The 56,394-nt window shown below is 71.6% G+C and carries 52 protein-coding genes, 2 tRNA genes and 1 pseudogene (1 of these 55 only partly in view); 13 read left to right on the top strand and 42 right to left on the bottom strand.

The window, feature by feature from the left end; all coding sequences use genetic code 11:
• From aroB to AB0447_RS30240, 9 genes are all read right to left on the bottom strand, one after another.
• On the bottom strand, positions 1-715 hold the 5' portion of the coding sequence (gene aroB / locus AB0447_RS30280) for a 3-dehydroquinate synthase (RefSeq protein ID WP_366480025.1). 410 nt of this gene lie to the left of the window's left edge; the window shows 715 of its 1,125 coding nt (coding positions 1-715); the start codon lies at positions 713-715; its stop codon lies off the left edge, out of view.
• Positions 712-1,230, bottom strand: a complete 519-nt coding sequence (locus AB0447_RS30275; protein WP_366480024.1) for a shikimate kinase — start codon at positions 1,228-1,230, stop codon at positions 712-714. The genes aroB and AB0447_RS30275 overlap by 4 nt, the downstream gene beginning before the upstream one ends.
• A complete protein-coding gene (gene aroC / locus AB0447_RS30270; RefSeq protein ID WP_366480023.1) occupies positions 1,227-2,411 on the bottom strand; it encodes a chorismate synthase in 1,185 nt (394 codons plus the stop codon). Before aroC ends, AB0447_RS30275 begins: the two co-directional genes overlap by 4 nt.
• A gap of 238 nt (positions 2,412-2,649) precedes the next feature.
• Positions 2,650-3,477, bottom strand: coding sequence for a shikimate dehydrogenase (locus AB0447_RS30265; RefSeq protein ID WP_366480022.1), 828 nt, complete (start codon positions 3,475-3,477; stop codon positions 2,650-2,652).
• 7 nt (positions 3,478-3,484) lie between these two features.
• On the bottom strand, positions 3,485-5,233 hold the full coding sequence (mltG, locus tag AB0447_RS30260) for an endolytic transglycosylase MltG (protein ID WP_366480021.1): 1,749 nt from the start codon (positions 5,231-5,233) through the stop codon (positions 3,485-3,487).
• An 80-nt stretch (positions 5,234-5,313) separates the two neighbouring features.
• Positions 5,314-5,784, bottom strand: a complete 471-nt coding sequence (gene ruvX / locus AB0447_RS30255) for a Holliday junction resolvase RuvX (RefSeq protein WP_366480020.1) — start codon at positions 5,782-5,784, stop codon at positions 5,314-5,316.
• Between the two features lie 2 nt (positions 5,785-5,786).
• On the bottom strand, positions 5,787-8,456 hold the full coding sequence (gene alaS / locus AB0447_RS30250) for an alanine--tRNA ligase (RefSeq protein WP_366480019.1): 2,670 nt from the start codon (positions 8,454-8,456) through the stop codon (positions 5,787-5,789).
• Positions 8,456-8,800: a DUF6167 family protein gene (locus AB0447_RS30245; protein WP_366480018.1), complete on the bottom strand. Its 345-nt coding sequence runs from the start codon at positions 8,798-8,800 to the stop codon at positions 8,456-8,458. Before AB0447_RS30245 ends, alaS begins: the two co-directional genes overlap by 1 nt.
• Before the next feature lie 6 nt (positions 8,801-8,806).
• Positions 8,807-9,235 carry a DUF948 domain-containing protein gene (locus AB0447_RS30240; protein ID WP_366480017.1) on the bottom strand — a complete coding sequence of 143 codons (429 nt, stop codon included), beginning with the start codon at positions 9,233-9,235 and terminating at the stop codon, positions 8,807-8,809.
• Positions 9,236-9,372: 137 nt separating this feature from the next.
• On the opposite strand from AB0447_RS30240, the gene AB0447_RS30235 reads away from it, so the two are divergent.
• Positions 9,373-11,514 (top strand): AAA family ATPase, encoded by a 2,142-nt coding sequence (locus tag AB0447_RS30235; protein WP_366480016.1) that lies wholly within the window; start codon positions 9,373-9,375, stop codon positions 11,512-11,514.
• Positions 11,515-11,607: 93 nt separating this feature from the next.
• Here the strand turns inward: AB0447_RS30235 and rpsD are convergent, their stop codons facing one another.
• Complete coding sequence (gene rpsD, locus AB0447_RS30230) at positions 11,608-12,219, bottom strand: 30S ribosomal protein S4 (RefSeq protein ID WP_150210796.1); 612 nt, start codon at positions 12,217-12,219, stop codon at positions 11,608-11,610.
• A gap of 297 nt (positions 12,220-12,516) precedes the next feature.
• Between rpsD and AB0447_RS30225 the strand changes: the two genes are divergently transcribed.
• Positions 12,517-13,227, top strand: a complete 711-nt coding sequence (locus tag AB0447_RS30225) for a DUF2470 domain-containing protein (protein ID WP_366480015.1) — start codon at positions 12,517-12,519, stop codon at positions 13,225-13,227.
• Positions 13,228-13,347: 120 nt separating this feature from the next.
• Here AB0447_RS30225 and AB0447_RS30220 read toward each other — a convergent pair whose 3' ends face one another.
• From AB0447_RS30220 to AB0447_RS30205, 4 genes are read right to left on the bottom strand one after another with little or no spacing between them, the layout of a single operon-like run.
• Complete coding sequence (locus AB0447_RS30220) at positions 13,348-14,700, bottom strand: replication-associated recombination protein A (protein ID WP_366480014.1); 1,353 nt, start codon at positions 14,698-14,700, stop codon at positions 13,348-13,350.
• A gap of 40 nt (positions 14,701-14,740) precedes the next feature.
• Positions 14,741-15,355, bottom strand: coding sequence for a vitamin K epoxide reductase family protein (locus tag AB0447_RS30215; protein ID WP_366480013.1), 615 nt, complete (start codon positions 15,353-15,355; stop codon positions 14,741-14,743).
• Between the two features lie 49 nt (positions 15,356-15,404).
• Positions 15,405-16,667: a histidine--tRNA ligase gene (hisS, locus tag AB0447_RS30210; RefSeq protein ID WP_366480012.1), complete on the bottom strand. Its 1,263-nt coding sequence runs from the start codon at positions 16,665-16,667 to the stop codon at positions 15,405-15,407.
• Between the two features lie 10 nt (positions 16,668-16,677).
• Positions 16,678-17,409: an MBL fold metallo-hydrolase gene (locus AB0447_RS30205; RefSeq protein WP_366480011.1), complete on the bottom strand. Its 732-nt coding sequence runs from the start codon at positions 17,407-17,409 to the stop codon at positions 16,678-16,680.
• 148 nt (positions 17,410-17,557) lie between these two features.
• Between AB0447_RS30205 and AB0447_RS30200 the strand changes: the two genes are divergently transcribed.
• The gene (locus tag AB0447_RS30200; RefSeq protein ID WP_366480010.1) at positions 17,558-18,331 is read left to right on the top strand and encodes a peptidylprolyl isomerase; all 774 of its coding nucleotides are present in this window, start codon (positions 17,558-17,560) and stop codon (positions 18,329-18,331) included.
• Positions 18,332-18,515: 184 nt separating this feature from the next.
• Positions 18,516-19,745, top strand: a complete 1,230-nt coding sequence (locus AB0447_RS30195; RefSeq protein ID WP_366480009.1) for a DUF349 domain-containing protein — start codon at positions 18,516-18,518, stop codon at positions 19,743-19,745.
• A gap of 95 nt (positions 19,746-19,840) precedes the next feature.
• On the opposite strand, the gene AB0447_RS30190 is transcribed toward AB0447_RS30195, so the two are convergent.
• The 18 genes from AB0447_RS30190 to pgsA form a co-directional block, all read right to left on the bottom strand.
• Complete coding sequence (locus AB0447_RS30190) at positions 19,841-20,983, bottom strand: caspase family protein (protein WP_366480008.1); 1,143 nt, start codon at positions 20,981-20,983, stop codon at positions 19,841-19,843.
• Complete coding sequence (locus AB0447_RS30185) at positions 20,967-21,356, bottom strand: hypothetical protein (RefSeq protein ID WP_366480007.1); 390 nt, start codon at positions 21,354-21,356, stop codon at positions 20,967-20,969. The genes AB0447_RS30190 and AB0447_RS30185 overlap by 17 nt, the downstream gene beginning before the upstream one ends.
• Positions 21,349-22,584: a serine/threonine-protein kinase gene (locus tag AB0447_RS30180; protein ID WP_366480006.1), complete on the bottom strand. Its 1,236-nt coding sequence runs from the start codon at positions 22,582-22,584 to the stop codon at positions 21,349-21,351. Before AB0447_RS30180 ends, AB0447_RS30185 begins: the two co-directional genes overlap by 8 nt.
• A gap of 30 nt (positions 22,585-22,614) precedes the next feature.
• Positions 22,615-25,038 (bottom strand): bifunctional (p)ppGpp synthetase/guanosine-3',5'-bis(diphosphate) 3'-pyrophosphohydrolase, encoded by a 2,424-nt coding sequence (locus tag AB0447_RS30175; RefSeq protein ID WP_366480005.1) that lies wholly within the window; start codon positions 25,036-25,038, stop codon positions 22,615-22,617.
• Positions 25,039-25,248: 210 nt separating this feature from the next.
• Positions 25,249-25,800: an adenine phosphoribosyltransferase gene (locus AB0447_RS30170; protein WP_366480004.1), complete on the bottom strand. Its 552-nt coding sequence runs from the start codon at positions 25,798-25,800 to the stop codon at positions 25,249-25,251.
• Positions 25,797-26,858 carry a protein translocase subunit SecF gene (gene secF / locus AB0447_RS30165; protein ID WP_366480003.1) on the bottom strand — a complete coding sequence of 354 codons (1,062 nt, stop codon included), beginning with the start codon at positions 26,856-26,858 and terminating at the stop codon, positions 25,797-25,799. Before secF ends, AB0447_RS30170 begins: the two co-directional genes overlap by 4 nt.
• A 1-nt stretch (position 26,859) precedes the next feature.
• Positions 26,860-28,680 (bottom strand): protein translocase subunit SecD, encoded by a 1,821-nt coding sequence (gene secD / locus AB0447_RS30160; protein ID WP_366480002.1) that lies wholly within the window; start codon positions 28,678-28,680, stop codon positions 26,860-26,862.
• A 155-nt stretch (positions 28,681-28,835) separates the two neighbouring features.
• Positions 28,836-29,318, bottom strand: coding sequence for a preprotein translocase subunit YajC (yajC, locus tag AB0447_RS30155; RefSeq protein WP_366480001.1), 483 nt, complete (start codon positions 29,316-29,318; stop codon positions 28,836-28,838).
• Between the two features lie 164 nt (positions 29,319-29,482).
• A complete protein-coding gene (gene ruvB, locus AB0447_RS30150; protein WP_366480000.1) occupies positions 29,483-30,544 on the bottom strand; it encodes a Holliday junction branch migration DNA helicase RuvB in 1,062 nt (353 codons plus the stop codon).
• A 52-nt stretch (positions 30,545-30,596) separates the two neighbouring features.
• Positions 30,597-31,229 (bottom strand): Holliday junction branch migration protein RuvA, encoded by a 633-nt coding sequence (gene ruvA, locus AB0447_RS30145; RefSeq protein ID WP_366479999.1) that lies wholly within the window; start codon positions 31,227-31,229, stop codon positions 30,597-30,599.
• The gene (gene ruvC, locus AB0447_RS30140; RefSeq protein WP_366479998.1) at positions 31,226-31,762 is read right to left on the bottom strand and encodes a crossover junction endodeoxyribonuclease RuvC; all 537 of its coding nucleotides are present in this window, start codon (positions 31,760-31,762) and stop codon (positions 31,226-31,228) included. The genes ruvA and ruvC overlap by 4 nt, the downstream gene beginning before the upstream one ends.
• A 205-nt stretch (positions 31,763-31,967) precedes the next feature.
• Positions 31,968-32,720: a YebC/PmpR family DNA-binding transcriptional regulator gene (locus AB0447_RS30135; RefSeq protein WP_366479997.1), complete on the bottom strand. Its 753-nt coding sequence runs from the start codon at positions 32,718-32,720 to the stop codon at positions 31,968-31,970.
• 57 nt (positions 32,721-32,777) lie between these two features.
• Complete coding sequence (pdxT, locus tag AB0447_RS30130) at positions 32,778-33,371, bottom strand: pyridoxal 5'-phosphate synthase glutaminase subunit PdxT (protein WP_366479996.1); 594 nt, start codon at positions 33,369-33,371, stop codon at positions 32,778-32,780.
• Positions 33,372-33,383: 12 nt separating this feature from the next.
• Positions 33,384-34,304, bottom strand: a complete 921-nt coding sequence (gene pdxS / locus AB0447_RS30125; protein WP_366479995.1) for a pyridoxal 5'-phosphate synthase lyase subunit PdxS — start codon at positions 34,302-34,304, stop codon at positions 33,384-33,386.
• Positions 34,305-34,450: 146 nt separating this feature from the next.
• Positions 34,451-34,990, bottom strand: a complete 540-nt coding sequence (locus tag AB0447_RS30120; protein WP_366479994.1) for a hypothetical protein — start codon at positions 34,988-34,990, stop codon at positions 34,451-34,453.
• 45 nt (positions 34,991-35,035) lie between these two features.
• On the bottom strand, positions 35,036-36,205 hold the full coding sequence (locus tag AB0447_RS30115; RefSeq protein ID WP_366479993.1) for a glycosyltransferase family 4 protein: 1,170 nt from the start codon (positions 36,203-36,205) through the stop codon (positions 35,036-35,038).
• The gene (locus AB0447_RS30110; protein ID WP_366479992.1) at positions 36,202-37,122 is read right to left on the bottom strand and encodes a phosphatidylinositol mannoside acyltransferase; all 921 of its coding nucleotides are present in this window, start codon (positions 37,120-37,122) and stop codon (positions 36,202-36,204) included. The genes AB0447_RS30115 and AB0447_RS30110 overlap by 4 nt, the downstream gene beginning before the upstream one ends.
• Positions 37,122-37,868: a phosphatidylinositol phosphate synthase gene (gene pgsA, locus AB0447_RS30105; RefSeq protein WP_366479991.1), complete on the bottom strand. Its 747-nt coding sequence runs from the start codon at positions 37,866-37,868 to the stop codon at positions 37,122-37,124. The genes AB0447_RS30110 and pgsA overlap by 1 nt, the downstream gene beginning before the upstream one ends.
• A 189-nt stretch (positions 37,869-38,057) precedes the next feature.
• Between pgsA and AB0447_RS30100 the strand changes: the two genes are divergently transcribed.
• From AB0447_RS30100 to AB0447_RS30090, 3 genes are all read left to right on the top strand, one after another.
• Positions 38,058-40,259, top strand: a complete 2,202-nt coding sequence (locus tag AB0447_RS30100) for an elongation factor G-like protein EF-G2 (RefSeq protein WP_366479990.1) — start codon at positions 38,058-38,060, stop codon at positions 40,257-40,259.
• A 118-nt stretch (positions 40,260-40,377) separates the two neighbouring features.
• Positions 40,378-42,054 (top strand): hypothetical protein, encoded by a 1,677-nt coding sequence (locus AB0447_RS30095; RefSeq protein ID WP_366479989.1) that lies wholly within the window; start codon positions 40,378-40,380, stop codon positions 42,052-42,054.
• Between the two features lie 138 nt (positions 42,055-42,192).
• Positions 42,193-43,386, top strand: a complete 1,194-nt coding sequence (locus tag AB0447_RS30090; RefSeq protein WP_366479988.1) for a hypothetical protein — start codon at positions 42,193-42,195, stop codon at positions 43,384-43,386.
• A gap of 29 nt (positions 43,387-43,415) precedes the next feature.
• On the opposite strand, the gene AB0447_RS30085 is transcribed toward AB0447_RS30090, so the two are convergent.
• On the bottom strand, positions 43,416-43,976 hold the full coding sequence (locus tag AB0447_RS30085) for an HIT domain-containing protein (protein ID WP_366479987.1): 561 nt from the start codon (positions 43,974-43,976) through the stop codon (positions 43,416-43,418).
• An 81-nt stretch (positions 43,977-44,057) separates the two neighbouring features.
• The gene (gene thrS / locus AB0447_RS30080) at positions 44,058-46,034 is read right to left on the bottom strand and encodes a threonine--tRNA ligase (protein ID WP_366479986.1); all 1,977 of its coding nucleotides are present in this window, start codon (positions 46,032-46,034) and stop codon (positions 44,058-44,060) included.
• Between the two features lie 164 nt (positions 46,035-46,198).
• Between thrS and AB0447_RS30075 the strand changes: the two are divergent.
• A pseudogene (locus AB0447_RS30075) lies at positions 46,199-46,636 on the top strand (GNAT family N-acetyltransferase); the annotation flags it as partial.
• Positions 46,637-46,645: 9 nt separating this feature from the next.
• Positions 46,646-47,296 carry a DinB family protein gene (locus AB0447_RS30070; protein WP_366480028.1) on the top strand — a complete coding sequence of 217 codons (651 nt, stop codon included), beginning with the start codon at positions 46,646-46,648 and terminating at the stop codon, positions 47,294-47,296.
• A gap of 432 nt (positions 47,297-47,728) precedes the next feature.
• Here AB0447_RS30070 and AB0447_RS30065 read toward each other — a convergent pair whose 3' ends face one another.
• Complete coding sequence (locus AB0447_RS30065) at positions 47,729-48,913, bottom strand: hypothetical protein (protein ID WP_366479985.1); 1,185 nt, start codon at positions 48,911-48,913, stop codon at positions 47,729-47,731.
• Positions 48,913-49,458, bottom strand: a complete 546-nt coding sequence (locus tag AB0447_RS30060; protein WP_366479984.1) for a DUF4365 domain-containing protein — start codon at positions 49,456-49,458, stop codon at positions 48,913-48,915. Before AB0447_RS30060 ends, AB0447_RS30065 begins: the two co-directional genes overlap by 1 nt.
• A 176-nt stretch (positions 49,459-49,634) precedes the next feature.
• On the opposite strand from AB0447_RS30060, the gene AB0447_RS30055 reads away from it, so the two are divergent.
• The gene (locus tag AB0447_RS30055) at positions 49,635-50,360 is read left to right on the top strand and encodes a 3'-5' exonuclease (protein ID WP_366479983.1); all 726 of its coding nucleotides are present in this window, start codon (positions 49,635-49,637) and stop codon (positions 50,358-50,360) included.
• 62 nt (positions 50,361-50,422) lie between these two features.
• Here AB0447_RS30055 and AB0447_RS30050 read toward each other — a convergent pair.
• Positions 50,423-50,494 (bottom strand) — tRNA-Val (locus AB0447_RS30050).
• Positions 50,495-50,533: 39 nt separating this feature from the next.
• Entirely contained in the window at positions 50,534-50,989 is a 456-nt protein-coding gene (locus AB0447_RS30045; RefSeq protein ID WP_366479982.1) for an SRPBCC family protein, read from the bottom strand.
• Between the two features lie 84 nt (positions 50,990-51,073).
• Between AB0447_RS30045 and AB0447_RS30040 the strand changes: the two genes are divergently transcribed.
• Positions 51,074-53,446 (top strand): hypothetical protein, encoded by a 2,373-nt coding sequence (locus AB0447_RS30040; RefSeq protein ID WP_366479981.1) that lies wholly within the window; start codon positions 51,074-51,076, stop codon positions 53,444-53,446.
• Positions 53,447-53,558: 112 nt separating this feature from the next.
• On the opposite strand, the gene AB0447_RS30035 is transcribed toward AB0447_RS30040, so the two are convergent.
• Together AB0447_RS30035 and AB0447_RS30030 are read right to left on the bottom strand one after the other, a co-directional pair.
• Positions 53,559-53,630 (bottom strand) — tRNA-Val (locus tag AB0447_RS30035).
• Between the two features lie 67 nt (positions 53,631-53,697).
• Positions 53,698-54,135, bottom strand: a complete 438-nt coding sequence (locus AB0447_RS30030) for a TIGR02611 family protein (protein WP_366479980.1) — start codon at positions 54,133-54,135, stop codon at positions 53,698-53,700.
• Positions 54,136-54,312: 177 nt separating this feature from the next.
• On the opposite strand from AB0447_RS30030, the gene AB0447_RS30025 reads away from it, so the two are divergent.
• Both AB0447_RS30025 and AB0447_RS30020 read left to right on the top strand, forming a co-directional pair.
• Positions 54,313-54,726, top strand: a complete 414-nt coding sequence (locus tag AB0447_RS30025; RefSeq protein WP_030011909.1) for an SsgA family sporulation/cell division regulator — start codon at positions 54,313-54,315, stop codon at positions 54,724-54,726.
• A 159-nt stretch (positions 54,727-54,885) separates the two neighbouring features.
• Entirely contained in the window at positions 54,886-55,443 is a 558-nt protein-coding gene (locus AB0447_RS30020) for a CGNR zinc finger domain-containing protein (RefSeq protein WP_366479979.1), read from the top strand.
• Between the two features lie 34 nt (positions 55,444-55,477).
• Here the strand turns inward: AB0447_RS30020 and AB0447_RS30015 are convergent, their stop codons facing one another.
• Both AB0447_RS30015 and AB0447_RS30010 read right to left on the bottom strand, forming a co-directional pair.
• Positions 55,478-55,648 (bottom strand): hypothetical protein, encoded by a 171-nt coding sequence (locus AB0447_RS30015; protein ID WP_366479978.1) that lies wholly within the window; start codon positions 55,646-55,648, stop codon positions 55,478-55,480.
• A 69-nt stretch (positions 55,649-55,717) separates the two neighbouring features.
• Positions 55,718-56,179 carry a hypothetical protein gene (locus AB0447_RS30010; protein WP_366480027.1) on the bottom strand — a complete coding sequence of 154 codons (462 nt, stop codon included), beginning with the start codon at positions 56,177-56,179 and terminating at the stop codon, positions 55,718-55,720.
• Positions 56,180-56,394: the final 215 nt, after the last annotated feature.

Raw genomic sequence — 56,394 nt, 5'->3', positions numbered from 1 at the left:
GGATGGACCGCACGATCAGCTCGGCGGTGTGCGGGCCGGCCGGGGTGCGGGCCGCCGCCGGGTCGGCCTCGATGAGGTCCAGGATGACCGGGTCGGCGATGAAGCCGGCCTTGATGATCTCGGCGAGGCCGCTGACGTAGTCGTTGACCGGCAGCGAGTCCAGCGCGGCCAGGTCGCACAGCACGCCGGCCGGCGGGTGGAAGGCGCCGACGAGGTTCTTGCCCTCGGCGGTGTTGATGCCGGTCTTGCCGCCGACGGCCGCGTCGACCATGGCGAGGACCGTGGTCGGTACGGCGACCCAGCGCACCCCGCGCAGCCAGGAGGCCGCCACGAATCCCGCCAGGTCGGTCGTGGCCCCGCCGCCGACGCCGACGATGACGTCGGTCCGGGTGAAGCCCGACTGGCCGAGCGCCTTCCAGCAGTACGCCGCCACCTCGACGGTCTTGGCCTCCTCGGCGTTCGGCACCTGGATGGCGACCGCCTCGTAGCCCTGCTCCGCCAGGTCGTCGCGCAGCGCCTCGCCCGTGGAGGCCAGCGCCTCGGGGTGGATCACGGCGACCCGCTGGGCCTTGGTGCCGATCAGGCCGCCCAGCTCGCCGAGCAGCTGCCGGCCGACCAGCACGTCGTACGGATCGTGGCCGGCGCTGCCGCCGACGTGGATCCGGGTGACCTGCTCCTGGGCCTCGGCTGAATCCTGGTCGTGCCGCTCCGTCATGCGTCCTTCAACTCCAGTGCGTCGAGGACCGCCTGGGCGACCTCTTCGGGGGTTCGGTCGTCGGTGGGTACGACGACCCGCGCGACCTCGGTGTACAGCGGCCGGCGGGCCTCCATCAGCTCGCGCCACTGCCGGCGCGGGTTGACGGCGAGCAGCGGCCGGGCGGTGTTGAGGCCCACCCGGCGCACCGCCTCGTCGACGTCCATCGACAGGTAGGCGACGGGCAGTCCGGCCAGCTGCTGCCGGGTGTTCTCGTTGAGCACGGCGCCGCCGCCGAGGGAGAGGACCCCGGTGTGCTCGGCGAGGGCGGAGGCCACCGCCTGCCGTTCCAGCTGCCGGAAGTGTGCTTCGCCCTCGTCGACGAAGATGTCGGCGATCTCCCGGCCCTGGGCGGCGACGATGTCGGCGTCGGTGTCCCGGTAGGGGACGCCGAGCCGCTCGGCGAGCAGCGCCCCCACCGTGGATTTGCCGGACCCGGGGGGCCCGACGAGGACGACCAGAGGTCCGCCGGTCACCGGATCTGCAGGTTGTCGAGGAACGACTGGACGTTGCGGCGGGTCTCGGGGACCGAGTCCCCGCCGAACTTCTCCACGACCGCGTCGGCGAGGACCAGGGCGACCATGGCCTCGGCGACGATGCCGGCCGCCGGGACGGCGCACACGTCGGACCGCTGGTGGTGGGCGGCCGCGGCCTCGCCGGTGACCACGTCGACGGTCGCGAGGGCCCGCGGGACGGTGGCGATGGGCTTCATGGCGGCGCGGACGCGCAGCAGCTCGCCGGTGGTCAGGCCGCCCTCGGTGCCGCCGGAGCGGCCGGAGGTGCGCTTGATGCCCTCGGGGGTGGAGACGATCTCGTCGTGGGCCTTGGAGCCGGGCACCCGGGCGAGTTCGAAGCCGTCGCCGACCTCCACGCCCTTGATGGCCTGGATGCCCATCAGGGCGGCGGCGAGGCGGGCGTCGAGGCGGCGGTCCCAGTGCACGTGGGATCCGAGGCCGACCGGCACTCCGTAGGCGAGGACCTCGACGACGCCGCCGAGGGTGTCGCCGTCCTTGTGGGCCTGGTCGATCTCGGCGACCATCGCCTTCGACGCGTCGGCGTCGAGGCAGCGCACGGGGTCGGCGTCGAGCTTGTCCACGTCGGCGGGGGTCGGGTAGACGCCGTACGGGGCCTTGGCCGCGGCCAGCTCCACCACGTGGGAGACGATCTCGATGCCGGCCGCCTCCTTGATGAAGGAGCGGGCGATGGCGCCGAGGGCGACCCGGGCGGCGGTCTCGCGGGCGCTGGCGCGCTCCAGGATCGGGCGGGCCTCGTCGAAGCCGTACTTCTGCATGCCGGCGAGGTCGGCGTGGCCCGGACGCGGCCGGGTGAGCGGCGCGTTGCGGCCGGTCTCCTTGAGCTCCGCGGGGTCCACGGGGTCGGCCGACATGACCTTCTCCCACTTCGGCCACTCGGTGTTGCCCACCATCACCGCGACCGGGGAGCCGAGGGAGAGGCCGTGGCGGACGCCGCCGAGGAAGGTGACCTCGTCCTGCTCGAACTTCATCCGGGCACCGCGGCCATAGCCCAGCCGCCGGCGGGCCAGGTGGTCGGCCACCAGCTCGGTGGTGATCGGGACGCCGGCGGGAAGACCCTCCAGCGTCGCGACCAGCGCCGGTCCGTGAGATTCCCCGGCGGTCAGCCAACGCAACCTGCTCAACGATGCTCCTCATGCTCGCGCCTGATCCAGCGATGGCGCGACCGGGTGCGCAGCCCGAGCCCGCCGTACCCCGATCCTGCCATGTCCGGAAGGGTTTGCCGGGCGCAGGTCCAGCTATCGGACGCCTCGGTCCGCCGGAGGGGACGCCGAAGGGGACGGGTGGGCATGCTTCACCGCAGCCCTTCCGGAGGATCGGCGGACCGGACGGGGATTCGCTCGCCGGAGCGAATCCATCACGTCACGTGCGTGCGGCGAGGGCCCGCTCCCCGGCGGCCCGCATGGCGGCGAGCGGTCCGGGGGCGCGTCCGGTCATCTGCTCCACCTGGAGCACCGCCTGGTGGACCAGCAGGTCGAGGCCGCCGAGAACGGCCCCGCCGCGCTCGGTCCAGGCCGCCGCCAGCGGGGTCGGCCACGGCTCGTAGAGCACGTCGAAAAGAGTGCCCGGGGTGTCCGGAACGGCCGCGGCGAGGGCGTCGGTGGTGCCGGCCGGGGTGGTGGCGATCACCAGCGGGGCGGTCAGGGCCTCGGCCGCGTCCGCCCAGTCGGCGGTGCGGACGGGCACGCCGAGGCGTTCGCCCCACTGCCGCATCTCGTCGGCGCGGGCCTGCGAGCGGACGTACGCGGTGACCTCGCCGGAGCAGATCCGGGAGAGCGCGGCGAGGGCGGAGGAGGCGGTGGCGCCGGCGCCGAGGACGGCGGCCGAGGCCACCTTCTCCACGCCCCGCTCCCGCAGGGCGGAGACCAGGCCGGGGATGTCGGTGTTGTCGCCGATCCGCCGGCCGTCCTCGGTGAGGACGACAGTGTTGACGGCCTCCACCGAGGCGGCGGTGTCGGTGATGCCGTCGAGCAGCGGGATGATCGCCCGCTTGAGCGGCATGGTCAGCGACAGCCCCGCCCATTCGGGTCCCATCTGCGCGATGAAGCCCGGGAGCGCGGCCTCGTCGATCTCGAAGCGGTCGTACGACCAGTCGTCGAGGCCGAGCTCCCGGTAGGCGGCGCGGTGCAGCACCGGTGAGAGGGAGTGCTCGATGGGCGAACCCAGCACCGCGGCCCTTCTGCCTGACATGACGTTCCTATCCGCCGTTCTTCTGTCGCGCGTTGAACTCGTCGACCAGCTTCATGTGCTCTTCGTAGGTCTGGGTGAAGGTGGTCTTCTTCCCGTCCACCGACACGAAGAACATCCAGCCGCCCTTGTCCGGGTCCAGGGTGGCGTTGAGGGCGTCGCCGCCCGGGTTGCCGATCGGACCGGGGGTGAGGCCCTTGTAGAAGTAGGTGTTGTAGGCGTGGTCGAGCTCCTTCGCCTCCTTGCGGGTGACGTGGATGTTGCTCGTGCCCTTGAGGTAGTTGATCGTCGAGTCGAACTCGATCTTCTGGTTGGTGACGTCGTTGGTCGGCTCGAGGCGGTTGTAGATGACCTCGGACATCTTTCGGAAGTCCTCGTGGTTCATGCCTTCGGCCTGGACCATGCTCGCCACGGTGATCACCTGGAGCGGGGACTGCAGGCCGAGCTCCTTGGCCTTGCCCTCGACGCCGAGCTCGTCGTACTTCTGCTTGGCCCGGGTGACCATCTGTTTGAGCAGGGCCTCCGGCTTCATGTCCTTGGTGAGGTCGTACCGCGACGGGTACAGGAAGCCCTCGAGCGGGTCCATGATCTTCGGGTTGCTGTTGGCCCAGGCCGGCAGTCCGAGGTTCTTGAGCTCGCGCTTGGAGACCTCGAAGGTGGTGCCGGGCTTCAGGTTCAGCTTCTTGTCCACGGCCGCGTAGACGGCTGCGTTGCGCATGCCCTCGGTGACCGTGACCACGTTCAGCTTCGACGGGTCGGTCATCAGCTCGACGGCGGACTTGGCGGACATGCCCTTGCGCAGCGGGTACACGCCGGGCTGGATCGAGGTGCCCTTGGGGTGCGCCTGCGCCGCCTGGGTGAAGGCCTCGACGCTCGCGACGACGCCGGCCTCCTTCAGGGCGCGGCCCATCACGCCGAGGCTGGAGCCGGCCTTGATCTCGACGTCGACGGGCTCGGTGCCCTCGCCGGTGAAGTCGGCGGCCTCGCCGAACCTGTCCTGGAGGAAGGAGTAGCCGTAGTAGCCGATGCCGCCCACGCCGCCGACCAGGACCACGGCCACGAACAGGCAGGCGACGCCGTTCTTGCGCTTCTTCTGCTTGGCCTTGCCCTTGCCGCGTCCGCCCCGGCGTCCGCCGCCGGCAACGTCACGGCCGTCGTCGCCCTCGTCGCCGTCACCGCCGCCGGCGAGGAAGGACTCCCCCGGCTCCTCGGTCTTCAGGTCGGTGTCCCCGTGGTCGTCCTGCCATTCGGCGGCCGGTTCGGGAACCCGGCGGCGGCCCGGGGGCTCCGGCGGGGGGTAGGCCTCGGCCGTGCCGTACAGGTCGGGGGCCTCGCCCGGGTAGCTCGCGGGCTGCTGGCCGTACGGGTCCGGGGCGCCCCCGTAGGGGTCGGTGGCCTGGAGGTGCCCGGTCTGGCCGCCGTACGCCTGCTGCTGGCCGACGTACGGCTGGGCCTGCTGAGCCTGTTGATGCATGTGCTGTTGCTGCTGCATGTGCTGTTGCTGCTGCGGGTGCTGCTGCTGCTGCGGGTGCTGCTGCTGGGGGTACTGCTGCACGTGCTGTTGCTGCTGGGGGTACTGCTGCGCGTACTGCTGATGCGGCTGCTGCTGGTACTGGGGCTGCTGCTGGTACTGCGGCTCGTGCTGGTACTGGGGCTGCTGCTGCGGGACCTCGTGCTGTCCCGTCCACCCCTGGTCCCCGTACAAGGGGTCCTCGGGGTGCCACGGTTCGGGGGCCTGGCCCCGTCCATACTCAGTCATCGATCCCCTAGAGCCGCGCGTCGAAGAGCCGACGGCTGTTCGAATGCCGCCACATCGCGCGGAACGTTACCGTATCGCGATCAGATGACCACTTCGACGCACTCGCCGGGCGGATTACCTGATACCCGTTCGGTCTCAAGAGCGTTCTGAAGGATGATCACAGCGGCCGCCTGGTCGATGACCGCACGGCCCTTCTTCGCGTTCTTGCCCGACGCCCGCAGCCCCTGGGCCGCGGTGACGGTGGTCATCCGCTCGTCCACCAGACGGACCGTCACCGGCTTGATGCCCCGGGCGAGTTCGGTCGCGAACGCGCGGACCTTGGCCGCGGCCGGCCCCTCCCGCCCGCTGAGCGAGCGGGGAAGGCCGACCACCACCTCGAGGGGCTCGTACTCCTCGACGAGCTGGCGCAGCCGGCGGTGTGCGAACGGGATGTCCCGTCCCGGCACGGTTTCCACCGGTGTGGCCAACACCCCGTCGGGGTCGCACGAGGCGACCCCGATCCGGGCGTCACCGACATCGATCGCGAGGCGTCGGCCACGGCGCAGAGTCATCGTCAGGCCGTTTCCACGACGAGACGCTCGACGGCGCTGATGGCCTCCGGGATGGCGCCCGGGTTCTGGCCGCCGCCCTGGGCCACGTCCGGCTTGCCGCCACCGCCGCCGCCGAGGGTCTTGGCGGCCGTACGGACCAGGTCGCCCGCCTTGAGGCCGCGCTCGCGGGCGGCCTCGTTGGTGGCGATGACCGTCAGCGGGCGGTCGTTGGCCACGGTGAACAGGGCGACGACGGCCGGACGGTCTCCCGGGATGCGGCCGCGGACGTCGAGGACCAGCTTGCGCAGGTCGTCGGCGCCGGTGCCGTCCGGCACCTGGCCGACCACGAGGGCGACGCCGTGGATGTCCTGGGCGTTGGCGGCGAGACCGGCGGCGGCCTGCAGGACCTTCTCCGCGCGGAACTTCTCGATCTCCTTCTCGGCGTCCTTCAGCTTGCCGAGCATGGAGGCGATCTTCTCCGGCAGCTCCTCCGGACGGCCCTTGACCAGCTCCTGGAGCTGGGCGACGACCGTGTGCTCCTTGGCGAGGAAGTTGTACGCGTCCACGCCGACCAGGGCCTCGACGCGGCGCACGCCGGAGCCGATGGAGGACTCGCCGAGCAGCTTCACCAGACCCAGCTGGGCGGTGTTGGCCACGTGGGTGCCGCCGCACAGCTCCTTGGAGAAGTCGCCGATGGTGACCACGCGCACCCGCTCGCCGTACTTCTCGCCGAACTCGGCGATGGCGCCCTGCTTCTTCGCCTCGTCGATGCTCATGATCTCGGCGGTGACGTCGAGCTCGCGGGAGAGCACGTCGTTGATCTTCTGCTCGACGTCGGTGAGGACCGTGCCGGGGACGGCGTTCGGCGAACCGAAGTCGAAGCGGAAGCGGCCGGGGCTGTTCTCGGAACCGGCCTGGGCGGCCGTCGGGCCGAGGGCGTCGCGGAGCGCCTGGTGGGTCAGGTGGGTGGCCGAGTGGGCGCGGGCGATGGCCCGGCGGCGGTGGATGTCGATGGCGGCGTACGCGGAGGCGCCGACCGTCACCTCGCCGACCTGGACGGAACCCTTGTGCACCGAGACGCCCGGGACCGGCTGCTGCACGTCGCGGACGACGATGACGGCACCGGAGTCGAGCTTGATCCGGCCCTGGTCGGCGAGCTGGCCGCCGCCCTCGGCGTAGAAGGGGGTGCGGTCGAGGACGACCTCGACGTCGTCGCCCTCGGAGGCGGCCGGCGCCGGCATGCCGTTGACCAGCAGGCCGACCACGGTGGACTCGCCCTGGGTGGTGGCGTAGCCGGTGAACTCGGTGGCGCCGGCGTTGTCGGCGATCAGCCGGTACGCGGAGACGTCGGCGTGGCCGGTCTTCTTGGCCTTGGCGTCGGCCTTGGCGCGGTCGCGCTGCTCCTGCATCAGGCGGCGGAAGCCGGCCTCGTCCACGGACAGGCCCTGCTCGGCGGCCATCTCCAGGGTGAGGTCGATCGGGAAGCCCCAGGTGTCGTGGAGCAGGAACGCCTTGTCGCCGGAGAGGACGGTGCCGCCGGAGGCCTTGGTCTCGGTGACGGCGGTGTCGAGGATGTTCGTGCCGCCCTTGACGGCCTTGAGGAAGGCGGCCTCTTCGGCGAGTGCGACGGTCTCGATGCGCTTGCGGTCGGTGATGAGCTCCGGGTACTGCTGCCCCATCGTCTCGATGACGACGTCGACGAGGTCCTTGACGACCGGGCCGGTGGCGCCCATCAGGCGCATGTTGCGGATGGCGCGGCGCATGATGCGGCGCAGCACGTAGCCGCGGCCCTCGTTGCCGGGGGTGACGCCGTCGCCGATGAGCATCACGGAGGTGCGGATGTGGTCGGCGACCACGCGCATGGACACGTCGGTGGCCTTGGCCGCGCCGTAGCGCACGCCGGTCAGCTCGGTGGCCTTGTCCATGACCACGCGCAGGGTGTCGGTCTCGTACATGTTCTGTACGCCCTGCAGGATCATGGCGAGGCGCTCGAGGCCGAGACCGGTGTCGATGTTCTTCGACGGCAGGTCGCCGAGGATCGGGAAGTCCTCCTTGCCCTCGCCGGCGCCGCGCTCGTACTGCATGAAGACCAGGTTCCAGATCTCCACGTACCGCTCGTCGTTGACGGCCGGGCCGCCCTCGACGCCGAACTCGGGGCCGCGGTCGTAGTTGATCTCGGAGCAGGGGCCGCAGGGGCCGGGGACGCCCATGGACCAGAAGTTGTCCTTCTTGCCCAGGCGCTGGATGCGCTCGGCGGGGACGCCGATCACGTCGCGCCAGATCGTCTCGGCCTCGTCGTCGTCGAGGTAGACGGTGATCCAGAGCTTCTCCGGCTCCAGCCCGTAGCCGCCGTCCGCCACGGAGCTGGTCAGCAGCTCCCAGGCGTACTTGATGGCGCCTTCCTTGAAGTAGTCGCCGAAGGAGAAGTTGCCGCACATCTGGAAGAACGTGCCGTGGCGGGTGGTCTTGCCGACCTCTTCGATGTCCGGGGTACGGACGCACTTCTGCACGCTGGTGGCGCGGGGGGCCGGGGGCTTGGTCTCGCCGAGGAAGTACGGCTTGAACGGGACCATGCCCGCGTTGACCAGCAGCAGAGTCGGGTCGTCCGCGATCAGCGACGCCGAAGGGACGACGGTGTGACCGCGCTCCTCGAAGAAGCTCAGCCAGCGGCGGCGGATCTCAGCCGACTCCATCAGTGGTCCTCATTCCGGTTGTACGAGTGGTTCGGTCGGTGGGTGGTGCTGTCGTTCTGGATGGCCCGCAGGCGGCGCGGCCCGGGAAGGGCGCGCACGTTGCCGGGGCGATCCGGATCCTGGGTCAGGCCCAGTGCATCGTTCAGCTCGTCCTCGCGCTGCGTCATTCCCGCCTTGACGTCGAGGGCGAAGTCCTTGAGGCGGTGGCCCGCCTCCACGGCCTTGTCCGCGGCCTGCGCGGCGAGGCTCTCCGGGGTCAGCTGCTTGAGCTTCCGGTTGACTTTGGTGGTGGCCCACACGCCGGCGGCTGCGCCTGCGGTGAACCAGAAGGTGCGGCGGAACATCGCGGTCTAGCCCTTCTGCTTCCGGCGCCGGGCGGCCGGCACGGTCCGTCCGACGATCACAGTACGTCGCTCCGCCTTGGGCGGCAGGTCGTCCGTACGGCCCAGCGCCCTGCGCACTCCGTAGCCGAAGGCGGCGACCTTGACCAGCGGCCCGCCGAAGGTGGAGGCCACGGTGGAGGAGAGGGCGGAGGCGTTGGAGGTGACTTCCTGGACGTCGCTGGCGATGGCGTCGACCCGGTCGAGCTGGGTGCGTGCGGAGCGGACCGTGGTGGAGGCGTCGGCCAGCAGCGGGACGGCCTGTTCGGTCACGTCCGCGACCAGCTTGGTGGTCGCCTTGAGCGTCTGCGCCAGCCTCACCAGCACCACGGCGAGGAAGGAGACCAGGATCGCCCAGAAGACGGCCACGAGGATCCCGGCCACCTCTCCACCGGACACGTTGCACCGCTCCCTGAAGTGTAAGAAAAGTCGTCCCCCGACCCTATCGCGCCGGGGCCGGGCCGCCGTACCGGAATTCCGCCGCTCAAGGGTCCGCCTTGTACGCACAGCACGCGGAGCAGTACTCTCCGTGTCCCATGCGACAGAGGACTGACGGCAATCTTCCCTCGGAACTCACCGGCCTCGTCGGGCGGGGTGCCGAACTCGCCGAGCTGGGGCGGCTGCTGGAGTCCTCGCGGCTGGTGACGGTGACGGGCGTGGGCGGGGTGGGGAAGTCCCGGCTGGCGGTGGCGGCCGCCCGGGCGGTGCAGGAACGCTTCCCCGACGGTGTCTGGCTGGCCGAACTGTCCTGCGTACGCGATCCGGCGCTGCTGGCGCTCTCCCTGGCCGAGGCGCTGGGGCTGACCGATCACACCACCCGGCCGCTGCGGGCGGTGCTCGCGGAGCATCTGGCCGGGCGCTCCCTGCTGCTGGTCCTGGACGGGTTCGAGCAGCTGGTCGAGGACTGCGCCGAGCTGGTCCGGGAGCTGTTGCGGCGGGCTCCGGGGCTGCGGGTGCTGGCGGCGGGCCGGCGGCCCCTGCTCCTCGATGCCGAGCAGGCCTTTCCGCTGGCGCCACTGGGCGGCGAGGACGCGGTGCGGCTGCTGGCCGAGCGGGCGGCGGCGGCCGATCCGTCCTTCGGGGCGGAGCCGGCGGTGCTCGGGGAGCTGTGTGACCGGCTGGACGGGATTCCGCTGGCGTTGGAGCTGGCGGCGGGTCGTCTTCGCACGCTCTCGCCGGAGCAGGTGCTGGCCCGGCTGGAGGACCGGTTCGGGCTGCTGACGGGCGGGGCGCGCGGGTCGCTGCCGCGGCACCGGGCGCTGCGTACGGCGATCGGCTGGAGCCATGAGCTGTGCACGGCGGAGGAGCGGCTGCTGTGGGCGCGGCTGTCGGTGTTCGCCGGGGCGTTCGACCTGGATGCGGCGGAGTACGTGTGCGCGGGTCCGGACGTTCCGGTGGAGCGCGTGCTGGACCTGGTGGGTGAGCTGCTGGCGCAGTCGCTGCTGGTCCGGGAGGACTCGGCGGCGGGGGTCCGCTACCGGATGCTGGAGACGGTGCGGGCGTACGGGGCGGGCTGGCTGGAGTCGCTGGGCGAGGCGGAGCGGCTGCGGCGTCGGCACCGGGACTGGTACATGGGGCTGGCGACCTGGTGCGAGCTGGACTGGTTCAGCCCCCGGCAGCAGGAGGTGGCCGCGCTGGTGGAGGCGGAGCTGCCCAATCTGCGGCTGGCTCTGGAGTACTGCCTGGAGGATCCGGAGGAGGTCCATCTGGGCCAGTACCTGGCGGGCACGCTGTGGTTCTACTGGGCCGGCTGCGGGCGGCTCGCGGAGGGCCGGCACTGGCTGGACCGGGCGCTGGAGGAGGAGGCGGCGTACGACACGGACGCGGACGCTTCGCGGCTGAAGGCGCTGTGGGTGCTGGGGTACGTGGCGGCGCTCCAGGGCGACGGGGTGGCCTCGCTGAGCGCGCTGCACGAGTGCCGGGAGGGCGCGGCGGCGGCCGGGAACCCGGTGGCCGCGGCGTACGCGGTGCACCGGATGGGCTGCCTGGCGCTGGTATCGGACGACATGGCGCGGGCCGGAGAGCTGCTGGGTTCGGCGCTGGAGCGGTACCGGGCGGCCGGGGAGCTGAACAGCAATGTGCTGATGTGCCAGGTGGAGCTGGCGATGGTGCTGGCGTTCCAAGGGGATCTGCCGGCGGCCCGGTCGTTGTGCGCGGAGGTCCGGGAGATCTGCGAGGAGCGCGGGGAGCGCTGGACGAAGGCGTACGCGTTGTACGTGCTGGCGTACGCGGCCCTGGACGCGGGGGATGCGGCGGCGGCCCGGACGCTGCTGGGCGAGTGCGTGACGATCAACCACGCCTTCCACGACCTGCTGGGCCTGGTGCTGGCGGTGGAGCTGCTGGCGCTGGTGACGGTGACCGAGGGGCATCCGGCGGAGGCGGCGCTGCTCCAGGGCGCGGCCGAGCCGGTCTGGGACTCGGTGGGGCTCCAGCTGTTCGGCTCGGGCTATTTCAACGCGCCGCGGCTGCTGTGCGAGGAGCGCTCGCGCGAGCAGCTGGGGCCGGTCCGCTACGCCGCGGAGGCCGCGGCGGGGCGCGCCCTGGGCCTGGACGCGCTGGCCGAGCGCGCGGTCCGGGGTCCGTCGCGGCGCCCCGGGCCCGGCCGCGCCGCACGCCCGGCGGGCATGACTCCGGCAACCCGCCCGGACCGCGCCCGCTCGGCTCCGGCGGAGCCGTAGTGGCAGCCGCCCGCACAACGCGAAACCCGCCGCTCCCCCGAGGGGGAACGACGGGCTTCGGAACAAGCAGCAGCCGGTGAGGCTACGACCGCATCAGCGGGCGTAGTACTCGACGACGAGCTGCTCGTCGCAGATCACGGGGATCTCCTTGCGCTGCGGGTCGCGGTCCAGGCGGAACGCGAGCGCCTTCAGGTTGATCTGAAGGTAGCGCGGGGCCTCGCCCTCGCCGGCGTAGCCACCCTCGCGAGCAACCTGGAAGGGGTGCTTCTCGCGGGAGCGCTCACGCACGGTGATGACGTCGTCCGGGCGGACACGGAACGACGGCTTGTCGACCTTGCCACCGTTGACCTCGATGTGGCCGTGAACGACCATCTGGCGAGCCTGGTAGATGGTGCGGGCGATGCCCGAACGCAGGACCAGGGCGTCGAGGCGACGCTCGAGCTCGACGACCAGCGCCTCGCCCGTCTTGCCCTCGGCCTTCTTGGCGCGGTCGTACGCGCGGGCCATCTGACGCTCAGAGATGTCGTACTGAGCGCGCAGACGCTGCTTCTCCAGCAGACGAACCTTGTAGTCCGAGTTCTGCTTGCGGCCACGGCCGTGCTCGCCCGGCGGGTAGGGGCGGGCCTCGAAGTACTTGACGGCCTTCGGGGTCAGAGCAATGCCGAGGGCACGGCTCTTCTTGACCTTGGGTCGCTTCTGGTTCACGTGGAACCTACCTCCATGTAAGTTAGGTGAGGCTTACCTTATTTCGAGGAGGACGTAATGTCTCGACCGCATGGGATCCCCCTGCCCAGTGCGCATCGCAGTCCGGACGAGAAACAATCCACGTCCGCTTACGACGACGGTAGGCAAGGTCAGCCGCGTCCCAGGGAAGGCGCCCGACAGCTCACCGGAGCCGAGCGCGTACGAACCCTCGTAGAGTCCAACGCCTCAGTATCCCTCACCTTGCCGGGTGCTCGTGACACACAGGGTCCGGAGGACCCCGACAGGCTCGGGACAGGGATGCCGGCCGCACGGACCGTCACCCCGGACGGGGACGTGATTCTCCTTGTTTCCGGGGAATCCGCGGCTGCCAGGGCAGCCGCTCACGCCCAGGACGACGACCTCACAGCGGTGATCGAGATCACTGATGTGGCGCCGGTGTCCGTGCCCCATCGTATCCGGGGCCGCGCGTGGCTGTCGGGCTGGCTCACCCCCGTACGCGGCGCCGCCGACCGGGCGGCCTGCGCGGCCCTCCTGGCGGAGCGCCACCCGGTCGGTGAACTGCTCGGCATGGGCGAGGCCCTGTACGCCGACCCGGTTCCCGGACAGTACGGCCGCCCCGCCTGGATGCTGCTGCGCCTGGAGGTCGGCGAGATCACGCTGGACGACCTGTGGGGCGCCGAGCGCGTGGACCCGGAAGAGCTGGCCGCGGCCCGGCCCGACCCGCTGCTTCCGCACGAGACGGAACTCCTCCAGCACCTGCACGCGGCGCACCGGGACCGGGTGGGCGGCCTGCGCGGCCTGCTGGGCTCCCGGTCGGCGGAGAACCTGACGGCCGTCCCGCTCGCCCTGGACCGGCTGGGCCTGCGGGTCCGCTTCGTAGGCGGGTCCCCCGCCGCCTCCTTCGACGCCCGCTTCGACTTCCCGGTGCCGGTGTCGGACGTGTGCGGCCTGCGCCGGGCCATGCACACGCTCTTCGCGGCGGCCTCGGCACCCGACAGCACCCCTTAGGGCACCTCCAGCCCCGCCGGCGTTCGAGGCGCGGGGGTCCGGGGGCCGGCCCCCGGCAACGGCGCCGCACTCGACCGCGGCGGCGCGCTGAGCGGCCGGCGGCCCGCCGGCCCGGACGGGCTACGCGTCGCCGCGTAGGCGGGTGCGGACCCGCTCGACCACGTCCGCGTACCGCGCCTCCGCCCCGTACCGCGTCGGCTCGTAGTACCGCTTCCCGTGGATCGCATCCGGCGCATACTGCTGCGCCGCGATGCCCCCCGGCACGTCATGCGGGTACACGTACCCCTGCGCATGCCCCAGCTTGGCCGCCCCCTTGTAGTGCCCGTCCCGCAGGTGCGCCGGCACCGGCCCCGCCAGCCCGGCGCGTACGTCGGCGAGCGCCGCCCCGATCGCCGTGGTCGCGGTGTTCGACTTGGGTGCCAGGGCCAGGGCGATCGTGCAGTGCGACAGGGTCAGCGCCGCCTCCGGGAAGCCGATCATCGCCACCGCCTGCGCCGCGGCGACCGCCGTCGGCAGGGCGGTCGGGTCGGCCAGCCCGATGTCCTCGCTCGCCGAGATCATCAGCCGGCGGGCGATGAACCTCGGGTCCTCCCCCGCCTCGATCATCCGCGCCAGGTAGTGCAGCGCGGCGTCCACGTCCGAGCCCCGGATCGACTTGATCAGCGCGCTGGCCACGTCGTAGTGCTGGTCGCCGTCCCGGTCGTACTTCACCGCCGCCCGGTCGACCGCTTCCTCCACCGTCTGCAGGGTGATCTCAGGCTCGCCCTTGGCGATGGCCGAGCCGGCCCCCGCCTCCAGCGCGGTCAGCGCGCGCCGCGCGTCGCCGCCGGCGATCCGCAGCAGATGGGCCTCGGCGTCCGCAGGCAGGGTCACCGCACCGCCCAGGCCGCGCTCTTCGGTCAGCGCCCGGTGCATCAGGCCGCTCAGGTCCTCGTCCGTGAGCGGCTCCAGGGTGAGCAGCAGGGAGCGGGACAGCAGCGGGGAGATCACCGAGAAGTACGGGTTCTCGGTCGTCGCCGCGATCAGCGTGACCCAGCGGTTCTCGACGGCCGGCAGCAGCGAGTCCTGCTGGGCCTTGCTGAAGCGGTGGATCTCGTCGAGGAAGAGGACGGTCTCCTTGCCGTACCCGCCGGCCGCGCGCCGCGCGCCTTCGATGACGGCCCGGACTTCCTTCACCCCGGCCGTGATGGCGGAGAGCTCCACGAACCGCTTCTGGGTGGCCTGGCTGACCACGTACGCCAGTGTGGTCTTGCCGGTGCCGGGGGGACCCCAGAGGATCACCGAGGAGGCACCCGCCGGCCCGCCGGAGCCTTCGCCCACCAGCCGCCGCAGGGGCGCGCCGGGCTTGAGGAGGTGCTGCTGGCCGACGACCTCGTCCAGGGTGCGCGGGCGCATGCGGACGGCGAGCGGGGAGCTCGCGGGGTCCTTCTCCTGGCGCTCCTCGGCGGCGGCGGTGAACAGATCGGGTTCCACGCTTGAAGCCTAAGCGAGCCCACCGACAGTCACGGACGCATCAGGAGGTCCAGAAGTCCCACCAGCGGGTCAGGATCAGCATCCCGATGATCCCGACGTGCAGGACCGGCAGCACCCAGGTGAACTCCGTGAAGAAGCCCTTGAGCCAGCCGGGCGCGGGAAGCAGGCCCTCGCGGACGTTGTGCGAGGTGACGTACCAGAACATGACGATGGTGGCGACCCAGGCCAGGCAGCACCACAGGCACAGCGAGCTGATGTTGTACAGCGACTGGTACGTCAGCCAGGCGCAGAACCCGACGCCGAAGAGGGTGCCGGCGTTGAAGGTGAGCCAGTACCAGCGGCGGAACCGGGCGCCGGCCAGCAGGCTCATGCCGACGCAGATCACGATGCCGTAGGCGACCAGCCCGAGCATCGGGTTCGGGAAGCCGAACGCGGACGCCTGGTCGCTCTTCATGATGTTGCCGCAGGCCACGACCGGGTTGAAGCTGCAGCCGGGGACGAAGTCCGGGTCTTCCAGCAGCTTGAACTTGTCGATGGTGATCACCCAGGCGGCGAGCAGCCCCGCCGCCCCCGTGACCACCAGCAGCCAGGCCAGCGCCCGGCTTCCGCCGACGGTCCGCGTGGTCTGTGCGCCTGTTGTCGTCATGCGGAGCATTCTGCCGCACCGGGTCCGGGGGCTTCCCCGGACCCGGTCCGACCGCAGATCAGGCCAGCTGGGCCCGGACCGTCTCGACGAGCCCGTCCACCGGTACGGCGGTCTGCTCGCCGGACTCCATGTCCTTGAGCTGGACCACGCCCTCGGCGAGGTCGCGCTCGCCGGCGACGACGGTGAAGCGCGCGCCGGAGCGGTTCGCGTCCTTCATGGCACCCTTGAGGCCCTTGCCGCCGTACGCGAAGTCGGCCGCGACGCCCGCCTTGCGGAGCTCGGTGACCGCCGCGAAGAGCACCCGGCGGGCCTCCTCGCCGAGCGGCACCGCGAACACCGAGGTGGTCGGCGGAATGTCCAGCTCGATGCCCTCGGCTTCCAGGGCGAGGACCGTGCGGTCCACGCCGAGCGCCCAGCCCACCGACGGCAGCGCGGGGCCGCCGATCATCTCGGACAGGCCGTCGTAGCGGCCGCCGCCGCCGACCGCGGACTGGGAGCCCAGGCCGTCGTGGACGAACTCGAAGGTGGTGCGGGTGTAGTAGTCCAGGCCGCGGACCAGCTTCACGTCGTCCTCGAAGACCACGCCGGCCGCGGTGATCAGCGCGCGTACCTCCTCGTGGTACGCCTTGCAGGCGTCGCACAGGTAGTCGCGCAGCATGGGCGCGCCGACCAGCTGCTTCTGCACGTCGGTCCGCTTGTCGTCCAGCACCCGCAGCGGGTTGATCTCGGCCCGGCGGACGGTCTCCTCGTCCAGGTCCAGCCCGCGGAGGAAGGTCTGCAGCGCCTCCCGGTACACCGGGCGGCACTCCTTGTCGCCCAGAGAGTTCAGCAGGATGCGGAAATCGCGCAGGCCCAGCGAGCGGTACGCCTGGTCGGCGAGGATGATCAGCTCGGCGTCCAGCGCCGGGTCCTCGGCGCCGATCGCCTCGGCACCGACCTGCGAGAAGTGGCGGTAGCGGCCCTTCTGCGGGCGCTCGTAGCGGTAGTACGAACCCGAGTACCAGAGCTTGACCGGCAGGCCGCCGGCCTTGTGCATGTTGGCCTCCAGTGCCGCGCGCAGCACGGAAGCGGTGCCCTCGGGGCGCAGCGCGAGGTTCGCGCCGCCCTTGGTGGTGAGGGTGTACATCTCCTTGGTGACGATGTCGGTGGACTCGCCGACACCGCGGGCGAAGAGGTCGACGTCCTCGAAGCCGGGCGTCTCGACGTACCCGTATCCGGCCTTCCGCAGCGGTCCGGAGATGGCCTCGCGGACCGCCAGGTACTTCGCGGAGTACGGCGGGATCAGGTCGTACGTGCCCTTGGGGGCCTTGAAGGTGCTCACGGAACTCTCGTCACATTCCTCGTCGTGGAGCGGGTGCGGTACCACTGGGGGTCGCGCCCTGGCCCTGGCGGATCGCGGCGACCTCCCGCAGGTACGGGTTGGTCGCGCGCTCCTGGCCGATGGTGGTCTGGGAACCGTGGCCGGACAGCACCACGGTCGAGTCGTCGAGCGGCAGGCACACGCGGGCCAGCGACTCGAGCATCTCGGCGTGGGAGCCGCCAGGCAGGTCGGTGCGTCCGATGGAGCCGGCGAAGAGCAGATCGCCGGAGAAGAACACGGACGGGATGTCCGAGGCCTCCGGCATCCGGAAGGTCACCGACCCCTTGGTATGGCCGGGCGCATGCGCGACCTGGAACTCCAGACCGGCCAGCTTCAGGCTGCTGCCGTCGGCCAGCTCGCGGACGTCGTCCGGCTCCCCGATCGTCAGCTCGCCCATCAGCGGCATCCCGATGGAGCGCCCCAGGGCCTTCTCCGGGTCGCTCATCATGTAGCGGTCCTCGGGGTGGATCCAGGCGGGTACGTCGTGCGCTCCGCAGACCGGGACCACCGAGGCCACGTGGTCGATGTGGCCGTGGGTGAGGACCACCGCGACGGGCTTGAGCCGATGCTTCTTCAGCGTCTCCTCGACACCCTGGGCGGCCTGGTGGCCCGGGTCGATGATGACGCACTCCTCACCTGCGGCGGGGGCGACCAGGTAGCAGTTGGTCCCCCAGGCCCCGGCGGGGAACCCGGCAATCAGCACGTTCGTCCTTAGGTAGTCGTCGTCCGTCGGGAGGGTTGCGGCAGATCAGAGCCTACCGGCGCCGCTCATCTCACAGCGAACCCATATACGGTACGGCCTAACCCAGCCCGGACAGCGGTACAAGAAACGCACAAGGAGACGAGACCCGGTGGTCACCAGCGATCAGCGGCGGCGGCAGCTCGCCAAGGAGAAGTTCGAGCGTCAGCAGAAGCGGCGGGAGGAAGCCCGGCGCAAGGCGCGGCAGCGGGCGATCGTGATCGGCGCGACGGTGGCCGTGGTCGTCGCGACGCTCGTCGGCCTGGTGGTGGGCGGGGTCTTCGACAGCAAGGAGTCCGCGGAGCCGAGCGCCGAGAGCTCGCCGTCGGCCGAGCCCACGCCGAAGCAGTCCCCCTCGCCGGCCATGGCGGTCGACCAGAAGGCGAAGTACACGTTCTCGCTGAAGACCAGCCAGGGCGAGATCAAGATCGACATGGATGCGGCGAAGACCCCGCAGACCGTGAACTCCTTCAAGTCGCTCGCCGACAAGGGCTACTTCGACAAGACCATCTGCCACCGGCTGACCACGGAGGGCATCTTCGTCCTCCAGTGCGGTGACCCGCAGGGCGACGGCAAGGGCGGACCGGGCTACAACATCCCGGACGAGAACCTGGACGCCCTCGGCAAGGCCAACGAGCAGGGCCAGGTGATCTACCCGGCGGGCACGGTGGCGATGGCGAACACCGGCCAGCCCGGTTCCGGCGGCAGCCAGTTCTTCCTGGTCTACAAGGACAGCCCGCTGACCCCGACGTACACCCCCTTCGGCAAGCTCGACCCGGCCGGCCTGAAGATCGTCGAGGACGTGGCCAAGGAGGGCACCGTCGACGGCGGCATCGCCCCGAAGAAGGGCGTCACCATCGAGAAGGCCGCGGTCACCAAGAACTGACCCGGGAGGCGGCCCCGGGCCGGCCGTGGTGCGTCTACGCCGATATTCCGTCGTGCGGGATGCGGACAGCCGGCCCGGCGGTCGCCTATGTTTGCGTTGTGCAGGGCGGGCGCTGCCCGCCCCAGGAACTGTGGACGATGCCGTGGGGGCGACCCCCGCGCAGGCATCAGGTGGAGGAGGCGCTGTGAGCAGCGACCCGTGGGGCCGCGTCGACGAGACGGGCACCGTGTACGTGCGTACTGCCGATGGCGAGAAGGTCGTCGGCTCGTGGCAGGCGGGCACCCCTGAGGAGGCCCTGGCCTACTTCGAGCGCAAGTACGAGGGCCTGGTGGTCGAGATCGGCCTCCTCGAGCGGCGGGTGCGGACCACCGATCTGTCCGCCAAGGACGCGCAGACCGCGATCGATCACCTGCGGGTGCAGGTCGACGAGCACCACGCGGTGGGCGACCTCGACGCGCTGCGGACCCGGCTGGACAAGCTGGTCGCGACCGTGGAGTCGCGCCGCGAGGAGCGCAAGGTCCAGAAGGCCAAGCAGACGGACGAGGCGCGGAAGGCCAAGGAGGACCTGGTCACCGAGGCGGAGCAGCTGGCGCAGAGCGACCAGTGGCGGAGCGCCGGTGAGCGGCTGCGGGCGCTGGTGGACACCTGGAAGGGTCTCCCCCGGCTGGACCGCAAGTCGGACGACGAACTGTGGCACCGCTTCTCGCACGCCCGGTCCGCCTTCTCCAAGCGCCGCAAGGCGCACTTCGCCTCGCTGGACGCGCAGCGCGAGGATGCCCGCAAGGCCAAGGAGAAGCTGGTCGCCGAGGCGGAGTCGCTCTCGAAGTCGACCGACTGGGGTCCGACGGCGGCCCGTTACCGCGAGCTGATGGCGGACTGGAAGGCGGCCGGCCGGGCGCAGCGCGAGGCGGAGGACGACCTGTGGAACCGTTTCCGCGGTGCGCAGGACGTGTTCTTCGCGGCCCGCGGTGAGGTCTTCGCGGAGCGCGACGCCGAGCAGGTGGAGAACCTGAAGCTGAAGGAGGAGCTGGCCGACGAGGCCGAGAAGCTCGTCCCGGTGACGGACCTGAAGGCGGCGCGTGCGGCGTTCCGGTCCATCAACGAGCGCTGGGAGGCCATCGGCCACGTGCCGCGGGACGCCCGCCCGAAGGTCGAGGGCCGGATGCACGCGGTGGAGCGTGCGCTCCAGGAGTCCGAGGAGACGGAGTGGCGCCGGACCAACCCGGAGGCCCGCGCCCGTGCGGCCGGTCTCACGGGCCAGCTGCAGGCGGCCGTGGACAAGCTGCGTGAGCAGATCGACGCGGCCCGCGCCTCGGGCAACAACGCCAAGGCCGACAAGCTCTCGCGCGAGCTGGAGGGCCGGCAGGCCCTGCTGGACCAGGCGCTGAAGGGCCTGGAGGAGTTCGGCGGCTGAGCCTTCCGCCGCCTGCTGTGACAGGGCCCCGGTACGGATCTTTCGTACCGGGGCCCTTCCGCGTCCCTCCCGGCCGTGCGCGGGACCCGCACTGCCTACGGGACCCGGCTGCCGTCCTGGATCAGGTCCATGGCGTGTTCGAGGACCTCACAGGCATGGATGTGGTTGCCGGACTCCTGGAGCAGCCCGGCCAGCCGCCGGCAGACCTGGACCGCCTCCGGCCGGTAGAACCGGTGCACCTGGACGAATGCCTCCTCCAGTACGCCGATGGCCTCGCCGAGCTGCCCGGTCTCCGCCAGCATGTCGGACAGTTCGAGCTGGACGGCCAGCAGATCGCCCGCGCCGGAGGCCGACCGCTCGCTCAGGGCGAGCCGCAGCACCGGCAGCGCGTCCCGGGTACGCCCCGCCGCGCGCAGCGTCCGGGCCAGCGCGAGTCCCGCCCCCACCAGGGCCGACTGGAGGTCTCCGCGGCGCACCGGCCCGGCCGGTGCGCCGCGGGCCGCGCGGGCCCGGTTGCGGACGAGTTGCAGCTTTCCGATGCCGTTCTCCTGTGCGCTCCGGGGCAGCGGGCGGTTCTTGCCGCGCAGCCGGGTCTCCAGGGTGCGGAACAGCGTGTCCAGGTCGATCAGCTCGGGTCCGTCGGGGATGCCCTCGCGCAGCACCGTGAGCAGCTCCCCGGTGAAGGCGGTGTGCCGTTCCCCGTCCGGTGCGAGGGCCACCCGGTTACCCGGCGAGGCGGTCAGTACGTAGGCCCCTTCGACGGCGGCCTGGGCCGCGAGCCCGTCCGGATCGCCGGCCGCGAGGGCGCGGGCGGCGCGCCCGCTGAAGCAGCAGTCGAGCACCACCACCTTGCGGGCGGCCCGGGACCCGCGCAGGGCGGAGCGCAGGTGCTGGTAGGCGGCGGCGGTGTAGCCGAGGTTCTCCCGGGAACCGTGCAGGGCCAGGTACAGGTCCGCCGAGTCGGCGTCCCGCATGCCGTGGCCGGCGAAGTAGACCAGCAGGGTGTCGGTGGCCTCCTCGCCCGCGCGGCGGACCGGGTCCAGCAGGTCGGCGGCGTGCACCGGATCGGCGACGAGGGTGAGGTGCTGCTCCGGCAGTCCCCAGACGGTGGGGTCGGAGAGTTCGGCGGCCAGGTCCTCGACGTTCGCCCCGACCGCCGGGAGCGCGGGCAGGTGGTGGTATCCGGCGCTGCCGATGAGCACAACGCGGGAGGCCGCCGGGTCAGGAACTCCCGTCATCGTCCCCGCCCAGGGCGTCCGCGATCCGGCGGACCGTCTCCGGATCGGTGGCCTCCGAGCCGGTGAGCCGCACCTCGTACGGGCCCCTGCGGACGGTCACCTCGGGCGGCCGGTGGCGTGCGACCTGCCACTGGAGGACGGCGAAGACCAGGGAGGCGGTGGACAGGCCGCTGCCGACGGCGAGTTGGATGAGGTCGAAGCCGGCGCCGCCCATGTGCCCGGCAGGGAGCGGCCGTTCGCCGGCGATCCGGCCGCGCGCGCTGCTCCCGGTGCTCTCGTCCTCGGACAACCAGGCCAGCAGGGACCGCAGTTCCGCCTCCGGGCCCTCGTCCGGCACCCGGCCGCCGTCGACCCGTAACTCGAACTCACGCATCCGTCTCGTTCCTTCCTGCTCCGATGCGGTTGCCGATCCGCGCGAACTGTTCCACGGCGGCGGCGGACTCGCCCAGCCGGGTCAGGCAGACGGCCCGCCAGTACTGGCAGGCCAGGGTGGTGGGATGGTCCGGGCCGAGCGTGTCCTGGCAGTACGGGAGCACCCCGTCCAGGATGTCGGCCGCCTCCCGGACGTTCCCGCGCAGCACCAGTCCGACGGCCTCGCGCTGCCGCGTGAGGGCCGAGGACTCGGTCATGCGGCTGCGCACCAGGCGACGGGTGACCGCACCGAGGGTGACCGGCTCGGCCGCGCGGGACAGGTCCGCTGCTCCGGCCCGCCACTGCGGCCCGGGCCCGGCCTGCTCGGGGACGAAGGGGGCCTCGGGCACGGTGCCGGGTGCCGCAGCCCAGGGCTCGAGGAGCCGGACGGCCTCGACGGTGTCCGCCGGGCGGTCCCCGGGGGCCAGGGCGCAGAGGCTGTCGACGACCTCGCTGAAGCCGTCCGGCAGGACCACCCCGGTCTCGCGCAGCGGGGGCAGTCCCCGGGTGATCCGGTAGAGCACGGCGATCGCGTTGTCCTCGTCGGTGCCCACCGGCGGCCGGCCGGTGAACATGAACCGCAGGCAGACGCCGACGCCGTACAGGTCGGAGGCCGGGGACGCCCTCATCCCCTGGATGCGCTCCGGCGCGAGGTAGCCGGCCGTGCCGACCACGACGGTTCCCGCGGTGTCGCTGTCGTCTTCCGCCAGCTTGGCGATGCCGAAGTCGTACAGCACCACCCCGCGCCGGGTGATCCGTACGTTCTGCGGTTTCACGTCCCGGTGGAGCACGCCGCTCGCGTGCGCCGCCCCGAGCCCGGTGAGCATGTCCACGGCCACCCGGCAGGCCCGGTCCACGGGCAGCGGCCCGTGCGCGGCGACCAGATCGGCCAGGTCCTCGCCGTCGAGCAGTTCCATCACCAGGTACGGGATGCCGTTGTCCATCCCGGCGTCGTGGACGGCGACCACGCCGGGGTGGCTGATCCGGGCGAGCGCGACCGCCTCGTCGCGGAACCGCTGGGCGGCCTTCTCGGCCAGCCCTTCCTGCCGGGTGAGGACCTTGACCGCCACCTGCCGTTCGAGCCGGAGGTCCTCCGCCGCGAAGACCACCCCCATGCCGCCCCGGCCGATCACCCGCACCGGCTCGTAGCGTCGGCTGAGCCCACGCGGAAACAGGTCGTACGAAGCCACGTGCTCCCCCGGGGCGGCGTCAGGTAGTGGTCACGGCCTCCTTGCCGAAGTCACACGGTAGACGTCGTACACGCCTTCCACACCCCGAACGGCCTTCAGGACGTGGCCCAAGTGCTTGGGGTCGCCCATCTCGAAGGTGAAGCGGGATGTGGCCACCCGGTCGCGGGAGGTCTGGACGGCCGCGGACAGGATGTTGACGTGCTGGTCGGAGAGGACGCGGGTGACGTCGGACAGGAGGCGGGACCGGTCCAGGGCCTCGACCTGGATGGCGACCAGGAAGACGGAGGACTGGGTGGGTGCCCACTCGACCTCCAGGATCCGCTCCGGCTGCTGGGACAGCGAGTCCACGTTGACGCAGTCGGCGCGGTGAACCGATACGCCGCTGCCGCGGGTCACGAAGCCGATGATCGGGTCGCCCGGCACCGGGGTGCAGCAGCGGGCCAGCTTGACCCAGACGTCCTCGACGCCCTTGACGACCACGCCCGGGTCGGCGTTGTTGCGCCGCTTGCCGCGGCTGCGCGACGGCGGGACGCTCTCCTCGATGTCCTCGTTGGCGGCCTCCTCGCCGCCCAGGGCCTGGACCAGCTTCTGGACCACGGCCTGCGCCGAGACATGGCCCTCGCCGATGGCTGCGTAGAGGGAGGATATGTCCGGGTAGCGCATCTCGTGGGCGAGGGTGACCAGGGAGTCGCCGGTGAGGATCCGCTGGATCGGCAGGTTCTGCTTGCGCATGGCCCGCGCGATCGCGTCCTTGCCCTGCTCGATCGCCTCGTCGCGGCGCTCCTTGGAGAACCAGGCGCGGATCTTGTTGCGGGCGCGCGGGGACTTGACGAAGCCGAGCCAGTCGCGGGACGGGCCTGCGCCCTCCGCCTTGGAGGTGAAGACCTCGACCAGGTCCCCGTTGTCCAGGGTGGATTCGAGGGGCACCAGGCGTCCGTTGACCCGCGCCCCTATGGTCCGGTAGCCGACCTCGGTGTGGACGGCGAAGGCGAAGTCCACGGGGGTGGCGCCGGCCGGCAGCGCTATCACGTCGCCCTTGGGCGTGAAGACGAAGACCTCGTTGCGGGACAGGTCGAAGCGCAGCGACTCCAGGAACTCGCCCGGGTCCTCCGTCTCCTTCTGCCAGTCCAGCAGCTGCCGCAGCCAGGCCATGTCGTTGACGGTGTCCTGGCCGGCGCTGCCCTTGGCCGCCTTGGGGACATCAGTACGGATCTTGGAGCTGCCGGCGACGGTCTCCTGCTTGTACTTCCAGTGCGCGGCGATGCCGTACTCGGCCCGCCGGTGCATGTCGAACGTACGGATCTGCAGCTCGACCGGCTTGCCGCTGGGCCCGATGACCGTCGTGTGGAGCGACTGGTACATGTTGAACTTGGGCATCGCGATGTAGTCCTTGAACCGGCCCGGGACCGGGTTCCATCGCGCGTGGACGGTGCCGAGGGCCGCGTAGCAGTCGCGGACGGTGTCGACGAGGACGCGGATGCCCACCAGGTCGTAGATCTCGGCGAAGTCGCGGCCCCGCACGATCATCTTCTGGTAGACGCTGTAGTAGTGCTTGGGGCGGCCGGTGACGGTGGCCTTGATCCGGGCGGCCCGCAGGTCGGTCTGCACCTCGTCGGTGACGACCGCGAGGTACTCGTCCCGCTTGGGCGCGCGCTCGGCGACGAGGCGGACGATCTCGTCGTACATCTTGGGGTAGAGGATCGCGAAGGCGAGGTCCTCCAGCTCCCACTTGATGGTGTTCATGCCCAGCCGGTGGGCGAGCGGAGCGTAGATCTCCAGGGTCTCGCGGGCCTTCTTCTCCTGCTTCTCCCGCTTGAGGTAGCGCATCGTGCGCATGTTGTGCAGGCGGTCCGCGAGCTTGATGACCAGGACCCGGGGGTCCTTGGCCATGGCGACGACCATCTTGCGGACGGTCTCCGCCTGGGCGGCTTCGCCGAACTTGACCTTGTCGAGCTTGGTGACCCCGTCGACGAGGAGGGCCACGGCGTCACCGAAGTCGCGCCTGAGCTGTTCGAGGCCGTACTCGGTGTCCTCGACGGTGTCGTGGAGCAGACCGGCCATCAGGGTCGCGGGGTCCATGCCCAGCTCGGCGAGGATGGTGGTCACCGCGAGCGGGTGGGTGATGTACGGGTCGCCGCTCTTGCGCTTCTGGCCGCGGTGCCAGCGCTCGGCGACCTGGTAGGCCTGCTCGATCTGCCGGAGCGTCGCGGTCTCGATCTTCGGGTCGTTGCTCCGGACTATGCGGAGCAGGGGTTCCAGCACCGGGTTGTACGGGTTGGAACGCTGGACACCGAGACGGGCGAGCCTGGCGCGCACCCGGTTGGAGGACCCTGCGGGCTTCAGCGGCGCGGGCCGGGCCGGCGGGGCCGGCTTGGGCGCGGCGGCGGCCGCCTTGGCCTGCTCGGCCTTCGGGTCGGGCTGCGCGGCGGAGATGGGCTGGACCTCGTCTGGCAAGAGCGCTCCTCAAGCGGATCCGGGGCCCCGGTCAGGTCCGGATAAACCATGGTAGCGAGCACTGGCCCCTGCCGTTCGCCGTGGGTTCCCCCGCACCCCGCCCCACGGTCGTCCGGGGCCCGGGGTGCGCGGCCGAGCCCGGCAACGGCACGGAACGCAGAAGCGGCGGGCACCCCCTGCCGGGGGGCCCGCCGCTTCGGCCGAACAGGGTCAGACCACGATCAGCGCGTCCAGCGGAGCGCCGCCGAGGGCCTGCTCCAGCCGGGCCCGGCCCGGCAGGAAGGACAGCTCCATCAGCACGGCGACGCCGGCGACCTGCGCGCCCGCCCGCCGGATCAGCTCCAGCGAGGCCTCGGCGGTACCGCCGGTGGCCAGCACGTCGTCGATGACCAGGACCCGGTCCTCGCCGGTCAGGGCCTCCGCGTGGATCTCGATCTCCGCGGTGCCGTACTCCAGCTCGTACGCCTGGGACAGGGTCGCCCCGGGCAGCTTGCCCGCCTTGCGGACCGGTACGAAGCCGATGCCCGCGCGGACGGCCACCGGAGCGGCCAGGATGAAGCCGCGGGCCTCCAGGCCCACGATCTTCGTCGCCCCGCAGCCGGCGGCGATCTGCACCAGTGCCTCGGTCAGCGCGCCGAAGGCCGCCGGGTCGGCGAGCAGCGGGGTGATGTCCTTGAACACCACGCCCGGCTTCGGATAGTCCGGGACATCCGTGATCCGGCTGAGCAGCAGCTCCCGGAGCCCGTCGCCGACCGCGGTCACCGGCGGCGGCCCGTGGCCCGGCCGGGGCGGGCCTGGGCCACTACCTCGGGGGTGTCCTCGGCGCCGTCGGCCTGGTCCTCGCCCTTCGCCGCGGCGGCCGCCCGCTTGGCGAGCACCCGCTTCGTCAGCGCCTTCATCTCCGGCTCGCGCTCCTTGAGGTCCACGACCAGCGGGGTCGCGATGAAGATCGAGGAGTACGCACCGGCGGCGAGGCCGACGAACAGCGACAGCGAGATGTCGTTCAGCATGCCCGCGCCCAGGAAGCCGCCGCCGATGAACAGCAGCGCGGCGACCGGGAGGAGCGCCACCACGGTGGTGTTGATCGAGCGGACCAGGGTGCCGTTGACGCTCTTGTTGGCGAGCTCGCTGTAGGTGGAGCGGGTCTGCTTGGTGATGTCCTTGGTGGACTCCTTCAGACCGTCGAAGACGACGACGGTGTCGTAGAGGGAGTAACCGAGGATGGTGAGCAGACCGATGACGGTACCCGGGGTGACCTCGAAGCCGACCAGCGAGTAGATGCCGACGGTGATGGTGAGGTCGTGGATCAGCGCGATCAGCGCCGCGATGGCCATCCGCCATTCGAAGGCGATGGCCAGGTAGATCACCACGAGGACCATGAACACGCCGAGGCCGGTCCAGGCCTTGTTGGCGATCTGCTCGCCCCAGCTGGGGCCGACCAGGTCCGCGTTGATGTCCTTCTCGGACACCTTGAGGTCGGTCGCGAGCTGCTTCTTCACATCGGCCGCGGCGTTGGTGTCCAGACCGGAGATCTGGATCCGCAGGCCGCCGGTGCCGAGCTCCTGGACGATCGCGTCGTGGCCGGAGGCCTGCTCCGCGTCCTCGGTGGCCTGGGCCACCGAGACGTTCGTCTTCGGGGTGGTGAAGACGGCACCGCCCTTGAACTCGATGCCCATGTTGAGGCCCTGAACGGCCAGGGCCACGATCGCCGTGATGGTGATCAGGATGGAAACGCCGTACCAGACGAATCGCTTTCCGACGAAGTCGTACCCGACCTCACCCTTGTACAGCTTGGCGCCGAGATCTCCCAGCTTCGACATCTCACGCCTCCTTTGCTTCGACGGGGGCGGAGGTGGCGACGGTGCGGCGGGACCGGCGCAGCGGCGGCTTGGCGCCGAGCCGCTTCGGGTCCAGCCCGGACCACGGGTGCCCACTGGAGAAGAACTTCGTGCGGGCCAGCAGCGTCATGACCGGCTTGGTGAAGAGGAACACCACGACCACGTCGAGCAGGGTGGTCAGACCCAGGGTGAACGCGAAGCCCTGCACCTTGCCGACGGTGACGATGAAGAGCACCGCGGCGGCCAGGAAGGACACGAAGTCGGAGACCAGGATGGTGCGCCGGGCACGCGGCCAGGCACGCTCCACCGCCGGCTTGAGGGTGCGGCCCTCACGGATCTCGTCGCGGATGCGTTCGAAGTACACGATGAACGAGTCCGCGGTGATGCCGATGGCCACGATCGCGCCGCAGACGGCCGGCAGGTTCAGCGCGAAGCCGATGCCCTTACCGAGCAGCGCCATGATCGTGTAGGTGAGGATCGCGGACACCAGCAGGGAGACGATCGCGAGGAGCGCCAGGCCGCGGTAGTACACGAGCAGGTAGATCACGACGAGGGCGAGGCCGATGGCGCCGGAGATCAGGCCGGCCTTCAGCTGCTCGCCGCCGAGCGCGGCGGTCACGGTGGTGACGCTGTCCTCCTGGAAGGACAGCGGCAGGGCGCCGTACGACAGCATGTTGCCCAGGTCCTGCGCGGACTGCTGGTTGAAGCCGCCGGAGATCTGCGCGTTGCCGCCGGTGATCGCGGAGCTGACGGACGGGTCGGAGATGACCTCGCCGTCGAGCACGATGGCGAACTGGTTCTGCGGGGACTGCTTGGCCGCCAGCTCACCGGTGACCTTGGCGAAGGCGTCGGAGCCCTTGCCGTTGAACTCCATGGTCACGATCCACATGCCCGACTGCGGATCGATGACGCCCTTGGCGGACTTGACGTCCTTGCCCTCGACGCCGGCCGGGCCGAGGAGCCACTTGCCCCAGGGCGCGTTCTCGCCGTCGCCGCGCTGGCCGCAGGCGACGATGGTGTCGCTGGGCTTGGCGTTCTTGCCGGCGGTGGCGCGCTGGTCTTCCTTGGTGCAGTCGAGCGCGGCGAACTTCGCCTGCAGGTCGGCCACGGCGGGGTCGGCCGGCGGGGTCGGGGCCGGGGTGGTCGCCTTGTCGTCTGCCTTCTTCGACTGGCTCGCCGAGGGGTTCGGCGAGGGGGTGCCGGTGGCCTTGAGGGCCTCACCGATGGCACGGCCCTGCGAAGTGGCGCTGGACGACGGGGTGGCGGTCGGGCTGGCCGTGCCGCCCTTGTTGTCCCCGGCCTTCGGGGTGCCGGAGGCACCCGCCTTCGGGCTCGGGGAGCCGCTCGGGGAACCGGACGGGTTCGCCGAGGGAACGGGCTCGGGCGCCATCGCGCTGTCCTGGTAGGCCAGGACCGGGCGGAAGTACAGCTGGGCGGTCGTGCCGACCTGTGCGCGAGCCTGCTTCTCGTTCGTCCCCTTGGGGATGTTCACGATGATGTGGTCGCGGCCCTGGGTCTGGACCTCGGCCTCCGAGACACCGAGACCGTTGACGCGGCGCTCGATGATCCCGACCGCCGTGTTCATGTTGGTCTCGTTGATCGCGTTCGGCTTGCCGGGCTCGTTCTTCGCCTTCAGCGTGATGCTCGTACCGCCGGCGAGGTCGATGCCCAGCCGGGGCGTCGTCTGCTTGGAGATGAACATCCCCGCGGTGAGCGCCACCATCGCGATCAGGATGATCGCCAGGGCACGCCCCGGCCTCCCCTGAGCCCCCGTGGGCCGCCGGCCCTTCTTCGGTGCTGCCACCTTGTTGTATCTCCCTGTCCAACCGCCCCGCGCCGGGTCAGCGCGCGGACGGCCACGAAATGTGTGGTGGGGACCCCTGCCCCCCGCAGAAACGGGTCACTGACGGGGACCGCCCCCCGCACCGGTCAGGCGCGCGCGGTCCCCGACGGTGTGCGCTACTTCGCGCCGGTCTCGCCCTCGGTCTTGCCCTCGGTCTTGCCATCGGCCTTCGGCTCGGCGTCCGTGGACTCGTCCTTCTTGCCCAGGTCCAGCTTCTTGGCCTCGGCCTCGTCCGCGGCCTTGTCCTCGGCGGACTCGACCAGCGAGGAGGCGTCATCCGGCACGACCGGCGTGTCGATGGTCAGATCATCGGTGGTGCCGTGGACGATGCGGTTGTACTCCTCGTCCTCCAGCACCGCGCCGATGGCGTTCTTCGCGTACATGGCATGGACACCGGGGGCCACCTCGAGGGTGACGGTGTCGTCGCCGACCTCCTTGACCGTGGCGTACATGCCGCCGATGGTGCGCACGCCGGTGCCGGGCGTCATCTGCTCGCGCATCTGAACGGCCGCCTGCTGCTTCTTCTTGGCGGAACGGGTCATCAGGAACATGGCCCCGATGAGCACGATGAACGGGAGGAAGGTCACGAGACTGTTCACGGGACGAAGATCCTTCGCACGGCCGAACCGGAGGGCGGCCATTTCTACGGGGGTGGGCATGCCGACCTGCACAGTCGGCATCGGCGGAGTCTAGGCGAGTCCGCACCGATGGAACAACGCCCAGCATGGCACCGCAGTTCCGGACGGGTCGATCCTCCGCGCCGTCAGGCCCCGAAGAGCCCCTGTTGTCCGGTCTGCGCCGCCGGCGGGACGAGTCCCAGGTGGGCCCATGCCGCGGGGGTGGCGACCCGCCCCCGCGGGGTACGGGCGAGCAGCCCTTCCCGGACCAGGAAGGGCTCGGCGACCTCCTCGACGGTCTCCCGCTCCTCCCCCACGGCGACCGCGAGGGTGGACAGGCCGACGGGTCCGCCGCCGAACAGCTTGAGCAGGGCCTCCAGCACGGCCCGGTCCAGCCGGTCCAGTCCGCGCGCGTCCACCTCGTACACCTGGAGGGCGGTGGAAGCCACCTCACGGGTGATGACCCCGTCCACCTTGACCTGGGCGTAGTCGCGGACGCGGCGCAGCAGGCGGTTGGCGATGCGGGGGGTTCCGCGGGACCGGCCGGCGATCTCGGCGGCGCCCTCGGTGTCGATCTCCACGTCGAGGAGGCGGGCGGAGCGGTGGATGACCCGCTGGAGCTCCTCGGGGGCGTAGAACTCCATGTGGCCGGTGAAACCGAAGCGGTCGCGGAGCGGGGGCGGCAGCAGGCCGGCCCGGGTGGTGGCGCCGACCAGCGTGAACGGCGGCAGCTCCAGGGGGATCGCGGTGGCGCCGGGGCCCTTGCCGACGATCACGTCGACACGGAAGTCCTCCATGGCCATGTAGAGCATTTCCTCGGCGGGCCGGGACATCCGGTGGATCTCGTCGAGGAAGAGGACCTCGCCCTCCTGGAGGGAGGAGAGGATGGCGGCGAGGTCGCCGGCGTGCTGGATGGCGGGGCCGGAGGTGATCCGGATGGGGGCGCCCATCTCGGCCGCGATGATCATGGAGAGGGTGGTCTTGCCGAGGCCGGGGGCGCCGGAGAGCAGCACGTGGTCGGCGGTCGCCCCGCGCTGGCGGGCCGCCTTCAGAACCAGGTCCAGCTGCTGCCGGACCTTCTCCTGGCCGACGAACTCGCCGAGGTCCTTGGGGCGCAGGGCGGCCTCGACGGCAGTGTCCTCCCCGTCCGCCACGGCACCGACCAAGCGCTCCGCGGGTGCGGTGTCCGTCTCGTCGTCCCAGTTCACGGTGTCTGCCTTCTCGTTCGTACGGTGCTCTGTCTGCGGGACCGGGCGGCGGCTATCGGGCGCGGTTCAGGGTCTGGAGGGCCGCCCGGAGCAGCTGCGGGACCGGGGCCGAGCCGGATTCCGCGATGGCGGCCTCGGCCTGCGGGGTCACGGCGGTGACCGCGTCCTCGGCCTCGCGGGAGGCGTAGCCGAGCCCGATCAGCGCGGCGGACAGCTGCTCGGTCCAGGGCGCCGGGCCGGTCGCCGCGGCGCGCTGAGCGCCCACCAGGCCGCTGCTGCCCAGCAGGGCGCCCAGCTTGTCCTTGAGCTCCAGCAGGAGCTTCTGGGCGCCCTTCTTGCCGATGCCCGGCACCGCCATGAGCGCCTTCTCGTCGCCGGTGGACACGGCGAGCCGCAGGGCGTCCGGACGGTGCACCCCGAGCATCGCCTGGGCCAGCCGCGGCCCGACCCCGCTGGCGGTCTGGAGTAGCTCGAAGACCTGCCGTTCGTCGTCGTCGGCGAAGCCGTACAGGGTCAGGGAGTCCTCCCGGACCACCAGGGAGGTCGCCAGCCGGGCCGGTTCACCGGTCCGCAGGCCGGCGATGGTGTTCGGGGTGCACTGGACGGCCATGCCCACTCCGCCGACCTCGATCACGGCCGTGGTGGGGGCGAGGGCGGCCACCGGGCCGCTCACAAAGGCGATCATCGGGTCCGGCCTTTCACTGCGGATGCGTGCTGGGCGACCGCCTGCTGCAGGCGGTTCTGGGCGGGGGCCCGCCAGATGTGGCAGATGGCGAGGGCCAGCGCGTCGGCGGCGTCGGCCGGCTTGGGCGGGGCGTCCAGCCGCAACAGCCGGGTCACCATGGCCCCGACCTGCGCCTTGTCGGCGCGCCCGCTGCCGGTGACGGCCGCCTTGACCTCGCTGGGGGTGTGCAGGGCCACCGGTATTCCGCGGCGTGCCGCGCACAGCATGGCGACCGCGCTGGCCTGGGCGGTGCCCATCACCGTCCGTACGTTGTGCTGGCTGAACACCCGCTCCACCGCGACCAGCTCGGGCCGGTGCTCGTCCAGCCAGGCCTCCAGGCCCGCCTCGATGGCGACCAGCCGGTGCCCGATGTCCGCGTCCGGCGGGGTGCGTACGACGCCCACGCCGAGCATGGTCAGGGGACGGCCGGCGACCCCCTCGACCACCCCCACTCCGCACCGGGTCAGCCCCGGGTCCACGCCCAGTACGCGCACGCCCCGCCCCCTCCCTTTTTGCGGCTGAACCGCCGCCGCTCTCGCGGACCTGGCTGATCGCCGCGTGGGTTCCTCAATTGACGGTTGCGGTCCTCAGCGGGCGATCACTGACATCACGCGATCAGGCTAGCCGGTGCCCCTGACAACGCAGCGGGCCGACGGGGTGTGTTCCCCGTCGGCCCGCCGTCAGAGCGTGGACGCGGCGTTACGCGTCGACCTTCTCCATGACCTCGTCCGAGACGTCGAAGTTGGCGAAGACGTTCTGCACGTCGTCGCTGTCCTCCAGCGCGTCGATCAGCTTGAAGATCTTGCGCGCGCCCTCTTCGTCCAGTTCGACCTGCATGGTCGGAACGAAGCTGGCCTCCGCCGAGTCGTAGTCGATGCCGGCGTCCTGGAGCGCGGTACGGACCGCGACCAGGTCGGTGGCCTCGCTGATGATCTCGAACTGGTCGCCGAGGTCGTTGACCTCCTCGGCGCCCGCGTCGAGGACCGCGCCGAGGACGTCGTCCTCGGAGAGCTCGCCCTTGGGCAGCACGATGACGCCCTTGCGGTTGAACAGGTACGAAACCGAGCCCGGGTCGGCCATCGAGCCGCCGTTGCGGGTCATGGCGACCCGCACGTCGGACGCGGCGCGGTTGCGGTTGTCGGTGAGGCACTCGATGAGCACCGCGACACCGTTGGGGCCGTAACCCTCGTACATGATCGTCGCGTAGTCGACGCCGCCGGCCTCGAGACCGCCACCGCGCTTGACCGCGGAGTCGATGTTCTTGTTCGGGACCGAGCTCTTCTTGGCCTTCTGGATGGCGTCGAAGAGGGTCGGGTTGCCGTCCGGGTCGGCGCCGCCCGTACGGGCCGCGACCTCGATGTTCTTGATCAGCTTCGCGAAGAGCTTGCCGCGCTTGGCATCGATCACGGCCTTCTTGTGCTTCGTCGTAGCCCATTTAGAGTGGCCGGACATCCGCCTGTCTCCTTCGCGTAACCAACAGTGTTCGTGCCCGATCCTACCGAAGCACCGTCACGCCCCCGCGCGCACCATGTCGACGAAGTACGCGTGGACGCGATCGTCTCCGGTGAGCTCCGGGTGGAAGGAGGTGGCGAGCACGTTCCCCTGGCGCACGGCGACCGTGTGGCCGTCGTACGTGGCGAGGACCTCGGCGGCCGCGCCGACCGACTCGACCCAGGGAGCGCGGATGAAGACGCCCTCGACGGGCCCGCCCTCGATGCCGGCGAAGTCGATCTGCGCCTCGAAGGATTCGTTCTGCCGCCCGAAGGCGTTCCGGCGCACGATCATGTCGATGCCGCCGAGCGTCTCCTGGTCCTCACGGCCGTCCAGCAGCTTGTCGGCGAGCATGATCATGCCCGCGCAGGTGCCGTAGACCGGCATGCCGGCGCGGACCCGCTCGCGCAGCGGCTCCAGCATGCCGAAGAGGATCGCGAGCTTCGACATGGTCGTGGACTCGCCGCCGGGAATGACCAGGGCGTCGACCTCGGCGAGCTCCTCGGGGCGCCGGACCGGCCTGGCCACGGCATCGGCCGCGGCCAGGGCGATCAGGTGCTCCCGTACATCGCCCTGCAGGGCCAGGACGCCTATCACGGGGGGGTTGTTCATCGGAGTCGTGCCTTACCAGCCGCGGTTGGCGTAGCGCTCGGCCTCGGGCAGGGTGTCGCAGTTGATGCCGACCATGGCCTCGCCCAGGTTGCGGGAGGCGTCCGCGATGATCTTCGGGTCGTCGTAGAAGGTGGTGGCCTTCACGATGGCGGCGGCGCGCTTGGCCGGGTCGCCCGACTTGAAGATGCCGGAGCCGACGAACACGCCCTCGGCGCCGAGCTGGCGCATCAGGGCGGCGTCGGCCGGGGTGGCGACGCCACCGGCGGAGAACAGCACGACCGGGAGCTTGCCGAGCTCGGCAACTTCCTTGACGAGCTCGTACGGGGCGCGCAGCTCCTTGGCGGCGGCGTACAGCTCGTTGTTGTCGAAGCCGCGCAGCTTGGCGATCTCGTTCTTGATCTGGCGCAGGTGGCGGACGGCCTCGACGACGTTGCCGGTGCCGGCCTCGCCCTTGGAGCGGATCATGGCCGCGCCCTCGGCGATGCGGCGCAGGGCCTCGCCCAGGTTGGTGGCGCCACAGACGAAGGGGGTGGTGAAGGCCCACTTGTCGGAGTGGTTGACCTCGTCGGCCGGGGTCAGGACCTCGGACTCGTCGATGTAGTCGACACCCAGGGACTGCAGGACCTGCGCCTCGACGAAGTGGCCGATGCGGGACTTGGCCATGACCGGGATGGAGACGGCCTCGATGATCTCTTCGATCATGTTGGGGTCGGACATCCGGGCGACGCCGCCGTCCTTGCGGATGTCGGCGGGGACCCGCTCGAGGGCCATGACGGCGACGGCGCCGGCGTCCTCGGCGATCTTCGCCTGCTCGGCGTTGACCACGTCCATGATCACGCCGCCCTTGAGCTGCTCGGCCATGCCCCGCTTGACGCGAGAGGTGCCAATCGCCGAGGACTCAGCGGACTGCGGGTTGGTGGAAAGCGTGCTCACGGGGTGACCTCACTCGAAGGAAGACGTGCGTACCGCACGGATACGAGTTCTACTCCACTGAGGAAACCGCCCCCGACCAGTCCACTGCAAGGGCCAATAAGGAGCTGGTGGCTCCTTCCAACTTGGCCACTGGGTACAACTCGGTCTCAGGGGCGGTCGGCCAGGTCGGCCGGCGGCTCGTCGTCCATCTCGAAGGCCAGCGGGAAGGGCGCGTGCCCGGCCAGTCTGAACCAGCGGACCTTGCGATGGGTGCGCAACGCGCGGGCGGCGCGCACGGCGTCGTTGTGGAACCGGCGGGCCATCGGCACCCGGCGCACCGATGCGGCCAGCTCCTCGGCGGCCTGCTCCCCGCCCGGGGCCTCCTTGAGGGCCTCCACCTGCGCGGCGTCCCCGAAGACGGCCCGCAGCGCCTGGCTCAGCTCGCTCTCGGCGACCTCGCGCTGCTCCTCCTCGGCCTGCCGGGCGGCGTGCGCGGCCTCGTACAGCACGAGCGAGGAGGCCGGGTCCAGCACCCCGGAGGTGGCCACCTCCAGTACGACGGAGGCCCGCCGCAGCAACTGTGCGTCGAGCGCGGCCCGGGCGGCGTCCATCCGCGAATGCAGCCGGTCGAGCCGCCCGGCGGTCCAGCTGAGGTAGACCCCGATGACGCCGAGCGCCAGGGCGATCCATACGAGGGTTTCGATCACGCGGGGTGACACTACCGTCCCGGCGGGAGGCCCTGTGCAGGCCGGTCAGGCGCCCGGGTCGCGGGTGAGGCCCAGGCGGGTGCGGAGGGGGATGCGTTCGTCCGTGGCGACCGCCGCCGCGCCCATCGTCACCGTCTCGTAGACGGCCAGGATGTCCGCGCCGACCGTGGACCAGTCGAACCGGCGCACGTGCGCCGAGCCGTGCTCCGACAGGGCCGTCCTGCGGGCCGGGTCGCGGAGCAGGGCGATCGCGCCGGCCGCCAGCGCGTCGGCGTCCTCGTTGGCGAACAGTTCGCCGGCCGCGCCCTGGTCCAGGACCTGCGCGAAGGCGTCGAGGTCGGAGGCGAGCACGGCCGCGCCCGCCGACAGCGCCTCGACCAGGATGATGCCGAAGCTCTCGCCGCCGGTGTTGGGGGCGACGTACACGTCCACACTGCGCAGCAGCCGGGCCTTGTCCTCGTCCGAGACCATGCCCAGGAACTCCACCCGGGAGCGGAGGTCCGCGGGGAGGGAGGCGACCGCCTCCTCCTCGTCGCCGCGGCCCGCGACCAGCAGCCGGACGTCCGGGCAGGCCTCCGCGATCTTGGGGAAGGCCGCCATGAGCACCGGCAGGCCCTTGCGGGGCTCGTCGATGCGGCCGATGAAGCCGAGGGTCCGGCCGGTCCAGGCGGGATTCGGCTCCGCGGACGCGAAGAAGTCCACGTCGACGCCGTTGGGGATGACCACGGCGTCGCCGCCCAGGTGTTCCACCAGGGTGCGCCGCGCGTACTCGCTGACCGCGATCCGCGCGCTGATCTTCTCCAGCGCCGGCTGAAGGATCGGGTACGCGGCGATCATCGCCCGCGAGCGCGGGTTCGAGGTGTGGAAGGTGGCCACGATCGGGCCCTGGGCCGCCCAGCAGGACAGCAGCCCCAGGGAGGGCGAGGCCGGCTCGTGGATGTGGATCACGTCGAAGGTGCCGTCGTGCAGCCAGCGCCGCACCCGGGCGGCGGACAGGAAGCCGAAGTTCAGCCGGGCCACCGAGCCGTTGTACGGCACCGGCACGGCCCGGCCGGCCGAGACCACGTACGGCGGCAGCGGGGTCTCGTCGTCGGCCGGGGCGAGGACGGACACCTCGTGGCCCAGCCCGATCAGGTGCTCGGCCAGGTCCCGGATGTGGAACTGGACCCCGCCGGGGACGTCCCAGGAGTAGGGGCAGACGATGCCGATCCTCATGCCCCCGCCTCCGCTGCGTCGCGCGGCTCCAGGTCGTCCAGCCACAGCCGCTGCAGCATGTGCCAGTCCTCGGGGTGCTCGGCGATGCCGCCCGCGAACGCGTCGGCCACGGCCTGGGTCATGACGGCGGTCTTCTCCGCGCGGGTGCCGGTCTCGGGCACCTCCACCGGCGGATGGATGCGGCCGTACATCCGGGGCGTGTCCCCGTACCAGAGGGTGGCGGGCAGCAGCACCGCCCCGGTCTGCACGGCGAGCAGGGCCGGCCCGGCCGGCATCCGGGCGGTGGCGCCGAAGAACTCCACCTCGACCCCGGAGGCGGACAGGTCCCGGTCGGCGACCAGGCAGATCAGGCCGCCCGCGCGCAGCCGCCGGGCGAGGACGCCGAAGGCGGCGCCGCCGTTGTGCGGCAGGACCTCCATGCCCAGGCTCTCCCGGTAGGCCACGAACCGGTCGAAGAGGCTTTCCGGCTTGAGCCGCTCGGCGACCGTCGTGAAGGGCAGTCCGAGGTGCGTGGTGGCCCAGGCGCCCGCAAGATCCCAGTTGGCCAGGTGCGGCAGGGCGACGATCACTCCGCGGCCGGAGGCGAGGGCCTCCCGCAGGATGTGGTCGTCCTCTATCCGCACGTCCCGGCCGAAGCGCTCCTTGGGCACGGCCGGCAGGCGGAACGCTTCCATCCAGTAGCGCATGTACGAGCGCATGCCCGCCCGGGACAGCTCGCGCAGCCGGGCCTCGCCCGCGTCCGGCACCACCCGGGCCAGGTTCGACTCCAGCCGCAGCACGCTCGTGCCGCGCCGCTTCCACACGTAGTCGGCGATCCGCCGGCCCAGTGCGACGGCGGCCGGCTCGGGCAGCTTCTTCACCCCGGCCCAGCCGGCCCCGTACAGCCCGTCGGTCAGCCGGTCCCGCAGTGAGCCCATCAGACAGCGCCGCTCTCGGAGGATTCGGAGGAAGAAGCAGGGGAATCGGGGGAAGCGGGGGAATCGGGGGAACCTGAGGAACCGGGGGAAGCGGGGGAATCCGGCGACGCCTGGGCGTCCGCCTCCGCCGCCTCCCGGCGTACGGTCACCACCCGCTGGATCAGGGTCACCAGCGAGCCGGCGGCCACGATCCACAGGGCGATCGGCAGCAGCACCCCGATCCAGGAGGGCACCCCGAAGGTCTCCAGCCCGGCCAGACCGGCGGCGACCAGCGAGATCACCAGCCGCTCGGCCCGCTCGATGAGGCCGTTGACGGCGACCGGCAGGCCGATCGATTCGCCCCGGGCCTTGGTGTACGAGACGACCTGGCCGCTGGCCAGGCAGAAGATCGCCACCGCGCACAGCACGTTGTCGTTGCCGCCGCCCGCGTACCAGAGGGCCAGTCCGCCGAAGATCGCGGCGTCCGCGACCCGGTCCAGGGTGGAGTCCAGGAAGGCGCCCCACCGGCTGGACACGCCGGCCTGGCGGGCCATGTTCCCGTCCACCAGGTCGGAGAAGACGAAGGCGGTGATGGTGATCGTGCCCCAGAAGAATTCGCCGCGGGGGAAGAAGACCAGCGCTCCGGTCACCACTCCGGCCGTGCCGATCAGGGTGACCGCATCCGGGCTCACCCCCCGCCGGAGCAGAAATGCGGCGAACGGCGTGAGGACACGCGTGAAGAATGCACGCGCGTACTTGTTCAGCATGGCTTTCCCGGAGGGTCGCTGGGCCGCACGGCCACCTCGGCCACCGGCTGGCCCATCGTAGCCAGCGCCCAGGGCGGCCGACGCCGCGCACCCACCGTTGTGTCACTTACGTATGGACGGTGGGTGACACCGGTGCAAAGCTTCAATGACTCCATCCTCCTCACCGTCGCACCGGGAGGCACGAGCAACATGGGCGACAAATCACACACGCAACAGCCCGGAGCCGCCGGCAGGGCACTGGCGGCCGACCGGCCCTCCTCCGTACGGAACGTGGTGCTGGTCGGCCACAGCGGTGCCGGAAAGACCAGCCTGGTCGAAGCCCTGGCCCTCACCTCGGGGGCTGTGAACCGGGCCGGACGGGTCGAGGACGGCGGGACCGTCTCCGACTACGACGAGATCGAGCACCGCCAGCAGCGCTCGGTCCAGCTCTCGCTCGTCCCGGTCGAATGGGGCGGAATCAAGATCAACATCCTGGACACCCCCGGATACGCCGACTTCGTCGGGGAACTCAGGGCCGGTCTGCGCGCCGCGGACGCGGCCCTTTTCGTCGTCTCCGCGGCCGACGGGGTCGACGGGGCCACCCGCATGGTCTGGGAGGAATGCCAGGCCGTCGGGATGCCCCGGGCCATCGTCGTCACCCATTTGGAGGCATCCCGGGCCGATTATGCGCAGATGACCGCGGTCTGCGGCGAGATCTTCGGCGCCGACGACCCCGACGCCGTCGTTCCCCTCTACCTGCCGCTGTACGGACCGGCCGGTCCGGACGGCCACTCCCCCGTGGCCGGGCTGCTCGGCCTACTCTCCCGCCGGGTGTACGACTACACCTCCGGGGAACGCGTCGAACGCGACCCGGACCCCGCCGAGCTCGCCCTCATCTCCGACGCCCGCAACCGGCTCATCGAGGGGATCATCGCCGAGAGCGAGGACGAGTCCCTGATGGACCGCTACGTCGGCGGCGAGGACATCGACGTCAAGACCCTGATCGACGATCTGGAGCGGGCCGTCGCCCGCGGCACCTTCCACCCCGTGCTGATGGCCGCCCCGGCCGCCGACGGGGCCCGCCAGGGCCTGGGCACCGTGGAACTCCTCGAGCTGATCACCGGTGGCTTCCCCACCCCGCTGGAACGCGCCCCGGTCACCGTCACCACCCCCGACGGGGTGCCCCGCCCCGAGGTCACCTGCGACCCCGACGGCCCACTGCTCGCGGAGGTCGTCAAGACCTCCTCCGACCCCTACGTCGGCCGGGTCTCGCTGGTCCGGGTCTTCTCCGGCACCCTGCGGCCCGACCAGACCGTCCACGTCTCCGGCCACGGGCTGGAAGACCGGGGCCACGAGGACCACGACGTCGACGAACGCATCGGCGCCCTCACCGCCCCCTTCGGCAAACAGCAGCGCACCCTCACCCGCGCCATCGCCGGCGACCTGGCCTGCGTGGCCAAACTCACCCGCGCCGAGACCGGCGACACCCTGTCCGCCAAGGACGACCCGCTCCTGATGGAGCCCTGGGTGATGCCCGACCCGCTGCTCCCCCTCGCCATCGAGGCCCACAGCAAGGCCGACGAGGACAAGCTGTCCCAGGGGCTGGCGCGGCTGGTCGCCGAGGACCCCACCATGCGGCTGGAACAGAACCAGCACACCCACCAGGTGGTCCTGTGGTGCCTGGGCGAGGCCCACCAGGACGTCGCCCTGGAACGCCTCCGCACCCGGTACGGGGTCCAGGTCGACCCCGTGCCCCACAAGGTCAGCCTGCGCGAGACCTTCGGCGACCGGGCCACCGGGCGCGGCCGGCACGTCAAACAGTCCGGCGGCCACGGCCAGTACGCCATCTGCGAGATCGAGGTCGAACCGCTGCCGCCCGGCAGCGGCATCGAGTTCGTCGACAAGGTGGTCGGCGGGGCCGTCCCGCGCCAGTTCATCCCGTCCGTGGAGAAGGGCGTACGGAGCCAGGCGGCCCGCGGGGTCGCGGCCGGCTACCCGCTGGTCGACGTACGGATCATCCTCCGCGACGGCAAGGCGCACTCGGTGGACTCCTCCGACGCCGCCTTCCAGACCGCCGGCGCCCTGGCCCTGCGCGAGGCGGCCGCCGAGGCCCGGATCCACCTCCTCGAACCGGTCGCCGAACTGACCGTACTGATCGCGGACGAGTACGTCGGGCCGGTCATGAGCGATCTGGCCGGGCGCCGCGGCCGGGTCGTCGGCACCGAGCAGGCCGGGCCCGGCCGCACCCTGGTGCGTGCCGAGATCCCGGAGATCGAGATCGACCGGTACGCGGTGGATCTGCGCTCGGTGTCGCACGGAACCGGCCGTTTCAACCGCAGTTATGCGCGGCACGAGCCGATGCCCCCGCAGCTGGCCGACAAGATTCGCGAACAGGCGGAGAGGGGAACCTAGTTGTCATAGCGTGTGACCGGCCGCCCACCCAACGCGCTTGCGGTGGGCGGCATTTCCCTGTCCCATAGGCCCTGGGGCAGGGACAACACGGCACAGCACGGCACAACACGGCACGACGATGGGGGCGGCAGCGGTGGCGGACGACGGTTTCGACTTCAGGCCCGGAGCGCAGATCCCGCTCCAGGGGGCAGGCGGCCAGACCGCGGCGACCAACGCGCTCGCCTCCGCCGCGTACCGGGACAGCCCGCTCGACGACATCCTCAAGGCGAACAACGAGTACCACGAGTCCACCATCAAGGCCGGCCGCTCCTGGGCCACCATTTTCAAGCCGAATCTGGGCGAGGCCTTCAGCCGCGCGGTGGAGGCCCGGATGCTCGGGGCCGCGCGCAAGCCGCTGATCCAGTCCTTCGGCGCCGACCCGCAGACCGTGGTCGAGCACTGCCTGGCCGCCAGCCGGCTCCGCAAGGAACGCGACTCCAGGCTGCGCCTGATCACCCTGGTGTTCGGGGTGCTGTTCCTGCCCGGCATGCTGCTGTGGCTGGCCCTGTTCCAGATCCGCAAGATGCTCGCCGGCAGCGAGAACAGGCACACCTCCTGGCTGGGCACGACCGTGCTGGTCATCATCGGCCTGGGGGTGGCGGTCCTGATGTTCAAGCTGCCCTACACCGGCTTCTGGGCGTACTACCTGCGCGGCATGATCATCGCTCCGGTGGTCGGCTGGTTCCTGGCCCGCCGGCTCTGCGAGGCCACCGCCGTCGACATGCGTTCCCGCTGGGACGGCCTGCTCGCCGGCGACGGCATCGGCGCCAAGATCCCCGAGGCGGTCCCCGGCAACCCCGGTGACAAGTCCGCGGAAGACCTCCGCCACCAGCTGGCCAAGCTCACTGCGGAGGACCGCAGCAACTCCGTCTTCTACGCCGGTCCCAAGGGCATCCTCGGCATGGGCACCCGCTGGGGCAGCTGGCAGCTGGCGGAGGAGCTCGCCCCGCGGGTCGAGGGCACCGAGATCCACCCCTTCCGCAGCTGGGACGTGATCCGCGCCATCCACGACCAGCTCCGCCTGATCGAACGCGGCCCGCTGCACACGGGCGGCTTCCCCACCCCGGAGATCAAGCACTGGATCGTCACCCCGGTCGGCGAGGGCGCCAAGGAAGTGGCCCGGCCCAGCGGCACGGACGTGGACGCCTTCCAGGTCAAGGCGCACGAGATAACCCGGATCTGCAACGAGCAGCAGTTCAGCGCCGGCAACCGGCACTACCTGGGCATCCAGTGGCCGCTGTGGGACGGCCAGCTGGTGATCACCATGATGGTCACCGTGACCGTGCTCTACCAGACCCTCCGGGTGGAGGTCACCGGCCACGCACTGGGCCCGGTGCACGGCCTGTTCACGACCAAGTCCGAGCCGAAGAAGATCGAGGTCGCCAAGACCCTCCGGTTCTGGGAGACCACCGAGCGCATGCTGCCGGTCTGCGACACCTCCGAGGTGGTCCGCCTCATGGTCCGCGCCCCGCTCACCTGGTACCCGCCCGTCCTCGACTGGCTCGGCGGCAAGCTGATCCTGCCCGAACCCTTCGGCGCCCGGCACGTCTGGGCGGGCTCGATGTGGCGGCACCGCTTCATGGCGGACGACGCGATGCGCGCCGCCACCCCGGTCCTGCGCGTGGTGCACGCCGCCGCGATGCGGGTCCTGGAGGAGAACGGCTGCGACATCGACCGCTTCTCCAACCGCTCGATGATCCTCAGCGGCATGGTCCAGGAAGCGGCCCCGCGCAAGGCGGACGTCTACGACGCGTAAGGAGATGCCGGTCGCTCGCCAATCGTTTCTGCAGGAAAACGCGCCCTCCATCTGATGGAAACCCGTCAAGCCCGCGTGGCTCCGCGTCGATTGAGCTAACACCTCAACAGATGCAGGACCCCACGTAAGGCGGTCCATATGGCTGACAAGCCCACGGATGACGCGAGGGCACACACCTCGCGGGAGAACCAGGAATCGTCGGACGAGGAGGAGTCGTCGCAACGGGGCCGCCTGGGGCCCTTCCTCCGCAACGTCGGCAAGAAGACCCCGGTGTGGGCCTCACGCAGGGAGATGGGTCCATGGGAGCAGAAGGAGGCGCTGCTCGCGCGGATCGGCGAGCTGGAGCCGATCCTCGCGGCGGCTGAAAGTCACGCGCTACTGGATCCCGACCGGCGCGAGGTGGCACCGCTCTACGCCGCACGGGCCCGCCAGGAACTGAAGATCGCCACAGCGGTACTCGAGCACCACACCCATGCCCTCATGAGGCGCGCTTCCCACCTGGGGGTGGCGCAGTCACATGTCGACACCGCGCTCAACCTCATGATCTGGATGGCTTCGGGAGACGACATCAAGGCGCTGCTCCCCCAGATGCTCAGCCTGATCGATGATCAGTTCGACAGCGGAGATGCGCAGCGCATTCGGGCCACGGAGATCGCGCACGCCCTCCGGGAGGACGGCAGCCCGCTCACCACCAGCGACCGGGCCTTCCTCGCCGAGACGGTCAGTCTCGCGCGACGCCTCCTGCGCAAGGAGACGCTCCGCGTACGGAGCTTCGTACGCATCGTCCTGGCCGTCGCCTGGGGGCTGCTCATCGCGGCGGTCGTCCTGGCGGTCCTCGGGTTCAGGTGGGGAGACCTGGTCCCGCTGTGTTTCATCCCGGAGAACGGGGGGCGGTACCAGATCGTCTGCCCGACCATGAGTCGCCTCGCGGTCCGCCCCGCGCCTATGGTTCCAGATACGTACTTGCTCAAGGACGCCGCGCAGGTCCAGGACTATCTCGTCGTCGAGATCATCGGTGCCCTGTCCGCCTCCGTCGCCGCCGCAGCCGCCCTGCGCCGCATCAGAGGCACGTCACTGCCGTACAACGTGCCCGTGGCCCTCGCCTTCCTGAAATTGCCGATGGGCGCATTGACCGCGCCCCTCGGGCTGCTGCTCATGCGAGGCGGCTTCATTCCCGGGCTCAGCGCTCTCGACTCCTCGGCCCAGATCATCGCCTGGGCCATCGTCTTCGGCTATTCCCAACAGCTCTTCACCAAGTTCGTCGACACCCAGGGCCAAGCACTCATGGATGCCGTGCACGGCCACCAGCACCAGACGACTTCGCATCCCTGACCCGGGAGGGCGGCGGACCTGTGGGCCCGCTAGCCCTCCGGCCAGGCGTCGGACAGCATCTGGCGGGTTTCTGCGAGCAGCTGGGGGAGGACGCGGGTGTGGCCGACGATGGGCATGAAGTTCGTGTCGCCGCCCCAGCGGGGGACGATGTGCTGGTGCAGGTGCGCGGCGATGCCGGCGCCGGCCGCGCTGCCCTGGTTCATGCCGATGTTGAAGCCGTGCGCGCCGGAGGCCTTGCGGAGCGCGATCATGGCCCGCTTGGTGAGGTCGGCGAGCTCGGCGGTCTCCGGAACGTCCAGGTCGGTGTAGTCGGCGACGTGGCGGTACGGGACGACCATCAGGTGCCCGCCGTTGTACGGGTAGAGGTTCAGCACCGCGTAGACGTGCTTGCCACGGGCCACGACCAGGCCGTCCTCGTCCGACATCTCCGGAATCCCGCAGAAGGGACAGCCGTCCCCGGCCTCCGGGCCGGTCGGCTTGTTCTCGCCCTGGATGTAGGCCATCCGATGAGGGGTCCACAGACGCTGGAACCCGTCATGCGTGCCAACGCCGTTCTGCTGCTCCGGCTCACTCGTCATGGGAAGCAGCATATGACCTTGCCGGTCGGTACGGATAAGGCCCCCGGGAAGTGATCGCTTCCCGAGGGCCCGGCCCGTGTGCGCGGGGGCGGATCACACCTGAACGCGGCGCTCCACCACGTCGGCGAGCTTCGCCAGCGCCTGGTCGCGCGGGACGCCGTTCTCCTGCGAACCGTCGCGGTAGCGGAAGGAGACGGTGCCCGCGGCCATGTCCTCGTCACCGACGATGATCATGAAGGGGACCTTCTGCTTCTGCTGGTTGCGGATCTTCTTCTGCATCCGGTCGGAGGAGGCGTCGACCTCGACCCGCAGGCCCTTCTTCTTCGCCTCGGCGGCGAACTCCTGCAGGTACTCGACGTGCGCGTCGCCGATCGGGATGCCGACCGCCTGGACGGGGGCCAGCCACGGCGGCATGGCGCCCGCGTAGTGCTCCAGCAGCACCGCGAAGAACCGCTCGATCGAGCCGAACAGTGCACGGTGGATCATGACCGGGCGCTGGCGCGACCCGTCCGGGCCGGTGTACTCGAGGTCGAAGCGCTCGGGCAGGTTGAAGTCCAGCTGCACGGTCGACATCTGCCAGGTACGGCCGATGGCGTCGCGCGCCTGCACCGAGATCTTCGGGCCGTAGAAGGCCGCGCCGCCCGGGTCGGGGGTCAGCGGGAGGCCCTGCTTCTCGGCCACCTGCTGGAGGACCGCGGTGGCCTCCTCCCACGCCTCGTCGGTGCCGACGTACTTCTCCGGGTCCTTGGTGGACAGCTCGAGGTAGAAGTCGGTCAGACCGTAGTCGCGGAGCAGGTTCAGCACGAAGGTGAGCGTGCGGTCCAGCTCCTCCGCCATCTGCTCACGGGTGCAGTAGATGTGCGCGTCGTCCTGGGTGAAGCCCCGGGCCCGGGTCAGGCCGTGCACGACGCCCGACTTCTCGTACCGGTAGACCGTGCCGAACTCGAACAGGCGCAGCGGGAGTTCGCGGTAGGAGCGGCCGCGCGCGTCGAAGATCAGGTTGTGCATCGGGCAGTTCATGGGCTTGAGGTAGTAGTCGGTACCACCGTCGAGCTGCATGGGGGGGTACATGCCCTCCGCGTACCAGTCCAGGTGGCCGCTCTTCTCGAAGAGGGCGCCCTTGGTGGCGTGCGGGGAGTAGACGAACTCGTAGCCCTCCTCCTCGTGCCGGCGGCGCGAGTAGTCCTCCATGGTGCGGCGGATGATGCCGCCCTTGGGGTGGAAGACGGCGAGGCCGGAGCCGATCTCGTCCGGGATGGAGAAGAGGTCCAGCTCGTTGCCGAGCCGGCGGTGGTCGCGCTTCTCGGCCTCGGCGAGGAAGTCGAGGTGGGCCTTCAGCTCCTCCTTCGACGGCCAGGCGGTGCCGTAGATGCGCTGGAGCATCGGGTTCTTCTCGCTGCCGCGCCAGTAGGCGGCCGCGTTGCGCATCAGCTTGAACGCCGGGATGTTCCGGGTGGTGGGCAGGTGCGGACCGCGGCACAGGTCCTTCCAGCACAGGTCGCCGGTCTTCGCGTCCAGGTTGTCGTAGATGGTCAGCTCGCCGCCGCCCACCTCTACGTTCGCGCCGTCGTCGGTCGACGCGGAGCCCTTGATGCCGATGAGCTCCAGCTTGTACGGCTCGTCCGCGAGCTCCTCGCGCGCGGCCTCGTCCGTCACCACTCGGCGGGCGAACTTCTGTCCCCGCTTCTGGATCTCCTGCATCTTCTTCTCGATGGCCTTCAGGTCATCGGGGGTGAAGGGCTTGGCGACGTCGAAGTCGTAGTAGAAGCCGTCCCGGACCGGCGGGCCGATGCCCAGCTTGGCCTCCGGGAAGAGCTCCTGCACGGCCTGTGCCATGACGTGCGCGGTGGAGTGGCGGAGGATGTCCAGGCCGTCCGGGGAGGAGATCTCCACCGGCTCGACGCTCTCGCCGTCCTTCACCTCGTACGCGAGGTCCTTGAGCTCGCCCGCGACGCGCGCCGCGATGACGGTGCGTTCACCGGAGAAGAGGTCCGCTGCCGTAGTGCCCGTAGTCACCACGCGCTCTTCCCGCTCGGAATCGCGTTGGATGATCACACGGACGTCTGACACCGGTCTCTCCTGCCTGAAAGGGTGCGCGAGCGGACACTGCGCGCGCCTGAATCGTACCGAGCGGGGCGGGCCGTCCGCTAAACGGTTACCGGTGGGCCCCGATCGCGGCGAGAGTTGGGTCCGTACGGAGCCCGCAGACACCGGACCCTGGAGGGGACGCTCCCATGCCCGAACCGCTGGTACGCCCGCTGGACCTCGACGACGACGCGGTCGCGGAGGCCGTGCACCGCCTGGGGCGGGCGTCCTACGCCGTGGAGGCGGAACTGATCGGCTTCGACGGGATCCCGGGGCTGCGGGAGAGCCTGGCCGAGCTGCGGGCGCGGCCGCTGCGCTGGGTGGGGGCGGCCGACGCGGAGGGCGGGCTCACGGGCTTCCTGGCCTGGGAGGAACCGGCGGCCGGCGGCCCGGCCCGGATCGACCGGCTGTGCGTGGACCCGGCCTGGTTCCGCAAGGGCATCGGGGCGCAGCTGGTCCGGTACTTCCTGGCGGAAGTGGCGGTCGGACGGGCCGGCGAGGTGACCACGGGTGCGGCGAACGGGCCGGCGGTCGCCCTGTACGAGCGGCTGGGGTTCGTCCGGGGCGAGGACTTCGAGCCGGTGCCGGGGCTGCGGATGGCCTCCTTCCGCAGACCGGGGGTCCCGGCCCGGCTGGCGCCGCTGCTGGAGCAGTTCGGCCACGCGAGCGAGCGGCTGCTGGCGCGGTTGTCCCTCCCGGTCCGGGACAGCGGCAACGGGACGGAGGTCGGGAACGCGCCGATGACCGATGCCGAGTATCTGTGGGAGCCGGTGCCGGGGTGCTGGTCGGTACGCCGGCACTCCGACGGGCCCGGCCCGCGGGCGACCCTGCTGTCCGGCCGCGGCGCCTGGGGCCGGGACACCGCCCCGGCCCCGCACCCGGAGCCGCCGCCGTTCACCACCATCGCCTGGCGGCTGAGCCACCTCACCGAGATGCTCACCCTGCGCGCGGACCACACGGACGGGAGCCGGTCGCTGACCCGGGAGGAGTTCGAGACGCCCGGGGACGCGGCCGGGGCGGTCGCGGCGTACGAGCGGGCCGCGGCGGCCTGGCGGGGGGTGCTGCTGCGGGCGGACGAGGTGGCGCTGGACACGGTGGGGTACAGCGCGTACCCGTACGGGAGCGATCCTGAGGACCTGTTCATCGACACCGTGTGGTGGGTGAACCAGGAGGTCCTCCACCACGGCGCCGAAATCGCCCTCCTCCGCGACCTCTACACCCACACGCTCCCCCGCCCTTCGGCTTAGCAGCAGTTCCAGCCTCGCCGGGGCTTGGCACTTCCAGCCCCTCCGGCGTTTGAGGAGCGGGGTCTGGGGCGGAGCCCCAGTTCGGGAAGGGGCGGGTAGGGGAACAGCTCCGCGCAGCGGCCCCCACCCCCGCCCCGGCTTCGCAGCGGGTCCGGGCCCGGGTGCGGCGCCGTTGCCGGGGGCCAGCCCCCGGACCCCCGCGCCTCAAACGCCGGCGAGGCTGGAGATGCCCGGCGGGGCTGGAGGGGGCCCGGCGGGGCTGGAGGGGGCCCGGCGGGGCTGGAGGGGGCCCGGCGGGGCTGGAGGGGGCCCGGCGGGACTGGAGGGGGCCCGGCGGGACTGGAATTGCCGCTGCGCGGCAACCAGCCAGCAGGGGCCCGGGGGCCGGGAGCTCCACCCGCGACAAGGCTGGCGATGCCGGCCAAGGCGAGGTCAGTCGTCCGGGTGGTCGTCGTCGAGGGACTTCAGGAGGCGGTCCCGTTCGACCTCGTCCAGCGGCACCGGGCTCACCTCCCCCACATCCGTCAGCCGCCGAAACCCACCCCTCCCCTGCAACCGCCCACTCACCCTTATCGGCACCCCCACCAGATGCGCATGCCCCGCCACCCGGTACGACTCCTCGTCCAGGACCGCCCGGACGTACGGGATCTCCGCCCCGGACAGCACGCGCAGCCGGACCGTGCCGCCGCCCCCCGGCGCCGACCTCCGCATCCGGACCACCGCGCCCGCCAGCCGCACCGGGACCGCCGGTTCGTCGCGGGTGTAGCGGGCGGCCGCCTCGCGCAGGGCGGGGAGGTCGCCCGGGGAGAACTCGACGGGCTCGGGGCGGGCCGCGCAGCCTGCCGGGACGCCGGCCGCGGGGGCCCAGGCCAGCGAGACCGCCGCCCCCTCCGAGCCGTGCACCAACGCGATCAGCGCGTCCGCCAGCTCCCGGCTGACCCCGGCCGCGACGGCCGCGTCGAAGGCCTCCATGCCGCCGGTGGCCCGCCGGTAGTCCACCGCCTCGCGGGCCGCGTGCAGCGCGTGGTGCAGCCGGGTGACCATGCCCCGGCCCCCGTCCACCGGCACGTACGCGGTCAGCCGGCGGCCACCCGGCGCCGGGCCCACCAGCACCGCGTCCAGGGCCCGTTCGGCCTGGGCGCGGTGCCGGGCGCCGTAGTAGCCGGCCCGGGCCCGGTCGGCGAGTGCCCCGGCGAGCAGCAGCTGCCGTGCGGCCGACCGGAGTTGTTCCTGCACGGTCCAGCCCGCCTCGCCCTCCGGGGCCGTGTCGCGGGCCCAGCGGATCTCGTCGCTCGGCACGGTCAGCCCGTACAGCACTTCGCGGGCCGAGGTCGTCCCGCTGCGGGTGAGGGCGGTGAGCGCCTCCTCCAGCAGGTCGGTGCAGTCCGGGAAGCCCCGGTTCTCGGGCAGCAGGAGGCTGGTGCCGGGCCGGCCGCCGGGCGGTGTCCAGCGCCCGTACCGGCCGGGCTCGCCGCCGCGCCGCTGCCAGCCGTGCCGGTGCAGCAGGGCGGCGAGGACGGCCGGATCGACCTGTCCGGGGTCGGGGCGGGACCCGACCGGGTCCAGGTCCGGGGTGTCGGGTGCGCGGGGTTCGAGGTGCGGCGAATGCCAGTGCATCAGGGTGTCCCTCCCGACCCGACCCGGGTCATGATCTCGCAGAGCGCCCGGTCGTCGAAGATCCGCGTGGTGGGGATCCGGACGGTGGTGCGGCGCCGGCCGGTCACGGGGTGACCGGCGAGGTTGGTCCAGTAGCAGCAGTGCCGCAGGTCGAGCCCGTCGTGTCCGGCGCTCAGCCAGTCCCGGCGCTCCCGCGGTACGAGCATCACCACGAGGATCTTGTGGACGGCGACCGGTGTCCGGGCCAGCTTCACCAGGTGTTCGTTGTCGAGGGTGAAGGCGAAGGTCGGCCCGGGGGGCCGGGCCGCGACCTGGTAGGTGGCCTTCAGCTGCACCTTGATGGTCACCTCGTCGTCGACGGTGTGCTCGGCCGCGCCGTGGCTGACGTGCCAGTCGATGCCGTTGTCCGGAAAGGGCTGGGAGAGCGAGCAGCCGGCCGCGGCCGCGACGGCGTGCAGATAGCCCACCTGGAGGGTTTCCATGCAGGCGGTGGTGGCGAGGCTGCCGCGCAGCACCTCACCCGGCTCGGGATGCGCGAGCGCCATGGCTCCCCATGCCTTCCAGGCTCGTCTGGCCGGATCGTGACGACCGCTCACCTGTACGGTCCCCCAAGGGTGTTGTTGCCGTGACCGGCGCGCGGCAAACGGCGTACGGGGCAAAGCAGCCGGGTATCACGGTCTCGGGCAGGCCTCGCCTGCCGTTCGGGGACGAGGAGTTCGCCATGACGCGCTGGTATGAGGGCCCGCTGGCCGCATTCGATACGGAGACCACCGGGGTGGACGTCGAGGAGGACCGCATCGTGTCCGCCGCGATCGTCGTCCAGGAGTGTGCGGGCGGCCGGGCCCGGGCGACCCGTTGGCTGGTCAATCCCGGTGTCCCGGTGCCGCCGGGCGCCACGGAAGTGCACGGTCTGACCGATGAGCACCTTCAGCGCAACGGGCGCTGGCCGGCTCCGGTGGTGGAGGAGATAGCCCGGACGCTGGCGGAGCAGCAGGTGGCGGGGCGGCCGGTGGTGGTGATGAACGCGCCGTTCGATCTGACGCTGCTGGACCGGGAGTTGCGTCGGCACCGGGCCTCCTCGCTGAGCCGGTACCTGGACAACCGGCCGTTGACGGTGCTGGATCCGCGGGTGCTGGACAAGCATCTGGACCGCTACCGCAAGGGGCGGCGGACGCTGACGGACCTGTGTGCGCACTACGGGATAGAGCTGGCGGAGGCGCATGACGCGGCGGCGGACGCGCTGGCCTCGCTGGAGGTGGTCCGGGCGGTGGGGCGGCGGTTCGCGGCCCGGCTGGAGCGGCTGAGTCCGGCGGAGCTGCACACCCTGCAGGCGGTGTGGCACGCGGCACAGGCGCGCGGGCTTCAGGCCTGGTTCGCCCGCAACGGTTCGGAGGAGGCGGTGGATCCGCACTGGCCGGTGCGGCCGGAGCTGTCCACGGCGGCGTGAGCCCGCACTCGGGTCCGGGTACGAAAAAGCCGGTCCGTCTGAGACGGACCGGCTTCTCCCGGTGGGCGATACTGGGATCGAACCAGTGACCCCTTCGGTGTGAACGAAGTGCTCTCCCGCTGAGCTAATCGCCCGGGAACGCACTGAACAATACAGGCCCGGTGGGGGTTCGTTCAAACCGCTTCCAGGTAGGCGGCGAGACCGCGCCTTCCGGAGCGCATCATCAGGGCGTGGTTGAGCCGGAACAGGGGCCTGCCGGGGACCGCGAGGCGTCGCATCAGCGGATTGCGGACGACGACCTCCTGTTCGTAGACGGCCCGGGTGCGGTCGGCGCCGAGAGCCGTGAGGGTCCATCGCGCCCAGCCTTCGAGATCTCCGCCGAGGGTGACCTCCAGCACCCGGTGGGCGGGGTCGGCCAGCCGGTGGGCGGCGGTGACATGGAGGTCGTACGGCAGGAGGGACCGGAACACCGCGGTGCCGGCCCGTTCGTCGGCGGGGTCGGGGGTCACCTTCCGGATCTGCGGCCACCAGAGCGGGTAGTCGGCGGGGCGTTCCAGGACCGCGTACACCCGGGCGGGCGGGGCGGCGAGCTCCCAGACGCTGCGGAAGTGGTAGTGACTCCAGTCCACGGGCCGGTCTTCCTGTTGTACGGGTACGGAGATGAGTATGCGTACCCATGTGCCCGGCGCGTGACCGGCACCACACTGCGAACCATGGAAAACGCCCTGCCGCCGGCCGAGGAGCTGCTGCTCGTCGACCGTGAACTGGCTCAACTCGATGCCCGCCGTACCTTCTTGCTGGGCCGCCGGTCCTGGCTGCTGGGGCAGCTGCAGGCCGCCGCCGCGCAGCCGTGGGCCCACCCGGCCCGGCCGTGGTCTCCGCCGGCCCGTCCCGCCGAGGCCTCGGCGCCCGGCGCCCAGAACGTGCTGCTGACCCTGGGCGCGGTGCTTCTGGGGGTGGCGGCGCTGGCGTTCACGCTGGTGAGCTGGGGGTCGATGGGTATCGGGGGCCGGGCGGCGGTGCTGGCCGTGGTGACGGCGGCCGCGCTGGCGGCGCCGGCGCTGCTGCTGCACCGGGGTCTGGGTTCCACCGCCGAGTCGGTGGCGGCGGTGGGGCTCACGCTGACCGTGCTGGACGCCTATGCGCTGTACGCGGTGGGTCTGCCGGACGCGGACGGCACGGCGTACGCGGCGTGGGCGGCGGGGCTGCTGGCGGCGGTGTGGGCGGGGTACGGGCTGGGGCTGCGGAAGCTGCGGATGCCGCTGCCCGCCGCGGTGCTGGCCGCGCAGCTGCCTTTGCCGCTGGCGGCGCTGGCCTCGGAGGCGGGGCCGACCGGGGTGGGCTGGGCGCTGCTGGTGACGGCGGGGCTGGATGCGCTGCTGGTCCTGTGGGGGCGGGCGGGGTCGGTGCCGGCCTGGTTCGCGGGGGTGTCGGGTGCGGTGCTGGGGTCGGGGGCGCTGCTGACCGGGCTGGCGGCGGTCCTGGCGGCCGGGACACGGTCGGAGACGCCGGCGCCGGCGGGTCTGCTGGCAGTGGGCGCGGCCGGGTGTGTGGCGGTGGCGTGGAGGGGCTCGGGGGCTTCGCCGGTCGTGGGGCGGGTGCTCGCGGCGGTCGGCGGCTGCGCGGCGGTGGGGGCGGCCGGTGGCGTGCTCCGGCCGGCGCCGGACTCGGACTGGCTGGTGGTGGTCTACCTGCTGGTGGCGCTGCCGCTGCTCGCGGCGGTGCGCGCGCCGGGCTGGCCGCGTCCGGTGCGGCAGGGCCTGACGGCGGCGGGTGCGGGGGTCGCGGCGCTGTCGGTGGTGGCGGTGCTGCCGGCGGCCGGGCTGGCGCTCACGTCCCGCCTGGGGGTGCTGGGCGAGGTGTGGGCGGGTTCGGAGCCGGCGGTCGAGGTGGTCTGGCCGGGTGCGGCTGTTCCGGTGGTGCTGCTGCTGGTGGCGGCCGCGGGCGGGTGGCTGGACCGGGTGCTGCGCCGGCCGGGGCCGCGGGAAGCGGCGGTGGCTGCGGGGTGGGCCGGGCTGTTCCTGGCGCCGATGGTGCTGGAGCTGCCGGGGCCGGCGGTGTTGGCGGTCCAGGTCGTGGTGACGTGGGCGGCGGTGGCCTTGGCGCTGCGGTGGGGCGGGCGGGCCGCGGGAGTGGTGGCGGCGGTGTGCGCCCTGCTGGGGGCGGCCTCCGTGTCGGCGGCCGCGCTGGACGGCCGGGCGGCGACCTTCGCGGTGTTCGGGCTGCTGGGGGCGGTGTTCGCGGCGGGGGCGGGGTACCGGTCCGCGCCGTACCCGGTGCGGGCGGGAGCCGCCGTGGTGGCGGTCGGGTACGCGACTGGGCTGCTGGTGGCGCTGGCCGCGGTGCTGGAGCTGCCGGTGCACCGGTGGGGCCTGCTGGTGCTGGCCGTGCCTGCGGTGGTGGCGGTCCGGCCGCCGCGGGAGGCGGGTGCGGTGCCGCGGGTGCCGGTGGAGATCGCTGCGGCGGTGGCGGGCGCGCTCGCGGTGGCTCTGGCCGCCGGGGAGCCGGCTTGGCTGGCGCTGCTGCTGGCGCTGGCCGGGGTGGTGTGTGCGGGCGCGGCGGTACGGCCGGAGCGGCGCCGGGTGGGCCTGGCCGCCGGGGGGCTGTTCCTGGCGGCGACCTGGGTGCGGCTGGCCGCGTCGGGGGTGAGCGTCCCGGAGGCGTACACGCTGCCGGTGACGGTGCCCGCGCTGGCCGTCGGGTGGCTGCGGCGGCGTCGCGACCCGCAGGCCTCGTCCTGGGCGGCGTACGGGCCCGGTCTGGCGGCCACCCTGCTGCCGAGCCTGGTCGCGGCCTGGGGCGACGGGCACTGGCTGCGGCCGCTGCTGCTGGGGCTGGGCGCGCTGGGGGTGACCCTGGCCGGGGCGCACCGCCGGCTGCAGGCTCCGCTGCTGCTGGGCGGGGCGGTGCTGGTGCTGGTCGCGCTGCACGAGCTGATGCCGTACGTGGTCCAGGTGGTCGGCGCGCTGCCCCGCTGGCTGCCGCCGGCCCTGGCGGGTCTGCTGCTGCTGGCGGTGGGGGCGACGTACGAGAAGCGGCTGCGGGACGCGCGGCGGCTCCGGGAGGCGATCGGACGCCTGCGGTAGGCCGGGCTCGGGGGGCTTCCGGGGGGCCTCCGGGGGCGCGCTCCGGTGCCCCGGCCCCCGGGAACGCCGAAGGCCCGGAGACTTCGATGAAGTCTCCGGGCCTTCGTCCGGGTGGGCGATACTGGGTTCGAACCAGTGACCTCTTCGGTGTGAACGAAGCGCTCTCCCACTGAGCTAATCGCCCGGGCGCACCGCAAACATTACCCCATGTCAGCGGTGCTCTTGACCATCACCGACCGGCCGGCGCCGGGTCACTGCTCCTTGATGTTCCAGGGCATGGTCATGCCGTACTTCCAGAAGTAGAAGCCGATCAGTGCGCCGGCGATCACCAGCCCGGTGGTGGTCAGGATGATGTTGCGGCGGCGGACCTTGGGATCGAGCGCCTTCTGGGCGGCCTCGGAGACCTTGCGCTTCGTCCAGGCGAGGACCACGTGGGCCCAGGCGAACTCGGTGGCCCAGATCGCCAGGCCGGCGAAGATCGCGACCCAGCCGGGGCCGGGCAGCACCAGCATGGCGACACCGGCTCCGATGACGGCCAGGCCGACGATGAACACGCCGACCTGCCAGCTCAGGTGCAGGCCCCTGCGGGCCTTGATGAACGCCGGCGCCTTCGAGACGTGGGGCAGCGGCTGCGGCTGCTCCGACTCGGGCGTTTCGGCGGTCTTGTCTTCGTCACTCCCCGTATTCATGAGCCTGAATCTACCGGAGCCGAAAGCACACGTGAATGAGCGTTTCGATCCGCCGTCCGAGGGACCCGAAGGTCCGCAAAACGGTCAGAGGGGTTTACAACGGCACCGTAGGTGGCATGTCGATTTCGCCGACGTGCGAATCCCCGAGCGCACACTGAGCGAAAGGCCCTGGCGCTTATGAACACCACGGTCAGCTGCGAGCTGCACCTGCGCCTCGTTGTGTCGAGCGAGTCTTCTCTGCCTGTTCCCGCGGGCCTGCGGTATGACACGGCCGACCCCTACGCCGTGCACGCCACCTTCCACACCGGCGCCGAGGAGACGGTCGAATGGGTATTCGCCCGCGACCTCCTCGCGGAGGGCCTGCACCGGCCCACCGGTACCGGAGACGTCCGGGTCTGGCCGTCCCGTAGCCACGGTCAGGGCGTCGTCTGCATCGCCCTGAGCTCACCGGAGGGAGAAGCCCTGCTCGAAGCACCCGCCCGAGCACTCGAGTCGTTCCTGAAGCGGACCGACGCCGCGGTTCCACCAGGAACCGAGCATCGGCACTTCGACCTCGACAAGGAGCTCTCCCACATCCTGGCTGAAAGCTGAGAGGCACCAGCCAGCCCGACCGCCGTTCGACACCGTCCGACTCGGGGCGACGGTGCGGAACGGACAGCCACATATGGCATGACCGGCGCTGTTCCCGCGGAAGCCGTCCGCGGGAACAGCGCCGGTGCGGTTTTCGCACGAAGCGCTAGAGTCAGCCACGTGCAGATTCCCCACGACACCCGCCGCGCGCTCGAGGTAGTCGTCGCCCTGGTGAACACCGCGCCCGAGGGCAACGAGCCGGACGGGCTGTCGGACGTCGGAGCTCTGCGGACCTTCGTCAACGAGTACTCGATCAGCGACGTCGGCGATCTCGGCGCCCGCGACCTCGCCGGCGTGCGCACCGTACGCGGCAAGTTCGCGCAGGTCTTCGCCGCACCGAACGCCCAGGCGGCCGCCACGCTCGTCAACGAGCTGGTGGCCACGGCCGGCACCACCCCCCAGCTGACCGACCACGACGGCTACGACTGGCACGTGCACTACTTCGCGCCGGGCGCCTCGGTCGGGGACCACCTGGCGGCGGACGGCGGCATGGCGCTGGCCTTCATCGTGGTCTCCGGCGAGCAGGAACGGTTGCGCCGCTGCGAGGCACCGGACTGCCGACGCGCCTTCGTGGATCTGTCCCGGAACCGGTCCCGGCGCTACTGCGACAGCCGGACCTGCGGAAACCGGCTGCACGTCGCCGCGTACCGGGCGCGCCGCAAGGAAGCCGCGGAATAACCCGGCGGGCCTTGGGCCACTGCGGTCCCTGGGGTCACAGTACGAACAGATCGTGCACGGCGGCGAGCAGCAGCAGGGTGCCGATCACCGCCAGGAAGATCATCAGCGGCGGCTGGGAGAGCGCGAAGAGACAGCCGCGCGGCTCCTCGGCGGCGGCGGAGACGGGGACCCGTCCCGGCGGCTCGCCCTGCGTTGTGTCGAGCATGTCGGGGCGATGATGGCGCAGCCGGCCCCGGTTCGCCCTTCAACACGCCCGCGTTTGTGCGGGAGTTCGTCAGATTCCGTGCTTTTTCAGAATCGCTTCGATGTCGGAGAAGTCGTCCCCGCCGGCGGCCGGGCTCGCGGTCGGGCCCGCCTTCGGCTTGGCGCCCGCGCCGAGCGAGGGCGCGGAGGCGGCCGGGGCGACGGCCTCCGGGCCGGTCGTCTTGCCGCCCCGTACCCTCTTCGCCGCCTTGCCGCCCTGCTCGCCGCCCGTACCCAGCCGGCGGCGCTCCACCGTGCGGGTGGTCGTGAACAGCAGCCAGGCCAGGCCCAGCAGCCCGAAGCCCACCCAGACCGACGGCTTGAAGACGATCCCGGTCAGCCACTCGACCACGCCGGTCATCACCAGGCCAACCGGCACCAGGGAGTACGCGGCGATCCGGGTCGCGGAGAGGAAGCGCCTGCGGTACGCGGTCAGCGCGGCGATGCCCAGGCCGGCCGCGGACACCGCGGAACATATGGTCTCGGCAAGCATGCGGTCCTCCAGCCCTGGGGGGTTCGTCACTGTCCATCCTGCCCCGGGGCGGGCGGTCCGGGCCATGCGCTCGCGGGATCCCGGACGGATCTCCGGGAGATCTCCGGGTTCCGGCTCCTCCCTAGTAGTGCTTTGTTAGCTGGTCTTGTCACGGTCGGTGTTCGGTAGTTCGCTACTTGTATGAGGGCTGGGGAGCTTGCTGCGTGTCGGGGCCG

Origin of the sequence: Streptomyces sp. NPDC051211 (assembly GCF_040689505.1) — a bacterium.
Classification (GTDB): domain Bacteria; phylum Actinomycetota; class Actinomycetes; order Streptomycetales; family Streptomycetaceae; genus Streptomyces.
The sequence above is the reverse complement of the archived record's forward strand: the minus strand, read 5'-3'. Positions and strand labels throughout refer to the sequence as shown.

Coding starts and splice junctions, on each gene's coding strand:
- AB0447_RS30265 (WP_366480022.1), bottom strand. CDS start 3,477: ATGTCAGGCAGAAGGGCCGCGGTGCTGGGTTCGCCCATCGAGCACTCC.
- mltG (WP_366480021.1), bottom strand. CDS start 5,233: ATGACTGAGTATGGACGGGGCCAGGCCCCCGAACCGTGGCACCCCGAG.
- ruvX (WP_366480020.1), bottom strand. CDS start 5,784: ATGACTCTGCGCCGTGGCCGACGCCTCGCGATCGATGTCGGTGACGCC.
- alaS (WP_366480019.1), bottom strand. CDS start 8,456: ATGGAGTCGGCTGAGATCCGCCGCCGCTGGCTGAGCTTCTTCGAGGAG.
- AB0447_RS30245 (WP_366480018.1), bottom strand. CDS start 8,800: ATGTTCCGCCGCACCTTCTGGTTCACCGCAGGCGCAGCCGCCGGCGTG.
- AB0447_RS30235 (WP_366480016.1), top strand. CDS start 9,373: ATGCGACAGAGGACTGACGGCAATCTTCCCTCGGAACTCACCGGCCTC.
- AB0447_RS30225 (WP_366480015.1), top strand. CDS start 12,517: ATGCCGGCCGCACGGACCGTCACCCCGGACGGGGACGTGATTCTCCTT.
- AB0447_RS30215 (WP_366480013.1), bottom strand. CDS start 15,355: ATGCTCCGCATGACGACAACAGGCGCACAGACCACGCGGACCGTCGGC.
- AB0447_RS30190 (WP_366480008.1), bottom strand. CDS start 20,983: ATGACGGGAGTTCCTGACCCGGCGGCCTCCCGCGTTGTGCTCATCGGC.
- AB0447_RS30185 (WP_366480007.1), bottom strand. CDS start 21,356: ATGCGTGAGTTCGAGTTACGGGTCGACGGCGGCCGGGTGCCGGACGAG.
- secF (WP_366480003.1), bottom strand. CDS start 26,858: ATGTCGAAGCTGGGAGATCTCGGCGCCAAGCTGTACAAGGGTGAGGTC.
- ruvA (WP_366479999.1), bottom strand. CDS start 31,229: ATGATCGCCTTTGTGAGCGGCCCGGTGGCCGCCCTCGCCCCCACCACG.
- AB0447_RS30135 (WP_366479997.1), bottom strand. CDS start 32,720: ATGTCCGGCCACTCTAAATGGGCTACGACGAAGCACAAGAAGGCCGTG.
- pdxT (WP_366479996.1), bottom strand. CDS start 33,371: ATGAACAACCCCCCCGTGATAGGCGTCCTGGCCCTGCAGGGCGATGTA.
- AB0447_RS30115 (WP_366479993.1), bottom strand. CDS start 36,205: ATGAGGATCGGCATCGTCTGCCCCTACTCCTGGGACGTCCCCGGCGGG.
- AB0447_RS30110 (WP_366479992.1), bottom strand. CDS start 37,122: ATGGGCTCACTGCGGGACCGGCTGACCGACGGGCTGTACGGGGCCGGC.
- pgsA (WP_366479991.1), bottom strand. CDS start 37,868: ATGCTGAACAAGTACGCGCGTGCATTCTTCACGCGTGTCCTCACGCCG.
- AB0447_RS30100 (WP_366479990.1), top strand. CDS start 38,058: ATGGGCGACAAATCACACACGCAACAGCCCGGAGCCGCCGGCAGGGCA.
- AB0447_RS30095 (WP_366479989.1), top strand. CDS start 40,378: ATGGGGGCGGCAGCGGTGGCGGACGACGGTTTCGACTTCAGGCCCGGA.
- AB0447_RS30090 (WP_366479988.1), top strand. CDS start 42,193: ATGGCTGACAAGCCCACGGATGACGCGAGGGCACACACCTCGCGGGAG.
- AB0447_RS30085 (WP_366479987.1), bottom strand. CDS start 43,976: ATGCTGCTTCCCATGACGAGTGAGCCGGAGCAGCAGAACGGCGTTGGC.
- AB0447_RS30070 (WP_366480028.1), top strand. CDS start 46,646: ATGGCCTCCTTCCGCAGACCGGGGGTCCCGGCCCGGCTGGCGCCGCTG.
- AB0447_RS30065 (WP_366479985.1), bottom strand. CDS start 48,913: ATGCACTGGCATTCGCCGCACCTCGAACCCCGCGCACCCGACACCCCG.
- AB0447_RS30060 (WP_366479984.1), bottom strand. CDS start 49,458: ATGGCGCTCGCGCATCCCGAGCCGGGTGAGGTGCTGCGCGGCAGCCTC.
- AB0447_RS30055 (WP_366479983.1), top strand. CDS start 49,635: ATGACGCGCTGGTATGAGGGCCCGCTGGCCGCATTCGATACGGAGACC.
- AB0447_RS30040 (WP_366479981.1), top strand. CDS start 51,074: ATGGAAAACGCCCTGCCGCCGGCCGAGGAGCTGCTGCTCGTCGACCGT.
- AB0447_RS30030 (WP_366479980.1), bottom strand. CDS start 54,135: ATGAATACGGGGAGTGACGAAGACAAGACCGCCGAAACGCCCGAGTCG.
- AB0447_RS30025 (WP_030011909.1), top strand. CDS start 54,313: ATGAACACCACGGTCAGCTGCGAGCTGCACCTGCGCCTCGTTGTGTCG.
- AB0447_RS30015 (WP_366479978.1), bottom strand. CDS start 55,648: ATGCTCGACACAACGCAGGGCGAGCCGCCGGGACGGGTCCCCGTCTCC.
- AB0447_RS30010 (WP_366480027.1), bottom strand. CDS start 56,179: ATGCTTGCCGAGACCATATGTTCCGCGGTGTCCGCGGCCGGCCTGGGC.